This is a genomic window from Paenibacillus sp. J22FR83 (genome assembly GCF_059691955.1).
This window is the reverse complement of sequence record NZ_JCAUAM010000011.1, coordinates 288,358-331,031: the sequence shown is the minus strand read 5'-3', so window position 1 is coordinate 331,031 and position 42,674 is coordinate 288,358. Positions and strand designations below refer to the sequence as shown.

Below are 42,674 nucleotides of genomic sequence, written 5' to 3'. Positions count from 1 at the left end.
AAGAGATCACCACTTTCAAGAGTATACCTATATTATATCAAATTAACGCGGTAATGTGGTGAAATAGATGAAGAAACTTAGGCTGCCGAGACTTTCTCGACAGCCTGAAAATATCCATCTATTTCATTTGATTTCATGCGAAAAAGGTAAATAACTGGAAAAACTACAGCTATTTCAGGACATTTCCTGCCAAACTGGCAGAAATCCAAATATTAACTGTAGTTTTTCCATCTAAATGTAAATTGCAGCTACTTTGGCTGAATTTAGCTGTAGTTTTTCCAGTTAAAGTTGAGCCTGGCGCTCAGAGGGGAGCTCGACGTGGCACTTGGTGCGGTTCTGTGAACCGAAGTGTACAATTGAGCCAAGCATCAAGACTGTATCGCGACAAGTAAGTGAAATAGATGGAAAATATCCATCTATTTCATTTGATTTCATGCGAAAAAGGTAAATAACTGGAAAAACTACAGCTATTTCAGGACATTTGCTGCCAAACTGGCAGAAATCTGAACATTAACTGTAGTTTTTCCATCTAAAAGTAAATTGCAGCTACTTTGGCTGAATTTAACTGTAGTTTTTCCAGTTAAAGTTGAGCCTGGCGCTCAGAGGGGAGCTCGACGTGGTACTTGGTGCGGTTCTGTGAACCGAAGTGTAACAATGAGCGAGCTGAATGGCGCTAATCTGCTCCCAGCCAAGCACTCGCACTTCGCTCGAAGCTGAGCTCTTGCTCCCAGCCAAGCATTCGCACTTCGCTCGAAGCTGAGCTCTTGCTCCCAGCCAAGCACTCGCACTTCGCTCGAAGCTGAGCTCTTGCTCCCAGCCAAGCACTCGCACTTCGCTCGAAGCTGAGCTCTTGCTCCCAGCCGAGCACTCGCACTTCGCTCGAAGACTATGCTCTTGCTCCCACCCATGCACTCATCCATGCACCACCTCATCTAACTCCTCACTGTGCCCCCTTGCTCACCCAAAACGTTACATTATCCCCAACGAAGCCTTTTGTTCCTGCTTTTGGTTCTTGTTTCGTTACTGTACCTTTTGCCTGTGTGCTTGTTTCAATGAAGAAGTTGTAGTGGAGTCCTGCAGATAGCGCCTTTTCCTCTGCTTCCGCCTGCGTTTGACCTATCAAATTAGGTACAACTGTTTCCTCGGTGACTTCATTCATACTGGTCAGCTTAGCGTTTGGTGTGGTACTTGGGCTGACTGTTGCTAGTGGTGTACTCGTTGGCGAAGGAGAGATGATGACGACGGTTTGCACTACTTTTGGTTCTGGCCACAGATACCACACGGAGATTATCCCTATCACGAGAGCTGAGACAGAGCCTAGAGCAATTAGTTTAGCTGAACGATTAGAACGGGTATGGCTCTCATATTGCGCAGCAGGCAGGACCTCTGTGGATTCCTCAGGGATCGGCTCTTCATGTTTGATACTTGGGTTACTGGAGGCAGAAGGAGGTAAGCTACGCAGTCCGAAGACGAGAGAAGAGAGCGAGGATTGCCCATGACAAATAAATTTGATGAGGCGAATCAAAGCTAATTTTTGCTCAGTCGTCGCGCTTGGAATAGAAGCACGCTCTAGACTCGTATGCATAACCTCGAATGTATCGGAAATCGTCTCGCTGCCTGTAAGCAATTGGATCATTAAGCGGCATAGGCCAACGGCACCTTGTTCTTCGGGTTCATCTTCATCCCAATAGTTAATGACAGAAAGTTTATTGGTTTCGGTTAACCATAAATTATCCGGTCGTACGGAAAAACCTGTAATCTTGTCTTCCAAGGCATCCAGCAGGGAAACGCCTAAGTCGCTAATGATCGCGACAACAGCAGCATAGGTCCATTTGCGCTTGAACATCGTATGGGCTAATAGCGAACCACTTTTCGCTTGTAAAATAATGGTGACGGCATCCTGAGCGATAGATGTATCCAACATATGATGAAATCCATCATGAATAAACGCGGCTTTATCCTGAAGTGAGCTTATGTAATCAACACCGAGTTGATTGTGACGAAGCGCTTTACGATACAGTAAGACTTTGCGAGTCAGAAATACATCATCACCATAATGGAGAGTTCCATGAGGGAAAGAGACGATTTGTGTGCTTGGCACGTATCGTGTACCTATTCGATCGGGCATGGATTAACCATCCTCTCTGGCGTATATGATTGAGTTACTACTTATTATAAATGATTCGAAGGCAGATAGGAATTTAGGAGGAGTTTTTATTAAAATCTATTAGCAGAATACCTTAACTGTACAACTTTTTCCTTCATTTTGGAACATTCTTGAGAAAATTGAACGAAATTTATCAATTAGAAGCTCTCATTTTTTTAATAGGATTATTCTATGCGTAAGAGGACCTAAATGTTATGATAGAAGAATCATGAATTTTGACAAAATAAACCAAAAAGAGGAGGAAGTATGTTGAAAAAGGTCGCAATTTTGGGTGGCGGTGTCGCTGGATTGAGTGCCGCTCATGAGCTGATCGTACGAGGATATCAAGTATCTGTTTACGAGTTCAAAGGAATTCCAGGCGGGAAAGCAAGAAGTATGCTCTATGTAGGCAGTGGTAAAGGTGGTAGACGGGATTTGCCAGGAGAACATGGCTTTCGGTTATTCCCAAGATTCTATCGGCACGTCATTGATACGTTGAAACGAATTCCTTACGAAAATAAAACCGTTTACGATAACCTAATGGAAGTAACACGATTAGATATCGCCACTCATACAGCACCACTTCAACCTCTTCCAGCTAAAATTGTCATCAATAAAGATAATATCGTATTGGCGAAAGAACTTATTAATCATAAATTAGGACTTACCAAAGAAGATTTAGAGCAATACGGTCGGAAGCTTTGGCAAGTCATGACGAGCTGCGAAGAACGCATTCGCGAGGAATATGAAACGATCGATTGGTGGGAATTCATCGAAGCGGAGAAGCAATCTCCGGCATTCCAAAGTATATTTGCAGGTTTTACCAAAACGTTGGTTGCTTGTCAGTCCAAAGTTGCGAGTACACAAACTGTAGGGCCTGTAGCAGCTCAGATGACGCTTAATCTTTCTCTACCAGGGAAGAGCTTCGTGCGACTCCTGAACGGGCCAACGAATGACAAGTGGATATACCCTTGGTTGACATTTCTTCAGGAGCAGGGCGTTGACTATCATCTAAATGCGAAAGTAGAACGTATCCATTGTGTTAATGGTGTTATCACCAGTGCAGAAGTTACTGAGAATGGGGAAACGATTCAAATTGAAGCGGATTATTATATCGCTGCCTTCCCAGTTGAAGTGATGGGTCCGTTAATTACAGAGGCAATGCTCGAAGCGGATCCATCTCTTCAGGGAGTCCAGAGGCTTGTGGATTCCGTTGCCTGGATGAATGGCATTCAATATTACTTGAGGGAAGATGTCCCAGTAACGCATGGACACGTCATTTACTTGGATGCGCCATGGTCATTGACGTCTGTTTCCCAGAAACAATTTTGGCCAGATGTCAATTTAAGTGAATATGGTGATGGCAGTGTCAAAGGGGTGCTCTCTATTGATATATCGGATTGGGACGCACCTGGAATTCTATACGGTAAACCGGCTACCCATTGTACTCCGGAAGAAATCAAGGAAGAAGTATGGGCGCAATTGAAGCAAAGTTTGAATGTGAACGGTGCTATTATATTGAGGGATGAGACGCTTCATTCTTGGTTCTTGGATAGTGACATTCAATATGATGAAGTAGCGCAAGCTTGCACGAACGAAGCGCATCTGTTTATTAATCGAGTCGGCACATGGGAAGATCGTCCTGAAGCGTTCACGCGTATTCCGAATCTCTTCTTAGCATCAGATTATGTGCGCACCAACACGAATCTTGCCACGATGGAAGGGGCTAACGAAGCGGCAAGACGAGCAGTTAATGCCCTGTTGAAGCAAGATGAATCCAATGAGATACCTTGTGAAATATGGGAAATGTATAAGTTCGAGATGGGTAATTTCGATGTGTTGAAGGCTTTTCGCCAGCAGGACAAGAAACGCTACGACAGAGGGCTTCCTTGGAATGGTAAAATGTTAAACTCCAAGATCTAACAGGCCATTTTGTGAGGAGGTATTAGGTTGACTTTTCCGGATTTTGAGTTCATCAGACCGATTCATCAGGATGAACGGACTGTTTTATATCGTGCGATTCTTAATCAGTCTATGGAAAAAGTAATGATTAAGACGCTTCGTTCTGATTTTCCGATTTCCTCGGATATTGCTAGACTGAAGCGCGAGTATGAGATTGGAAAGATGCTGGATATCCCTTGTGTGCTTAAGCCGTTATCCCTTCCAAAATTTCAAAATAATTATGCATTGATACTAGAAGACTTCGATGGTGAAGCATTAGCAGATTTATTGCCCATGTTCAAGAAGTCCATACTGGATTTCTTAGTGGCAGCCATTCAAATCGTCAACATAGTCGGTGATGTTCATAAAAGGTATGTCATTCATAAAGATATCAATCCAAGCAATATTTACGTCAATTGGGAAAAACAAATCATGAAGCTTGGCGATTTCAGCATTTCTTCTTTTACAAGAGAACGGCAAGAAATGCTAGATCCTCTGATGCTAGAGGGAACGCTGCAATATATGTCCCCTGAACAAACAGGACGCATGAACCGGATTATTGATTATCGGACGGATTACTATTCCTTAGGTGTTACGTTCTATGAAATGCTGACGGGGAGATTGCCGTTTCAAACAGAGGATCCGGTTGAGTTAATTCATAGTCATTTGGCTGTGACCCCGCCTCCACCGCATGAATTGCTGAGCGATATTCCTAAACCGATTTCGGATATGGTGATGAAGCTGCTTTCCAAGAATGCTGAGGACCGTTACCAAAGCGCGTACGGCATCCTACAGGATCTTGAACATTGCTTGAGCCGAATGAGTGCTGGAGAAGATATTCATGGATTTACGGTTGGCATGTATGACATGACAGATCGTTTTCAAATTCCTCAAGGTTTATATGGCCGAGACAAAGAAATTGATAAACTGCTGCATGTCTATGAGCAGGCCGTTCATGGTTCCATAGAAGCGGTGTGGGTTACTGGGGAGTCTGGATTTGGTAAGACCTTCCTAATTGCAGAAACGATGAAAATGATTATGAAAGACCGTGGGTGGTTTCTCTCAGGGCGATTCGAACCGAACAAACAGCATGTATCCTATCATGCGCTATCACAAGCGATGAGAGAACTTGTGAGGCAACTGCTAACGGGTAAGAATCGACAACTCGAAGAGTACCGTGATCGACTGCTCCATGTTCTCGGAACCAGCGGCAAAGTCATTATCGATCTTGTGCCGGAGTTAGCTTTATTGATTGGCGAACAGCCCAATGCGAAGCAGCTTCCGCAAAAAGAAACACAAAACCGACTGCATTATTTACTGCAGCAATTTCTGTTGATTTTCTCGGGGAAGGATCGTCCGATCGTTCTATTCTTAGATGATCTGCAGTGGGCAGATACGGCGTCCTTACAATTCTTAGATCTGCTTTTGAATAATACACAAATGAAGTATTTCTTATTTATTGGATCATACCGTGGTGAGTATGACACGAATTGGTTGTCTTCTATGCATGTTCAACTGCTCGATAAGCTGCCGCAGCACCTTGTGATGGATCGAATCGTGTTAAAAGCGTTGAAGCTAGAGGATGTTCGAACCTTGGTGGCCGAATCCTTGATATTAGACCAGGAACAAGTAACGGAGTTGGCCTTACTTATTTTGCAGAAGACCGGAGGCAATCCATTTTTCGTCAAACAGTTTTTGACGGCCTTGCACGAGCAGGAGCTGCTTTCGTTTAATTATATAGAGAATCGCTGGATCTGGGATATCAACGAGATTCAAAAACTGCGAATTACCGACAATCTGATGTTTCTTCTTGCAGAGAAGTTGGATAGGATGCCTTCGAATACGCAACATGTATTGCGCTTAGCTGCTTGTTTAGGCGTTTCTTTTGACTTGGAAGCCCTGGGTATTATTATGGGGACATCATTCGCTGAAACTTTGCAAGAGTTGGAATTAACGATACAGAATGGTTTGATTATTCCTGTAGGGACCGATTATAAATTCTATAACGATGCACAGGGGAAAGCAGCTGCGAGAGATATCCGCTTTATGTTTGTCCATGATTCTATTCAAGAAGCTGTGTATGGCTCCGTAGAAGAAGCGAAACTGCCTGGGATGCATCTAAGTATCGCTCGAATGCTGCTCAAGGAATTGGCGAATGACGAGATTGAGAAGCGACTGCTTGAAATTGTTAATCATTTGAATTTGGGATCAGTTCTGCTGAGTAGGCAAGATGAATTAAATCAATTGCTTGAATTTAATTATAATGCGGGGCGCAAGGCGAAATCATCGAATGCTTACCGTTCTGCCATCCAATATTTCAATAAAGCCTTAGAACTCATGGACCAAATTGCGGGATTCGAGCAACAGGAGTTAGGGTTTGCAATTCGTTTAGAAAAGTCGGAATGCCTCTATCTAAGCGGTCATGCGGATGAAGCAGAAACCTTATATGAGCAATTGCTGCAAGGACCATTAACGAACGAGCAGAAGCTGGAAGTGTATAATTTACAAGTCGTCCTGCACACGAATATTGGCAAGCATCACCAAAGTATCAAGGTGGGCCTGAAAGCTTTGGCCGAGCATGGCATTCGCTTGTCTGTAGCTCCGTCCAACATGTATATCGTCATGACCTATCTGAATGTGCGCAGGTTGATCGGGCGTAGAAGTACGCTCCAGCTATATGATTTGCCGATTATGGAAGACAAGTTCCGGATGAAATTAATTGATTTAATGATGAGTGTCGCCGTTTCTGCTTATTTCGTTAATACTAATCTGTTCGTACCTTTTATGTTAATCATGACTAAACTTGCTCTGAAATATGGGAACACGCCTTCCATGGCGTATGTGTATGGTGCATATGGCTTGATTCTTGGTTCAGGTTTTGGAGATTACCAACGTGGTTACCAATACGGTCAGCTTGGCGAGCGAATGAACGCAAGGTTCCAATCTCATCAATATCGTAGTAAAAGTTACTTCTCATTAGGATTGTTTATCAGTCCGTGGGTGAAATCGTTACGAATCTGTTTGGATCAATTGAAAGAGTCGTTCCGGTGCGGAATCGAAGATGGCGATCTGGTCTTTGCGGGGTATGCGCTAACCTATCAAATGTTGATGAAGGATTTCCAGGGTGCTGTGCTTGCAGAAGTGAAAGAAGATTTGGCTAAGAACTATCGCATACTGGAACAAACGAATCATCACGATACCTTGCTGATGCTCGAGATGCTTCGTATGCTGACGTTAAATTTGGAAGGCATGTCCGTAAACCCGATTCTGTTCGGCAATCATCAAGAAGAGGAAGAGCAATTCGTTAACAAGCTTAAGTTTCACCCCAATCAGGTAATCATCCATGTGTATTCTGTTAAGAAAATGATGCTGTACTACTTATTCGGTTACTTTGAAGATGCAGTAAAGACAGGTAAGTCAACGGAGCTCTATCAAGCTGCATCATTTGGATTATTTCATATCCCTGAGAATTATTTCTATTATGTCCTTTCCATTGCCGCGGTATATCCGGAAGTCGACAGCGATGAACAGAAATGGCTTGCCAAACGAGTGAAGAAAATGCTCAGAAAGATGGATAAATGGACTGCTCATTGTCCTGAGAATTATTCGCATCTGACCTTACTCATGCATGCAGAATGGAACCGTGTGAGAGGTTTTGGACAAGAAGCAGAGCAAGGTTATGAAGCTGCTATTCGCCAGGCACGTGAGCAAGGATTTATTCAACATGAAGCGATGGCTTGTGAGATAGCAGGAAAGTATTATAAGCAAAGAGGCCGCGAGAAATTCGCTAAAACCTATTTCGTTGATGCTTACTTTGGTTATGTTAATTGGGGGGCGAAAGCGAAGGCGGATGATCTGAGACTGAGATACCCGGCTTATTTTACAAGTCGAGCAGAGTCTCCGGATTGGGCAACTACCAAAATCAGTGACTATTCCCTGCAAGCCATTGACTTCAAAACGATTATGAATACATCGCGTTCCCTCTCAAGTGAAGTGAATCTGGAGCAGCTAATCAAACGATTAATGGAAATTGTAACCTACTCTTCTGGTGCTGAGAGGAGTATCCTCGTTCTGAAAGATAAGGAATGTTTATACGTTGAAGCAGAGATGCTTGCAAGTGCAGGCAAAGACTCTTGTACGGTTAATTCTGTTTTGCTCGAAACCCGTGATAATGTACCTCAATCTGTGATTCAGTATGTGGCGCGCATGAAAGAGGGGATTGTGTTAGATGATGCGGAGAATTCTACGCTATTCTCGAACGATCCTTATATTCAGCAAGCAGAAAGTAAATCGATTTTTTGTGAACCGATACTGCACCAAGGAAATTTAATCGGCGTTTTTTATATGGAAAACAATCTAATTCGCAATGCTTTTACGTCTGATCGGTTAGATGTGATTAAGTTGCTGTCAGCACAAGCCGCGATATCCATCGAGAATGCCCGATTATATAACGATCTAGAGTCTAAGGTAAAAGAGCGTACGAATGAGTTAATCTTGATGGAGACATCGCGGCGCGATCTCTTGTCGAATATTTCCCATGACCTAGGAACTCCGCTGACATCCATCCAAGGATATGTAGAAGCGATTCTAGATGATGTTATTCAAGAGCCAGAGGAACAGAAGAAATATTTAAGAGTCGTACATATGCGTATCGTTGGTATCCAACGCTTAATTACCGATTTGTATCAGCTCAGCCGACTTGAAACGAAGCAGTTCCATTTCCAACTCGCGCCAACGTCGTGTGTGACGATGATTCGCCAGCTTTTTGGGAAATACGAACTAGATGCACACAATGCCGGGATCACGTATACGTTGAACATGGCGCAAATGGATAAGCAGGATATGCTGACAGTGGATATGGATCGAGTCGAACAGGTGTATGCCAATATTATTTATAATGCGATTAAGTTTTCAACAAGGGGTTGTTCGATCACTGTTCAAGCCCAGATAAGGGACCAACCAAATGAGCTAGTTATCCGGGTAACTGACACTGGCGTAGGCATCAGCGAAGAGGATCTGCCGCATATTTTCGAACGGTTCTATAAGGTGTCCAAGTCGCGTAGTAACTCAGGCGGAAGCGGTCTAGGGCTTGCAATTGCCAAGGAAATCGTGCAGTATCATGGAGGGCAAATTTGGGCGGAAAGCCGCTTAGGTCAGGGGTGCAGCATTTCGTTCTCGCTTCCCATACATCGCATATAAGTACTTCAAACCGTACATCTTACTAATGAGGTGTGCGGTTTTTTCATGGCAAGGTCTGTCTATACCGAAGGTGTTTCCAATGCTATTGATTTCGACTTGTGATATACTTCTGTAGATATTAGTCATCGAAGGAGTTTACACACATATGCAATCATGTAGTCATTGGGATCCAACTCATTTATGGTTTGACGAAGGTCAAATTAAGCAATTGCAACAAGATTTAAGTATGACTGGGAAGCGTGTACTGCTCGTTTATCGTGGAGGTAGCATTCGGAAGAGGTCTTTGGCATGAAGTACTACGTATACGTATTAGCTGGAGCTTGCAGCTTCGGTTTGTTATCAACTTTCGTGAAGAAAGCCTACGAGTCTGGTTTTCATGTGGGTGAGGTGGTGGGCTCACAAATCTTCTTTGGCCTCATTATGATGTGGATCATGGCTTTCGTTACGGCGAAATCTGCTAAACAAGGATCAACCGAAGCTCAAACGTTCCGTGTATCTCCTCGTAATGCCCTCTTGCTTATGTTAGTAGGAACTAGCTCAGGATTAACCGGGATATTTTATTATGCAGCCTTGCAATATGTTTCAGCATCATTTGCCATTTTATTATTATTTCAATTTACATGGATTGGTATCGTCCTAGAAGCCATTATGGATCGTAAACGGCCTAGTCGAGATAAACTTATTGCACTTATTTTTTTATTTATCGGCATTATAATGGCAAGTGGTTATCTAAAAGGGAACCTTGAAGCACCTTCTTGGCTCGGCGTAGGGCTAGGATTGCTATCCGCATTGACGTACGCGCTATTCATTGCCATGAGTGGTAAAGTCGCTAAGCAAATTGCTCCTATCACGCGTGGGGCTGTGATGCAAACAGGTTCGTTCATCATCGTCATGCTCATCTTCCCGCCTCATTTCTTGTGGAATGGGTCATTACATGAATCCCTATTGCCGTGGGCATTGCTGTTAGCCTTGTTTGGGGTGGTAATTCCACCATTGTTCTTTGCAATTGGTGTTCCACGTATTGGCGGCGGGATGGCCACGATTATGAGTGCTGCGGAACTGCCAACTGCGGTAATTATGTCCTTCATCGTTCTCCACGAATCGGTGAGTGGATTACAGTGGTTAGGTGTACTCATCACGATGTTAGGCATAGCACTACCCGAGTTAATGAAACGAAGACAAAGAGCTAGACGTCTAGAAGTTGACTGATACAGGTGGATCTCCGAGTAAGTAGGGGATCCACTTTTTTGCATAAAAAAAAGGCCTTAAGGCCTTAAAGGGAAAGCTATACAATTGCAAGTTGCTTCATTTCAAGCTTTACTGTTGTTAAGTGAGTAAGTTCAGGGAATGAGAAATGCTCAGCCAATCGGCGTATTCGCATGTAAATGGTTCGTAGTATAACGGAATCTAACTCGGTGATCATCGCTCGATTGGCAATATAGTCGGTCATCGTCATTTTGATGAGAAAAGGACTATTCCTTAAATCCGTAAGTTTCTTAGGTTGAAGCGGGTCTCCTGAGTGTGTCAGATATTTGGTTTGTTTCAAAGCGGATTGATACCTTTCGACACAGGTTCTGGAAACTGATATGTACCTTTTGCCCCCCATGGCATCTGATACGGTAAGTATTTGTTTTTTTTCATCCAAAGAGTTGCTTTTCAAATAGACGATCTCGTGAGGAGCGATGCCCTCGATAAGCAGACGAATAATAATGGCATCTTGCGGATTGATACATTGTGTCTCAATCCATTGGATTTTCTCTAGAGTAAGAATACGAAATCAACATCCCTTCAAGTTTCAACTTAGTTTTCTGCAAAATTACATTTTGGTTTTCAGAAATAAGCAACTATACATGATATGAGATGTGCGGATTAAAAATACCAAGAACTTGGTATGAGGTAACTATAGCCCAAAGTAGATGATGGGACAATGAGGGAAAAGCCCTAAATAATGTTAGTCGAATTTCGACAAATAGGCATTATTATTTCGGGCTTGATTTGGGGATCTATGATATTTCGCAGAAATGAAAGGGGAATGGCAAGGGATGTTGATGTCACATTGCTGCAATAATAGTTTTAAGTTCTTTTGTAAATTCTTTACAAGGTAGTGACAGATGGCGGCTTTTCAAGCGTAAGGTTCGGAAAGAAACTCCGAAATCCACGCCAGTAACTTCGAGTGCAACGATGCTTCCCGTCTCCAAATAAGGATCATTGCGCATGCCAGTTACCGTATAGAAGCCAATCGCGATGCCTTCGGCAATAATTCGTTTTGCTGCTTCTGAATTCCCAAGCTTAAATAAGATTGTTGGTTCGCCGTGCTTTTTGAATATGTTAATCAGGTAATCAGAAGATATCAATAGAGGTTCAAGAAGGAGTTCTTCAATGGAAATTTGAGTTCGCTGCGATAGAGGGGATTTTTTACCCACGTAGGCCATAATTCGGCAATCCAGCAAATGTTCCGAGATCAGCTGTGTATGGGGACTTTGGAAATTTCTAGCGACTGCGATGAGTCCCAAATCCACTTGTCCACCAAGGACCTCTTGGACAATCTGTGGATAATTCATCTCCATCATAACAAGCTCTACATCAGCATGTTTAGCTTTGAAGTTAGCCAATGTTGGAGGTAGAATGCTTAAACAAAGACTCGGTACGGAGGCAATGGCAAGTGAGCCTGACAATTGATTGAATTGCAAACTTGCCGTTTCTCTTAGTTCCTCCACTTTATTCATTATTTCAATAGCTTTGCTAATAATTAATTTGCCGTCTTCTGTAGGTACGGCTCCATTGCGGGAACGATTGAAAAGCTTCACGCCAAGCTCTTCCTCTAAGCTGACAATCGCTTGAGAGATGTTCGGCTGGGACACGTGAAGCTTTTCGGCTGCTAGTGAAATGGATCCTGTTTGATTAATCTCAATAATATACATGAGTTGTTCAATTCGCATAGTTCACCTTTTCTGTATGCCAGTTATGAGGTAACTATATCGGAATCGATAGAGATGGACAATATGTGAGTAGTACTATTTTAGGAGACGCCATACTCGATTGGACTGAGACTCTGTTCCCGTTGTTGCCCGTTATAAACGAAACGAGACAGTAGAATGCTAATTTCATATAAGGCAAATAAAGGAATGGCTACCATGAGATGTGAGATTAAATCAGGTGGAGAAATTAAACTGGCTGTAATAATCAGAATCAGATAAGCATATCTGCGAACTTTGTTTAGTAATTTAGGATGTAACAGCTTTAACTTGGTTAGAAACATGACGATAATCGGGAGTTCGAAGGCTATAGATAACGGGATAATAATGTTGAGCATAAAGCTAAAGTATTGAGCAACACCGTAGGTCTGAGTTAATCCAAGGCTTTCGGTAACACCTAATGTAAATTTGATGCACATCGGAAATACAACGAAGTAACCGAAAGATAAACCAAGTAAGAAGCAGAAGAATGTATACGGGATGTACCGCAGGGTGGCGACTTGCTCTTCTTTGGTTAGTCCTTTTTTGACGAAAGCCCAAATTTGAAAGAGAATGAACGGAAGTGTTAATGTGAGTGAAACTGCGAAAGCAATCAACATATAGATGCGAATGCTATCCATCGGTGAGAAGACATGCCATGTGATATCAGATGCAGACGAGCTTTGTTTCAGGTATCGTAAAATCTGCTGTGCGAAGACAAATCCAATTATTAAGGTTAGAATGACGGCAATAAGGACGCGAATAATGCGTGTGCGCAGTTCAGTTAGATGTTCGACTAGTGACATCATTTCTTTGATTTGCATAAGAACCCTCCAGTCTAGTAGTGAAAAGGTGCTAAGAACCTGCCAACATTCGTCGTAATTCTACCGTATGAAACCCGTCGGATAATTTTGTGTGAATATCAATGATGGCTTGAATATCTTCGAAAGAGTATTTACGAACGCCCCCCTTGCTTCTGTCTGGGAAAATAAGTTTGCGGTCCTCGTAGTATCGAATTTGCCTCTCGGTTAATCCAGTCAGTTCACTTACTACACCAATTTGAATTACTTTTTTCTTAGTCATCATCAGCTTGTCCCTCCAGTTTAATGTAAGGTTAACTAACTTATAAGTGACATTAATTAATGAAACTCTATCATTATCTGGAAAATCCATCAAATAAGTATTGGTTATCTTAGTATAACTATAATTTATGTCACGTTATCTTACATAAATTAAAGACTATTCATTTCCTCCCTGTTAAGTTTAAGTAGCGGATAGCCAAACTTAATCACGAGGAGATGGAAGCATGGAGAAGACACCGATCCAAGAAGAACAAATTACACGTAGACAATTTCTAACAACAGTCGGCAAATTAGGAGGGTCAGCCGCGATATTCAGTGTGATGGGTACTTTGGGACTACTCTCCCCGGAAACGATGAAAGCCGCAGATTATACACCGCCTTCAGGAAGGGATCTTACCTCGACGAATCGCAATGGTAAAAAAGTAATCATCCTTGGTGGTGGGATTGCTGGCATGACGGCGGCATATGAGCTGGGAATGGCAGGCTATCAGTGCACAATACTAGAAGCCAGAGCGCGTTCAGGCGGACGTGCATGGACAGTGCGTAGAGGAACGACCGTTACAGAAATTGGCGGCACGAAACAAGTGGCACGATTCGACAATGGCATGTATTTCAATGCAGGACCAATGCGAATTCCCCAATTTCATGTGACGCTGGATTATGCCCGTAAATTCGGAGTTGCAATAGAACCCTTCAACAATGTGAATGAGAGCGGGTACTACTATAATGAAAATGTAGGCGAGTTGTCAGGAGTGAAAATTCCTAAGCGGCAAGCAAAAGCCGATGTACGCGGCTATGTTGCAGAAATGCTGGCTAAAGCTGTTAATCAGAAAGCGTTAGATCTCCCTTTGACAACAGAAGAAAAAACGAAGCTTGTTGCGTATTTGAAAAGCGAAGGGGATTTGAATGCGGATCTGTTCTATAAAGGTTCAAGCAGAGCTGGGTATGTGGAAGAACCAGGCGGCAAATTTGACGCAGGTGTTCGCAAGGATCCATTTAGCTTGAAAGCGATTATTAATTCTGGTTTTGGTCAATTTCTCAGCAGTGAGTATGGCTATGATCAGCAGATGATGATGTTCCACCCTGTAGGTGGGATGGATATGATTGCGAAGGCATTCGAGAAACGCGTAGGTGACAAAATTCAATTCAATTCGGAAGTTCACGAAATTAAGCAATCTTCCGATGGCGTGAAAATTTTGTATAAGGATTTACTAAGCGGTGCAAATAAAGAGGTATCTGGGGATTTCTGCATCTGTACGATTCCACTTCCAGTCCTCAAGAACATTAAAGCTGACTTCTCTGCTGAGATGTCAACAGCTATTGCAAAGATTAGCTATGCAGCTGCCGGTAAAATTGGTCTTCAATTCAAGCGTCGCTTCTGGGAAGAAGACGAGATGATTTATGGTGGAAGCTCGTTGACGAATATGGATATTGCCAACATCTATTACCCGCCGAATGATTATTTTTCGAAAAAAGGAATTCTATTAGGTTATTATTCGTTTGGAGGAAATGCGGATAAACTTGGTAATATGTCGCTTGCTGCTCGAGAAGAATATGCGCTGAGTCAAGGCGCGAAGATACATCCACAGTACCACAAAGAATTCGAAACCTCGTTCTCCGTGGATTGGAAAAAGGTTAAGTATAATCAAGGCGGCTGGGCTTCCTATACGGCAGACGACCGTAAAAACTACTATCCAACACTATGTAAACCTGATGGCCGTATTTATTTGGCTGGCGAGCACATCAGTTACATTACCGCTTGGCAGGCAGGGGCTATTGAGTCTGCTCGGAAAGTGGTTACCGAAATACATGAGCGTGTCATGAAAGAATAGAAGAGAAGGAGTGAATCATGATGACAATAACGAAAAAGTGGAAGACGATCGTAGCTGCTACCGTTGGTTCATGTCTTATATGTGTAAGTGCCTATGCGGCTGGGACAGAAAAATCAAATAAATATAATGCTGAACCGATTAATGAGGTTGAATTTTATGGCAATCCAGCTTCTTCTATTGCTGCCGGCGTATCGGTCCCTGCGGGATCCGCATATTTATTCACAAGCGGTACGGTACCACCTGTTATTAATAAAGAGGGCAAGACGGTCTATGAACGTTATGGGGATACGAAAACACAGGGGATTGGCATTCTAAAGGCCATTGAAACGCAATTAAAAGATAAAGGACTCACACTTGCAGACGTTGCCTATCTTCGTGTCTATGTGACGGCAGATGCAGCCAAAGAAGGCAAATTTGATTATCAAGGCTGGTTTGATGCTTACGCGCAATTTTTTGGAACAGAAGCTAATCCTGTGAAGCCTGCTCGTTCTACGGTTGGTATCGCAAGCCTCGTTAGCTCCGATTGGTTAATTGAAATTGAGGCCGTAGCTGTGTATCCGAAGCGCCATAACCAAGACTAATGAAACGGAGATGATGTGCCTATGCTGCAAAATATTGGATTGCCTGGACTCATGTTGATTTTAGTCGTTGTATTGGTCTTGTTTGGACCGTCTAAGTTGCCTGAACTTGGTCGAGCTGTAGGTCGTACCCTGCACGAATTTAAGAATTCTGCTAGAGAGCTCGTTGGTGAAGGGAAAGAAGCGCCAGAACATCTGGAAGCACCGGAAAAACGCGTAGAAAAGGTTAACGTATAACATGTGAATGTGTACGAATAAAGCAGTAGAGGAGCCCTTGAGGGCTCCTTTTTGCCGTAGGAGTCAAGCAAAATATCGACATTCTGTCGTAAGTATGGGATTATGAAGAGAAGAGTTTTGGTAACTATTACGCAGGGAGTGAAAGGCATGTCACGCAAGTGGGAAAGAATGGTAAGTAAAAATACGAAAAAGGCAAACTTGACCCGTACCAAACAAGGGAAAGCGCCTATTTCAACAGATCCAGATCGTCCGGTCGTCTTTAAAGGAAGAAGTATTTTGTTGGCCGCGTTTTTCATTGTTGTCTCGCTTTTTTTGTTGTTTACATTGACGAAAACGGATGGGGACAAAATGTACTGGTATACAACGCTTAGTTATTTAGTTGTAGGTGTACTCATTTATTTCGTACGCAGACCGTATTTGCGAGTAACCAAGACGAATCTCTCGAAGCGAGGTCTGGCCCGGGAATTAGTGCTTGGTGCGGAAAATATTAAAGAGATTGTACACGCGCCTGGTCAAATTATCATTGAGCTTACGGGTAAGTCTCCCCGTTGGGTATATAACAAAACGTTGAACCGTTTTGATATCGCGGCGATGGCAGCTAAACTGAAGAAATTTGCAGAAAACAACAAAATTTCATATGTAGATAAAACAGTATAGGTAAAAAGCCTCCAATTCCACTTTGTGTGGAGTAGGGGGCTTTTTTTACGTGGAAAAGCGTTAGAACAATCCGGACTGCTGAATGACCGTATAGAATTGATTGAATTCCTCAATCGTCAACTGCTGCTGTGCATCAGACAGGGCTACGGCTGGATTGGGATGGACCTCAACCATGATCCCATCCGCCCCTGCAGCCAAGGCTGCTTTGGCACATGGTGCGAAGATGTCCTTGCGTCCTGTGGAATGCGTTACATCAACGAGGACTGGCAAGTGGCTTTCCTGCTTCAGTATCGGAACTGCTGAGATGTCGAGTGTGTTCCTTGTCGCCCGCTCGTAGGTACGGATGCCACGTTCAATTAACATCACCTGCGTATTCCCGCGAGAAAGGATATATTCCGCAGCGTGAAGGAACTCATCGACCGTGGCTGATAAGCCGCGTTTCAACAACACTGGAATTCGAACTTCGCCAGCGGCCTTCAGAAGTTCAAAATTGTGCATGTTTCTTGCTCCAATTTGGATCACATCAATATACTGCCCCGCGATTTCAATATGAGCGGGGTCAACGATTTCACTGATCGTCTGAAGTCCGAACTCATTCGCAACTTCTTTGAGAATTCGCAATCCGTCTAGGCCTAAGCCTTGGAAATCATATGTTGATGTTCGAGGCTTGAAGGCACCACCGCGCATGATGGTTACGCCTCTCTTTTGTAATGCAGCAGCAACGGTACGTACTTGTTCCACACTTTCCACGGCGCAAGGTCCTGCAATCATAATTGGTTTGCCCCCGCCAATCGTGGCAGGACCAAGATGAATGAGCGTGTCTTCCTGTTGTTGCTTACGACTAACAAGCAATTGTTTTTTGTGAACGGTTTGTTGTAAGGTCAGTGAAGCTTGGAATATCTGTTTGAACAGGTGACGAATGGTATCGTCATCGAAAGGGCCTGTATTCCGAGCGACCAAAACGTCCAGCATTTGCTTTTCTCTAACCGGGTCATATTTCGGTACGCCTTGCTTTTCCTTCTCCTGGCCGATCTCTTGGGTAATACGTGCTCGCTCGGAGAGCAGTTCCCGCAGTTTCTCATTTACTTCATCAATTTGATTTCTAAGGTCATCTAACGTCGTTTTCTCCATATTTGGCTCACCCTTTTACTTGAAAGCATATCGACTTTCTAGCTTTGACATATATGCACGTATACCAATTTATGTTAGAAGGGAGCCAATGTGCAGTATTTTAGCGTAAAAGGAATTCAGAATATTAAACCTCATAACCTATGATAGGATCGAATCGGCTTATATAACGGCTATCTGACACGGAGGCCAGTACTTTATTGCGTACATAAATCAATAGCGGATTCTCAAGTTGAACTACTCGCCCCATCGACCGAGACATCCGCACAATGCGGTTTACCCGAGTCATTCTCTCTTTCTCATAGGCTGAAAGTGCAGTAGGAACATCGGAATTTCGGAGGCATCTTGCTAGTACAATGGCATCTTCAATCGCCTGCGCACCACCCTGCCCCAAATTGGGCAGCATCGGATGTGCAGCATCGCCGAGGAGTGTCATCCTGCCTGAACTCCATCGTGGCAATGGGGGGCGGTCGACGATGTCGTGGGCCAGAATCGTTGATGGGTCCGTTGCTTCAATAGTAGACACGACGGGACTGTACCAATCATGGAATTGGCGAAGCAACTCAGATTGTCTCTCTTCTACCGGAGGCAGGCTTCCTTGCGGTGCATTAATGGCGGCAAACCAGAATACACGCCCTTTGCCGAGACTTGAGAGGCCGAAACGTCTTCCTGGTCCCAGTGCCTCGAAGCCCCCGCCATCAGTTACGCTGCGCAACTCCTCCTGTGTACATACGCCTCTTAGAGCGATATATCCCGAATAACGGACTGGGCTTTGCCCAAAAAGCCGTTCTCGTACAGCAGAGTGCAATCCGTCTGCACCAATAATGAGATCAGCCTCCTCCTGTGTACCGTCTTTGAAAATCGCAATGACGTCTCGATCACGCTGTTGCCCATCCATCCATTGTTGATTAGTGTGAATCGGTGTTGTCGCTGCTACGGCTTGTGCGAGAATTGCTTGCAAGTCAGCTCTATGAATGACATAACTTTGGGTTCCGTATAACGCCGCTTGTTTGGCGGCTGGGAGACTTGTAAGCAACGTACCGTCCCAAGACCGTATGTCGGCCTGAACAACAGGCGCCCCTACGTTCCGGACTGTTCCGCCAACGCCAAGTACATCGAGTGCTTTCATGGCGTTAGCTGCGAGCACGATGCCAGCACCGGCTTCCCGCAGTGAGGATGCTTTTTCGTACACCGATACTCGCCACCCTTGCTGGTGAAGTGCCAATGCGGTACATAATCCACCGATTCCCGCTCCTATGACAATCGCTTTTCGCTTCGAAAATGTCTCCACATGTGTATCCTCCAACTTCATTAGACATTCTTAGTCTCATAATAAACAATGTGAGAGCTGTTGACTACATTGGCAAACACAAAGTCTAATTGACAGCCTCTTCGTATTTGTAGTCATTTTTGTGCTAGATTCGGAATACTAGTTTAGGAGGGAGAAGAAGGGGGAGTATGCTATGCTCACGCTAAAATCATGGACGGGCTTGTTCCAACGGGGAGCGGCAAATACGGATATTTATCACACGGTTAAAGTGAGGGCACCTCGGGATTATTTTAATCGAGCTGATGCATTCTTGGAGGATATCGTCTATTCGTCTCAAGAGGAGTTAAGCGGAATTAACAAAACTTTCCTAGTTAAACTCTTATTTGATAATTTTATGGATCATGTGCGCAAGGGCAAGGATCTATACGCATACATCTTACAGCTTAGAAGCAAATTCGGAGCTATTGTGGCCAGTGCAAACACAAATGAGCAACGAAACGGGGGAACCCTACCTGGCTTTCAATGGGGGCTTTCCTTTCAGGAGGGGCAGACGGACAGTGCGGCTTATTTAACACTCAACGTTAGATTGCACCCAGCGGAGGCCAATCGGATGCGGGTATTTTTTGACGATATGAATTGGAAACATCATCAACCGCTTAATATGGAGTTGAACGAGTTATTGTCCCTGCTGTTTATTGAATTTATTACGGAACTTCGAAATGGATTCCCGGAGGAGACGAAGGAAGAGATTATAGCAGCTATTGAGCATAAATGGGGAGAGCAATAACCCGCTATCTCTATGCAATCAATTGACAGCAAGACATAATATTGATAGTTTTGAGAGATCGATAACTTAGAATTTGATAGGAGATGTTGATAATGTTAAAAGGGATACCTTCAATCCTCTCACCTGAACTTCTCAAAGTTTTGATGGAGATGGGGCATGGGGATGAAATTATATTGGCAGATGGGAACTTTCCCGCAGCCAGTCATGCGAACAGATTATTACGGTGTGATGGTCATGGGGTACCGGAATTACTGAAAGCGATATTATCGTTGTACCCATTGGATACGTACAGTGATCAACCTGTTGCACTTATGGCCGTCGTTCCTGGTGATACAGTGGCTACTCCGATCTGGGGCGAATATGAGGAGATCATCAGTGAACACGCAACACCAGCAATTGCGTATGTGGAACGGTTCGCTTTTTATGAGCGCGCAAAGAAAGCTTATGCCATCGTGGCGACGAGTGAAAAGGCGCTATATGCCAATATTATTTTGAAAAAAGGCGTAGTAATTGAATAAATTAAATTATCGATAACGCATACAAAGGCTTAACAAAGAACCCAAAGTTTAAACACTTATCAAAGTGTCTGGATTTTGGGTTCTAGTTATTGGTAGGCAAAACTGTTTTTGATTGGGCTAACTGTCCAAGCTGGACTCCTCGATCCAATGGATTCGCTTCGTAATGAGGTCGGCAAGTGACACCTCTGCGGCAGATAATTCATTTTGCAACTGCGAAACGACAGGACGAATTTTATTTATGGCTGATAGTGTTTGGTTCTGAGAATTAGTAATTCGTCCTTGAACCATCCAGTCTGCAATGAGGCCATCAAACCAATAATCCGCCATCTTCAGTGTGCCGCTGATATTAATCTCAATCTGAAAACTGCGATTCAAGTCGTTGAGTTCATCCCTGAAATTCTGGATATGGTGATTCGCCTCGTGAATAAACCGTTTGGCGTCATCTACATGCGAATGCTTTGCATGGGTACTAATCAAGCCTCCGCCGCCCCATAAGTCCCATTTCCCCCAATTTTCAGCTTTTTCCAAGCTATTGGATGCATCTGTCAGCGAAGCGAGTACAAGCTTGCCGGCCGTCAGTGCTTCTTGCAGCTCTTTGACCCTAAGCTTCTGATCGTCGATGTTATCGTCAATTCGTTCAAGTTCTCTTGATAAGAGAGGAGCGTTTAGAAGTGCGGATTCTTTCACAGCCATAAGTTTCTTATAGTCTTCTGCAGCACGTTGATAGTTAGCGAGGTCATCACCCACTTGAATCAAAGCGTTCTGTGCATCTAAAAGCGCCTGCTTGGCAGTTTCTAATTGAAGTGTAGCGGTGAGGACTTGTTGTCGTTCCAGTTCAAGTTGCTCCGTTTTACTGCGAAGAATCGTATGAAATAGATTAACTAGTGATACGCGCGTCAATTGCTCTACATCGGCCTGCTCGGATTCCAACTGTAACTCCAGCTGGCGTATGAGACGTTCCTGCTCATATACTCTAGACAGAAGATCTTCTCTTTTACGTTCTGCTTTGTGCAGACGAAACATCCGTTCTTTCGCTACCCTCAACTGAAGGTTTAGATTATCTGGCATCTTCATCCCTCGTTTCCCAGCATTTGTTAGTGCACACTTTTTCATTACGTACCGTAGCGGTAAGGGGTTTCGGAAATTTCTTGATATACAAAATGTGACTTCACTATGATATAATTCTTTCTTTGTACGATAGAGAGAGATAGATAGGAGAAATCATATGATTACCCAACAACTTTCACCACTTGTTCAGACACTTGATTTAAAACCGCACCCTGAGGGTGGATGGTACAAAGAACTATGGAAAGCTTCTTTCGAAATTCCAAAAGAAGTGCTTGATCCAGCATACTCGGGATCACGCTACGCAGCTACATCCATCTATTTCCTCCTGCATCCAGATGAATTTTCAGAATGGCATACTGTATTGTCCGACGAGCTATGGTTATGGCACTCTGGCAGTCCGATCGCGCTTACATTAGGAGGTACAAGTGAGCAGCCTAAAGCGACACAGGAAATTATCCTAGGTCCTGATGTGCTCAACGGTCAGCACCCACAGGCTCTTGTCCCGGCTCATGTTTGGCAGATGGCTCGACCACTTGGCGATGAACCGGTCTTGGTTTCTTGTGTAGTTGCACCAGGCTTCCATTATGATGACTTCAAATTAATTAAGAAATGATAGGCAAAAGATTTATTTTGCAGAGTGTCATGTAATTTGATATCTTGAAGTTATGAATTTTTCTAAGCGTAAAGCATACGCCGCTAGCTCTTTTTCAGAGCTGGCGGCGTTTTGTATTTTTATATAAGGGGATGGTAGACATGTCTCTCCAATCCACACATCCCACACAATAAACGTAATAAAACACATATTCACATCGATTGTTGTACAATAAAATGAAGTTATGGCAAGTAAATGAACGAGGTGGCAGCATGGTTAATATTTTGGTTGTAGATGATGAGCCGATGATTTGCAAAGGTGTTGCGACGATTTTGAAGCAGTCCAAGTTGGACATTAACGAGGTATTTATCGCGTATAACGGGTTTGAGGCGCTGGATTTTATACATTTGGAGAAAATAGATCTGGTCTTTACTGATATTCAGATGGAGAAAATGAATGGCATTGAATTGATCGAGAACATTTTCTTGGAGGACCCTTCGATTCCAATTGTGATTTTGTCGGCGCATGGTGAATTTGAGTATGCGCAGAAAGCGATCCGTTTTGGAGCAAAAGAATATTTGGTGAAACCGATTACGCCCCCGCATCTCATTTCGGTTGTGACCAAGCTTTTGAAGGAGAAAGAAGAGAAGGGTCAACGCTTCGCGAATTGGGAAGGTTCGCGGTCCCTGCCTGGCCACATGACGCATGAGACGAACTATTATTTGAATGAATTGGTGACGGGAACGATCCATGAGTCCGAGGTTCCTACTATAAAAGAAACATTGAATAATAGCATGAACGGCACGTATTTTAGTATGCTGACGATTAAATTATCTTTGGAACGTGGCGGCATTCATGATCAGGCAATTTTGACGTTAAAAGATCGCAGTTTATTGAAATACGCTGCATTGAACATTATGGAGGAAACGGCGAGCCAGTGGAGTCATCTTATTTTTAATAATCATAATTCCACCTTCACGTTACTGCTGCAAATTACGGAGGAAGAAAGCCGTGGCTCGATGCGCGTGAATCAGCTGTTGATGGTGGCACAAATGATTCATACAAATCTACTGAAATATTTGAATGTGAAGAGTCAAATCGGGATTAGTCGGATCCATGAGGGGATTATGCAGTGGCCCGTAATGTTTAAGGAAGCGCTGGAGAGCTTAACTTGCTGTGAAATGAACAAGGATCACTACATGTTCTATATTGAAGATAAAGAGAGCATTAATGCCAATCCCGACGTTACCATTGCAGGTGGGGATGAGGCCAATAACCGTATCGTGTATGAGGCTAAAGTGTATATCGAAGGGCATTTTTGTGATAAAGGGTTGAAGTTGCAAGACATAGCGGATGCGGTACATTTGAGTCCGAATTATTTGAGTTATTTGTTCAAAAAAGTGATGGGAACGAACATCTGGGACTACGTCACAAAGCTGCGAATGGAAGAAGGGAAGCGTCTGATCCTAACGACGGATAAGCGCCGCTATGAGATTTCGGAAGAAATCGGGTATGAATCTCCGGAACATTTTAGCAAAATTTTCAAAAAACATTTCGGCATCAATATCTCGGAAGTGAAGCAAACAGGTGCGTAACATTCGACATACTAAGCGTAATACCACACATCGCCCTAGCTTTGAACTCCCCTTATAATCAAAAATGTAGCAACGACAAGTGAATTGCGATTCGAAAGGGGAACCAAACATGAGAGCAAAGAAAGCGTCTTCAATGAGTGCGATTGCGTTAACGGTATTGATAGCGGGGTGCAGTTCCACCAACGGAACACCAAGTACAACGAGCCCTGCTCCAGCGGTAAAAGAATCGACGCCAGCTGCTGCGACAGCAACGCCCGCTCCTAAGAAAGTAACGATTACAGCTCAAAGTTTTAAAGCAGATCAAAAGGAAAAAAATGATCAATTGGATCAACGTATTGCCCGTTTCAAAACGAAATTCCCTACGGTAGATTTTAAAAAGGATGACTGGCAGTATAATCCACTTGAAATCGGGATCAAAATGGCTTCGAACAGTGCGCCAACGGAGTATACGACGTATGCAACAGAAGGGAAAGTGCTTGTAGACAAGAAATGGGTAGCGGATATTACTGATTCCATGAGTTCATGGTCCCATGCCAAGGATATGAACGATTTGCTTTCCAAGCCTTTTGTTGTTAACGGGAAAACATACGGTGTGCCGATTGATGGTTACGTCATGACGATCACGTTGAATAAAAAGTTGTTTAAAGATAAAGGTGTAGACTTACCTCCAATGGATTGGACATGGGATGATCTATTAGCCGCAGCGCGTAAAATCAATGATCCAGCCAAAGGGATCGCAGGCTTTATTCCTATGGGGAAAGGGCCGGAAGCGGGTTGGAACTGGACGAATTTCCTGTATGCCGCAGGTGGCGATGTACAGAAGCTTGATAATGGTAAAGTAGTCGGTGTGTTCAATTCGGACGCTGGTTTGCAAGCGCTTGAGTTCTACAAGAAACTGAAAGATGAGAATCTAATTCCACAGAACTGGGCACTTGGCTATGGCGATGCTTTGAATGCTTTTGCTCAGGGACGCGGAGCGATGGTGATGTGTGGAAGTGGTAACGCAGCGGATACAGCGATCAACGAAGGTGGCATCAGCAAGGATGATCTCGTCGTATATCCAATGCCTTCTTTCACCAAAGGTGGTAAACATACAGGCGTATTGGGTGGAAATTATCGTGTCATCAATCCGAAAAGCGATAAAGACCAGCAAGAAATGGCGTTCAAATGGATTACAGATGAGTACTTTACTGATGATTTCTTGAACTCCACGAAGAAAGAAATTGAAGATCGTAAAGGTAAGAACCGTGTGTACATTCCACAACCAATCAACTACTGGAAAGATTCTTCTGATTTCGGCAAAAAGTATACAGATCTACTTACGAAGTACGATAACGTATTTAAATACGATCCGCAATTGCTAGCTCTATGGGATGGTAAGCCAGAAGCGCAATACGAAGCACAAAAATACTACACCGAGATGGCGAATGTCATTCAAAAAGTATTTACGACGAAAGATGTGGATTTGAAGAAAGCACTGTCCGATGCCGCGACCAAAGTACAAACGGAAACGTTTGACAAAGTGAAGGTCGAATAGGTAAACCTAACTTATTTCTTCCCGCGGCCGCTTCATCAAGAGTGGCTGTGGGGAGAGGTTTTCTCACTATAAGGAGTGTTTAGGATGGAAGCAGAGTTGAATTCACAATCGTTCGAAGTAAGTAAGGTTTCTAAGAAGAAATTGAACTGGTATGTATGGGGGACGCTGTTTGTTTTACCAGAAATCATTTTATTTATCATTTTTCTTTGGGTGCCGATTTTCAAAGGGATTTTCTATAGCTTCTACAATGTGGATTTCGTGGATGGCAACCATTTCACTGGTTTAGCAAATTATGCGAGTATTCTGAAGGATGATCTGCTTTGGATTTCAATTAAGAATACATTGATTTATATGGCTTTGGGTATCATTCTTGGCTTCTGGATCCCGCCGCTTGTGGCCATCGCGGTCTCAGAGCTTCGTCGGTTTCAAGGAGCAGCCCGTATCATCAGCTATTTACCTAGCGCTGTGCCTGCCATTGTGTTATATGGTATGTGGATGTGGTTCTTTGATGCGGTTGGTCCAATTAATAGTCTGTTACAAAAGTTTGGCATAGCGCAGGTTTCGTTCTTCAGTCCGAAATTAGCGATGGCTTCGATTGTTATTCTGGAGACGTGGCAAAGCTTCGGAGCAGCTACGTTGATTTATATTGCAGCTATCGTGGGAATTCCGAAGGATTTATATGAAGCCGCTGAAATCGATGGTGCCAGTGTGTGGCAGCGTGTGCGCTATATTATTTTGCCTAGCATCCGAACTTTAATGGGTTTATTGCTAATTCTCCAATTGATCACGACATCACAAGGCTTCCAAGCACAATTATCCATGACCGACGGCGGACCGAATAATGCGACATTGACCTATTTATTATGGCTTAACCACACGGCATTCCGCGATCTCGAATTCGGCAAAGCCAGTGCAATGGGCAGTTTGATGTTCTTCGTACTCATTGGAATGACCATCCTTTACAACGTCATGCAGCGTAGGAGTGAGAAGGCATGAGGCAAGACGAACGAGGATTAATTTCCAGGCATGATTTTAAGAAGGGTTCTGTCAAAGTCGGTTACAGCCTGATGGTGCTGCTGATTCTGTCGATCGCGGTAACGACCATCTATCCGTTTCTGAATACTTTTTTCGGATCGTTGAAAACACGGGAGGAGTTTTTCACCTTTCCACCTACCTTTTTCCCGAAGCATTGGATTTGGAAAAATTATGACGATGCATTCAATAGTTTTGATCTTCCGTTGTTGACATTTCTAAAAAATACCATTGTCATTTACATCGGTAATGTCGTGTGCTCTTTGTTGTTTATTGGGCTTGCGGCGTACGCCTTATCTCATTTGAAAGTCCCCTTCAAGCGATGGGTAACGCTATTCTTCTTCTCCACGCTGTTGATTCCACCAGCAACCTATATCGTACCTAACTTTTTGAATTTGAAAAGTTTGGGGATGATCAACACCTACTGGGCGTTCTGGCTGCCCGCGGCAGCGAATGCTTATTTCATGCTGCTGCTCAAAAATTTCTTCGATGGCATTCACAAGGAAGTCTTGGAAGCTGCGCGTATCGATGGGGCAAGTGAATTCAGATCTTTCATTCGGATTGCAGTTCCTCTGTCTACGCCAATTATTGGCACCTTGCTCATGCTGTCATTCTCTACCACCTGGAACGATTTCTACTGGCCGAACATTGTGATGACGGATAAAAGCATGTACCCGCTGGCTACTGGTATTTACCGCTATGTGGTGTATTATAACTCGGTGATCCCATGGAGTGTACGCTTTGCGGTATTGACCATGGCGATGCTGCCTCCGGTACTTTTCTTCTTGATCTTCCAGAAGTTTATGATTCGTGGCTTATCAGTATCCAGTGTCAAAGGATAGGGAGAAGCGCCCTTCAGAATGCGAATTCTGAAGGCGTTTTCTTTGCGTTTAAAGGAGTTTCTTTCTAGCATAGCGAACGTACTGATAGCCCAGCTAACCGCGGTGCTGCATGTGGCAGCAGGATGGAAAGGTTGTTGAAAGGATGGTAAGAGGGATGCGCAAAATGCTGCAAAATATGAAGCTGATGAAAAAGTTGATCCTGCTGCTTATCGTCTTCGTTGTGATTCCAACGCTGGTGTTGGATTTGGTTGTTGCTAAGAAACTTGAATCCATTACGGAGGAACAAGTAGGAACTGCACTGCTACAATTAGTTCGGGGGAGTCATTTGACTCTAGACCGGGAGAGCAGTGATTTTGAGGAAAAAACGGAAAAAATCATGATTTCGCAAGAAATCCAACAATTAGTAAGCGTCCCTTCATCATCGGAATATGAGCGATTTGAGATTTTCAAAGCGCTAGATAAATATTTAAACAACTATTCAACGAATGCTGTTCGATACTCACTCTTTTTCTCAGATAAGGATAAATTGTATTCTTTCGTACCCAATTCAGACCTGTTGAATAACGGGGTATTCTATTCGGCGGATATGACGGATCTTTCGTGGTATAAAGCGGTGGGCAATGCGAAAGGCAGAGGAATTATTCGCGTCATTGATAAATTCGGATATAATCCCAATAACACGCAAACTGTAGCTTACTTAAGGCAGTTAAACAGTATTTATAACGGTGAAACAGTTATCGGCTACTTGGTCGTATCAGGCATTGAGACGCCGTTGCAGATGGATTTTGTTCCTTTTGATAAGTATAAAGACGCGCAAATTCTGTTGTTAGATCCCGATCATACGGTGCTAGCGACGAATAGCGAAGCTTTCGGTATTGGTTCGAAAATGGGTGTACCCGAAGGCAAAGTAGAAGGGGTCTATAAGCAAATTGAGGACGGCAATGAGATCATGTCAGTCATTCATACGAGTGAAATTACGGGGACCAAGCTGCTGATGCGTGTTCCAGTTCAGTCGATTATTATCGACCATATCAGTGTTCAACGATTAGTTGATTGGATCATGTTGATTTATTTTTTTATTTTGATTTTGGCAAGTATGTATTTCATTCAATCGATTTTAAAGCCTATTTCTAGACTAGCTCGAATCACGAATTCGTATCATCCAGGTAAACCTTTGGCCATCAACATGCATGCAGAGAGTAAAAATGAGATTGTGCTGTTGAGCAATCATTTCATTCGCATGACGAATCGATTAAATCAGACGATATATGATCAATATGAGCTTGAACTCAAGCACAAGGAAGTTGAATTGTCGATATTGCATACACAAATCAATCCGCATCTTCTGTATAACACGTTGGAATCCGTTTACTGGCATACGTTAATGGAAGGAGCGTCGGAATCAGCAGAAATGATTAAGGATTTGTCGCTTATTATGCGAATTGGGCTGAGTAAGGGGAAGTTGCTCATTCCTGTGATGGAAGAAATCAATCATGCAGAGGCGTATGTGAGGCTCCAATTGTTCCGCTATGAGTATGCGTTCAAGGCGTATTGGGAAATCGAGGAGGAGGCCAAACGTTATCTAATGCCTAAGGTGCTCCTGCAGCCCATTATTGAGAATGCGATTCTCCATGGGATCAAGAATATGAGTCATGAGGGAGAGCTTTGGATCAAGGTGAAGCATACCGATGGCAAACTGATTATTAGTGTAGAAGACAACGGCTATCGCCTTCCGGATATCGGGATGCTGAATGCCATTTTACAAGGGAAAGAGAGCAATAAGGGATTTGGTATTATTAATGTGCAAAAGCGAATCCAGCTGCATTTCGGGAAAGGATTCGGCTTGCAGTATGCGTTGCGGGAGGATCAAGGGGTACGGGCTTGGATTGAAATTCCTCCTGTGCTGGATGAGACGGATTTGAAATAGGTATGTGGGGGCGCTTATATGAATTGAACAAAGGCAAAAAACGCAACCGTCCCATAGGACAGTTGCGTTTTTAAGCATCAACGTTCTTTACACCGTAGGGTTACCGCGGCTTATCTTCTCAATACAAAACCGTTGCTGGTGCGTGTTAGCGCTATTGTTGTCATAGACGAGTCGATTAGGGTTCGTCTATCCACACCTGTGGAAATGACTTGTAAGTTAATTTTGTGGAAAGGAAGAGGATTCACCAGGTGAATCTAAACCTTCTCTCACATCAATATAATGATCAATCGAATCTAGAATCTGACTAAGCGGCGATTGAGCAAATATAATGTGATCCGCGTGAATAGCGTTATAGGTGCTGTTATCTTTGTTAATTTTGAATCCTCTATAATTCTCGTAAATTGTTTTCATGTGCTTCTCTCCTTCGCTAGGATGTATATAATAAAATACCATCTATTGGATAAGTTTGGTAGAGGTGTAAAATAAGAGATTCTGTCAGTTTATGAATGTTTCAATGAATTTCGTATTAATAAACTGATTTTGAGAAGATAATAGCTAGCAAAGATGGTTTTGCTATTCTGTTCTTTTTTATGTTACAGTTATATGGAGGTGATTACAAGTGTTAAAATTAAGTATTTTGGATCAATCGCAAATTGGAGAAGGTCGCAATGCCGCGCAGACGTTGGCTGAAACGACTGAACTTGCGCAAGAAGCAGATCGCATTGGCTATAGTCGATTCTGGGTATCGGAGCATCATGCATCACAAGCATTGGCGCATTCAAGTCCAGAGGTTCTGATCGCCCATTTAGCTGCCAAAACTGAACGCATCCGTCTAGGTTCTGGCGGCATCATGATGCCGCATTACAGCGCGTATAAAGTTGCTGAGAACTTCAGACTACTCGAAGCGCTGCATCCTGGGCGCATTGATGTTGGGTTAGGTCGTGCGCCAGGGGGCATGCCGATATCCACGCGAGCACTGCAAGAGGGTAAATATACTAGCGTTGATTCATACCCGCAGCAAATCGCTGATTTGACGGGTTATTTATATGATTCACTTCCAGCGGGGCACAGGTTCGCGTCGCTGCATGCATCACCGGTCATTCCGACGGCGCCGGAAATTTGGCTGCTCGGCTCTTCCTATGACAGTGCAAGAATTGCTGCTGACCAGGGGGCTGCTTTCGGCTTCGCGCAATTTTTTGGGAACGCGGATTGTGAGCAGGCACTGCGTATTTATCGCGAGCATTTCACACCGTCGATCTTGAATGAGAAGCCACACTCCTTAGCAGCGGTGTTGGTTATTTGTGCGGATACGGAAGAGGAAGCGAATCAACTTGCACTTAGCACAGATTTGTTCTTCTTGTCTTTAGGTCGCGGCATGCTGCTTCCGTCCTTCCCTTCAGTGAATACGGCACTCAATTATCCATATACCGAGAATGACTATGCGATGATTCGTAATGGTCGCCATAGACGTATCGTTGGCACGCCGAAGCAGGTAAAGGAACAGATCTTGAAGTTAAATGAAGCTTATCAAGCGGATGAAATCATGGTTGTTTCACCGATTCATAACATCGAAGCGCGATTGCATTCGTATCGCTTGCTAGCGAAGGCGTTCGATCTATAGTTGTAGTTCTCCCGTCGCACGATCACCAAATTGACCATCCCAGCTTCACTCATGGACATTAACTGGAAAAAGTACAGCTATTTTCACCCAATTTGCTTGAAAATATGAAATAACTGGCTTTTATGTTGCTAATTTCAGCGATTTTTTCTGTTTTCAACCGTTCGATAAAGATTAGATGTAGATTTTCCAGTTGTTTTCATTAATCAGCAATTTTGCATGAAATTAGCTGCATATTTTCCATTTAGTTTGCAGATTGAGTGGTGGAAGTTAGGTGTCACGCATGACTAACCAGCACTATTCTGAAATCCGCATTTGCGTTTTTGAGGAACTGCCATTACACTTAAACAAAAAACGTGGAGTGGTGGCATGAGTAAGAATCGCGTATGGAACAAGGGAAAGCGGAATGGTGGAGGCGGGCCTGCGCCTGGCACAGGGTACAAAGAGAAGCTTGCCGCAGAGCAATCTTTCAAAGCGGAAGTGATTGATTTATCGAATCCGATTAATCAAGTGAAACGCATGAGCCGCGAGAACTGGGTAGAACGTCCAACTCGTCCCGCTCGCGCGCAGCAGCCGAATAAGTAATCAGCAAGACAAGCCTAACGAACCTCCTTGTAGGGAGATTGCGAAGGCTTTTTTTATTGCCATAATTCTCATTAGCTAGTCAAAAAAGCGACTTTTTCCGCCGTATACGCCATATAAATGGAAAATGTGCCGAAGGTGAAGTTGTGATGTACCAAGCGGATAAGGTTCGACAAAAGGAGGCCATGCACCATGCGATCCGTCTTGAAGCTAGAAATCGAGGAAGCGAAGGTGATGATTGCTGCTGGTATTCAAGCTGCTAAGGAAGCTCAGGCGGCAGAAACGATTTGTATCGTTGACGATGGCGGTTATTTAGTAGCCTTAGAGAGAATGAATGGGGCGCGCAACACGAGCCCTGAGCTAGCCATGGCGAAAGCTTTTACGGCAAGTGGACATAGACGTTCGACGCACCTATTTAATCAGCCTGGCGGGCCAGCGACAATCCATGGGGAAGCATTTGGCATTCATGCAATGATGCCGGGGAAGTTTGCGATTTTCGTAGGTGGTTTTCCCATCGTGGTTAACGGTCAAGTCATTGGCGGAGTTGGGGTAAGCGGAGGGGCAGGCGAAGAGGATATTGCGGTTGGCGTCGCGACCTTGAAGGCGCTGCAGCGGCATTTAGGCGACCAATTCGAAGTGCTTACCGATGCGGATATCAAAAAGTGAGAAGGGGAGCAACTGCAAGCTAAAATGCGTCTCAACTGCTCTATAAAGAAAACCCCGACATCTCTCGCGGAGACAATTCGGGGTTATTTCTTTGCAGCTCTTCTTATAGAAGGCTTCTAACATAAGAGAACGCTTCTTCAATCGTGTGATCTTCAAGACGTTCTAATGAAATGTCGACACCTGGCTTATGCGAGTGAAGCTTGGCCAAGAAGGAGGCTGTCTCGAATATGCCTGTACCGGACGGGATTTCATTCTTTTGCCCATTGTTCACAACATAATCCTTCAAATGGGTCAGTACAATTCGGTTGCCAAAAGTTGCGAAGGCGTGATCCAAGAAAGCTTCTTGATCCCTTGGCTCCACCACAGTCGGCGGAATTAAATTGACTGGATCGAAAACGACACCTAACGTGCTGGAAGGCACTTCTTCCAGGATGCGAGCCATTTTCTCTGTGCTGGACAACGTGTGTGTGAATACCGGCTCTAATCCGATATGGACGCCCCAACGCTCGGCTTCTTCGGCTAATTCCTCGACCGTTTGTTTCAGGATGGACCATCCTTTGGCTTCATACCCATTAGCATCTTCCCCGAGATACGTCGTTAAATCACCCGTTTCGGTTGCTACAATGGATGTTCCGAAATCACGAGCATACCGCAGATGCTCTTTGAATCTATCGATTTCATAACGACGCTGCTGCGGGTCGGGATGTATCGGATTGATGTAACAGCCAAGCACGCCAATCCGCACATCAGCGCGATGAAATTGCTCGCCAATATGATTGGCGAGAGCCGGGCTTAATTTCCCAAGACTTAGATCATAATCGCTAATGGCTTTGCTAAGAGCTAATTGAACAAAATCGATACCTCGTCCGCTTAACTTCGCGGTCAATTCCTTCAAGGGCAGGTGGCCTACGGTATGAGCGAGTGTCCCGATGCCCATCTATCTAGCCATCCAGCCGCCGTCCACGCAAAGCACGTGTCCGTTCATATAATCGGATGCGCTCGAAGACAAGAAAACAACAGGACCTTTCAAATCTTCTGGTGAACCCCAACGACCTGCAGGAATACGCTCAGTAATAGAAGCTGTACGCTTCTCATCTTTGAGAATAGGCGCTGTGTTATTCGTTGTCATATAACCTGGGGCAATGGCATTGATTTGAACGCCTTTCCCAGCCCACTCGTTCGCCAATGCTTTCGTCACACCTGCAATTGCATGCTTACTTGCAGTGTAACCTGGCACGTTGATGCCACCTTGATAGGTCAGCATGGAAGCGATATTCACGATTTTCCCGCTGCCGCGTTCGATCATATGACGTCCAATCAGCTGGCATAGGAAGAATGCCGAGTTCAAGTTCAGGTCAATCACATCGTGCCAATCTTGACGCGCATGGTCAACTGCTGGTGTACGGCGGATAATACCCGCATTATTCACGAGGATATCAATACTGCCGTAGATACCAATCGCTTTAGCAACGACATCTTCCAGGATGTCTTCATTGCTTAAATCAGCTGCGATAAGCTCAGCTTTGCCGCCTAAAGCGCGAATCGCTTCAACAGTTTGAACACTCTCAGAAGAAGATACCGCGATTACATTCGCGCCAGCCTCTGCAAGTCCGATCGCCATGGCTTGGCCAAGGCCGCCTGATGCACCTGTAACGAATGCTGTTTTGCCTGATAGATTAAAAAGTGTCATGACATACTCCTTTTCCCAAAAAAGAAATGTATAGGTTTCAACCTTGCAATTTGCACTTAAAGTGTTTCAATCCCAATGCCCGTTTCGCGGAACTGCTGTGCCGTTTCCTCACTCAACCCGCTATCGGTTAGAATCATGGACACATCCGAAAGGGATGCGAATGTTCGTAAGGCACACTGTCCGAATTTGAAATGATCGATAACCCCATACACGGTTGCGCTGGAGCTGATCAAGGCACGTTTATACTCAACGAGATCATTCGTATAAATCGTAAAGCCATGAAGCAAATGCACGCCAGTGGCAGAAATAAACGATTTCTGAATGTTAAGGCCACGCACATAGTCCACAGCTTCGGGACCGGCAAGCATGTTGCGCAGACGATAACCGCCGGGCACGACAAGCCGAATTTCATCCTTATGGACAAGCTCGGAGATGATATATAGATCATTAGTTACAACAGTAAGCGGCTGATTATCCAGCCGCCTAGCAATTTCAAGTGTTGTCGAGCCGCCATCCAGTGCGATGATATCGCGAGGCTGGATGTATCGGAGTGCGAGAGAGGCAATCTCCGATTTTTTGTCCGCATGCTTGATATTCGGTTCTTTCGCAGAGAGAATGCCTAACTGATCGCTTTGAGCTAGCATAGCCCCGCCATGAATGCGGATAAGCAGCCCCTTTTCTTCCAGTTTGGCCAGATCCTCGCGAATGGTTTTTCCTGTTACTTCTAGACGTTCGCTCAGCTCATTCACAGTGACTTCTTTCTGAGCGAGCAGAACTTCCATGATCGTTTCATATCTGCGTAAAGGATTCACCTTAGTTTCATCCGTTCTTCTAATGGGATTACCGATTATTTCAAATCTTGCATAGCTACTGCGTCCATATCGTTGAACATTTGATTCTCGCCCGCCATACCCCAAATGAATGTGTAGTTGTTCGTACCCACGCCGCTGTGAATGGACCAGCTAGGTGAGATAACAGCTTGCTCATTGCGCATAACAACGTGACGCGTTTGTTGCGGCTCGCCCATCATGTGGAAGACAACGGCATCTTCTGGCATATCGAAGTAGAAGTAAACCTCGGAACGACGGTTGTGTGTATGTGAAGGCATTGTATTCCACATGTTACCTGGTTTTAGTAGTGTCATCCCCATAACGAGTTGACAGCTTTGAACGCCGTCCAAGTGGATGTATTTATAAATCGTACGCTCATTCGACGTGTTGATGCTGCCCAGGTGAGCAGGTGTCGCTTCGCTGATCGCAACTTTAACAGTTGGGTACGTAGTGTGCGCTGGTGTGGAGTTGAAGTAGAACTTCGCTGGGTTCGCTGCGTCGTCGCTTGCGAAGGAAATTTCTTTGGAACCTAGACCGATATAAATACAATCTTTGGAATCCATTGTATATGCAGTACCATCGACAGTGATTGTTCCTCTAGCACCAACATTGATAATACCGATCTCGCGGCGCTCTAAGAAGTAGTCAGCAGCCATTTCTTTGCGATCAGCTTCTAATTGAAGCGTTTCTGTTGTTGGCAGAACGCCACCAATAATGAAACGGTCAACGTGTGAGTATACTAATGTCACTTGGTTTTCAGTAAATAGGGATTGAATTTGAAATTCTGCTTGCAAGCGTTCAGTATCAAATTGTTTAACTTCATTCGGGTGGGATGCATAACGAATGTCCATGAGTTAATCTCTCCTTAGAAATGGTTTATTTATGTTGATATACGTTCATATAGGTTTAATTTACTCCATAAGGCAGACGAAAGCAAGATGATCTTACGAAGAGTTTCAAAAAAAGCCAATGTGGTGAATAAAGACTAAACGAATTGCACAAAACAATCAAACGAGTGGACATTTGGGAAAGAAGGTGTGTTCCAATGGATAAAAGTCACTATTTCGATCGTGTATGCAATGATACAATTCCAACTCAACCTGAAGAGGAAGATACGACTCCAACGGATATGATTAGCGAGGCTGTGGCAGAAATCGTAGATAATTTGCGCCATTCATTCTCGGACGACGATGACAATGAAGGAAATGAGCGAGAATAAATACCAATTGATTTGAAGATAAAATCCCTTCCTCGCGAAGGGATTTTATTTTCACGTACAGGGGAGTACAATGTCAGTAAGAACGGATGCAAAGGAGTTCCCAATGCCACAATCGACTCGATTATTTCCCGCTTTGTTGCCGGATTCCCCCTGTCATCCACAGGTGGTAGCTTATTATTTTAAACAATGGCAAGGTTTTCATATGTCCTTTCACCGTCATGATGCAACAGAAATTATGTATACGATACAAGGATTTTGTGAGATAGAGATACAGCTTTCCTCAACACGAACTGAACGAGTTAGGTTGAAAAAAGGGGAGTTCATCCTCCTCAATGCAAATGTTTCTCATCGTCTTATTGTTGAAGATGAGGAGCCGTGTCGCATGCTCAATGTAGAATTTCGCCTAACTCCACATCAAGGCGTGATGCCTTCCTTGCAACGACTTGCTGCGAACGAGCAACAATTGAACTCTTTATTGGAGGCTCAGACCGCTTACTTAGTGCTGCGTGATCCTGATGAGGTTTATCATGTGATGAAAAGTTTGGTGCTCGAGCTAGATAAACCGGTTGACAAGAGTGAGTCGATGATTCAACTATTGATCGCGCAACTATTGATTCGTATAGCGCGTTTAAGACGTGAATCTGCCAATAGCAGTGTGGCACAGAGCGAATGGTATGTGAAGAAAAGCATGGATTATATGCACCAGAATTATGATCGTGAGATTCAAGTGAAAGAAATAGCGGGAGCTGTGAACTTACACCCAGGCTACTTACAACGAGTATTCAAAACGGTAACAGGACAAACCCTAATGACGTACCTAACGGAAATCAGGATGGAAAAAGCACAAATGCTGTTGCTCGAAACAGACATTCCGATCGCCGATATTTCGGATTACATTGGCGTGGGCAGTCGACAGTATTTTCATATGCTGTTCAAGGCGCACACGAATGTAACGCCTACAGAGTACCGGAATTCAATGAATACACACAAACATATGTATACCGAAGGAAGTTAGAATTTTTGACAAATGGAGAACGAACAGGTTAGAAATTTGATAACGTTTTCTCTCTATGGCTTGATACAATGTGAGCATAGTCGAAGTGATAGAGAGGGCGATAAATATGGCATTTAAAGTGGCATTCATAGGCGCAGGAAGTATTGGGTTCACACGAGGACTGCTTCGAGATTTATTAGCTGTACCGGAATTCCACAAAATTCAAGTTGCTTTTACAGACATTAATCCACACAATTTAGAGATGGTGACTGAGCTATGTCAACGTGATATCCATGAGAATGGTTTATCGATTGAGATCCAAGCGACAACGGATCGCAGGGAAGCGTTAGAAGGGGCCAAGTATGTGCTTTGTACTATACGCGTAGGTGGTCTAGAGGCTTTTGCAACAGATGTAGACATTCCCTTGAAATATGGTGTGGATCAATGCGTAGGGGATACATTATGTGCAGGTGGCATCATGTACGGTCAACGCGGCATTTCCGAAATGCTTCGCATTTGCCAAGATATCCGCGAAGTCGCTGCACCCGATGTTACATTGTTAAATTACGCCAACCCCATGGCCATGTTAACATGGGCCTGCAATACATATGGCGGTGTTCGCACCATAGGTCTTTGCCACGGCGTACAGCACGGCCATCATCAAATTGCAAATGTGTATGGCTTGGATAAGAAAGATGTGGATATTATCTGCGCTGGCATTAATCATCAAACTTGGTATATCCAAGCTTCCCATGAGGGGAAAGATTTGACGGCAGGCCTATTAGAAGCCTTTGAAAATCACGCTGAGTATGCACGAACAGAGAAGGTTCGCATTGATATGCTGCGGCGCTTTGGTTACTACAGTACGGAGTCCAATGGCCATCTGAGCGAATATGTTCCTTGGTATCGGAAACGTGCAAGCGAAATTGGAGATTGGATTGATATGGGATCCTGGATTAACGGTGAAACAGGTGGATACTTACGTGTGTGCACCGAGGGTCGAAGTTGGTTCGAAACGGATTTCCCGAATTGGATGAAGGATCCGGCATATGTTTATGCGAGCGAGAAGCGAAGTGAAGAACATGGCTCCTACATTATCGAAGGACTAGAAACAGGACGGGTCTACCGTGGGCATTTTAATTTGGTCAACAGGGGTGTGATTTCGAATTTACCCCATGATGCGGTTATTGAAGCGCCAGGCTATGTCGATCGCAACGGTATTTCCATGCCGCATGTCGGTGAACTGCCCTTGGGACCAGCGGCGGTGTGTAATGTCTCCGTTTCTGTTCAACGCTTATCTGTAGAGGCTGCAGTTCATGGGGATGATATGCTGCTGCGTCAAGCCTTTATGATGGATCCACTCGTAGGAGCTGTCTGCAATCCGAAGGAAATTTGGCAAATGGTGGATGAGATGCTAGTTGCCCAAGAGGCGTGGTTGCCGCAGTATAGTGCCGCGATAGCTGAAGCCAAACAGCGTCTTGCTGCGGGCAACCTCATTCCGACACGTGATTATGAAGGAGCTGCTCGTGTGAAGGTGAAAACGGTCGCTGATATGCAGCAGGATCGTGAAGCAGCGAATAAGAATGCAGGTGAAGCAGACAAAGGGAAGGATCGAGCGTCGACAACAGCCTAATGTTCGTTTGTTTTCAAGTATGTTCATTTGGGTGCTTTTCGGGTATAATCGGTGTGTAAGTGAAGGACTGCTTGCGGTCCTTCTTTTTTCATTTCTTTTGTGGATGGAAGCGTTGTATAACGAAAGGAGAAAGTCAGATGTCTAATATTGGCGTATGGGAAGCTGCAGAACCAGGCGTGACTCGCTGCATTTTGAAAGCAGAAGTAGGTTTAATGATGATGGAGGTTCACTTCGAACCTGGTGCTGTAGGTTATCAGCATAGTCATGTTCACGAGCAAATGTCATATTGTTTAAAAGGTAAAATTGAATTCACCATCGACGGCGTTGTTACGGTTATCGAGCAGGGCCAAACGATTTATATACCAAGTGGGGCTAAACATGGGGTTACCGCATTGGAGGACTCCGCACTTCTAGATGTATTTACACCGATTCGCGAAGATTTGGTCAAAAGATAACCAGTTGCAGAAAGGGCTGAACCATATGCAAAACAGCGGTAAATTTGCTTGGACATGGACGATTCGTGAAGAAGATCTTGAGGAATACGTGAAGATGCACTTAGCTCCTTGGCCAGAGATTATGGAAGAACATAGTAAAGCAGGATTCCGAGATTACTCCATCTTTCAAAATGGCGCGCAATTCTTCTATGTATTCCTGTGTGATGATGTAGAAGCTGCATTTGCTTATCTTGCAGAGAGTGATGCATGTAATCGGTGGAATGCCATAACGTCCAAAATGGTTGTTGGTTCCTTCGATTTCCGTGAAGCTGTCCCAATTACGCCGATGCGTGAGGTTTTCTATCTCAAATAAATGATAGATCGAGCAAGGATGCCTAGAGATGACTCTAGCATCCTTGTTTCATTTTCCGACTATTTACCAGAGCTGGAATAGCGTGGTTCTTAGGGAATAGAAAGTTACTTGAAGTGCTACTAGGATTGGGATAGTATGAATAACAGAGCGATTTTTATTGAGAGGGACGTGGGAAATGAATAACCTCAACTTAACGTTATTATTGAAGGCATCACGATTTCGGGTTATTCCAGTTATGGTTATTCCTGTTGTTTTGGGTGGATTAGGAGCTATTGTATGGAACGATACATTCCATCCTGTTCTTTTTATTCTAACCTTTATTGGATCCATTGCGGCGCACTTATTCTCGAATATGATCAATGATTTATGGGATTTTCGGAATGGCATTGATACGGCAGCCAGAGAAACTGCTTCAACGATTTCGACGAATTCAGGGTTCCTAGCCAATGGTACGATACCTGAGCGAACGTTTAGTTTTTTGACATGGTCACTCTTTGCTATTGCACTTATTTGCGGTCTGATCCTAAGTATTAGCAGCGGCTGGCTCGTTCTTGTATTCGGTGGTTTAGGTGCTTTGATTGCCTATTTCTACGTGGCTCCGCCTATTAAATTTGGTTACCGCGGCAAGGGATATAGTGAGATTGCTATCTTGCTTTCATTTGGTGTTCTACCAACATTAGGCAGTTATTACGTGCAGACTATGCAGGTAGATTATCGGCCTATTTTGCTTTCTTTGCCAATCGGCTTGTTGACTACCTTAATTTTATTTAACCATCATTTCCTTCACTGGAAAGCAGATCAAAGTGCGGGCAAGCGAACGTTAGTCGTTGTCTGGGGCGAGAAGCGAGCACTCGTATTCTCCAAATGTTTATTTGTGTTGTCGTATCTGAGTTTGATCGTGTGCGTAATGATGGACGTATTCCCTTACTATACCCTATTAACATTAGTGACAGCCGTGCCATTTTACCGGGTATACGGTAGTTTGAAGTCAGAGAATCCATCACCAGCTTATCTTCCTTTAATGGGCGCATCGCTCAAAGCAACAACTAGGGGCGGCTTAATCATGATGTTGGCCTTGGTCGTACAAGCTATTATTCAATAATCTATCACAACAAAGTGAGGTCATACGAGATGAGCAAACAATGGACAATTGGTGATTTTCACACGATCTTATCTGAAGGCGAAGTTTGGAAAATAGGTGGATTCCCCATGCCGGATGGCTCCTTCTGGGAATTCAGAGAACCGAATGCGACGATTATTGTTCGTAATGGCATTCTATATGCACGTGCGACGCTTAGCCGCAAAAATGACTATGTACAGTTCCTAGATAACGCCAAGCATATGTATTATTCGGCTCAAGAGGTTGAAGTACCTGAAGAAGGAGAAATTTCCTTCGAGCTTCAGATCCGTGCGCGCACGCAGAACACAGAGCCGAATGATTTATATGATGGCTTCGTTTCCTTGAATTTGCTTGATTTTACAACAGGAGCTGCGCTAGATTTCTTTGCGGGCAATGATAAATATGCGAGTGTGTATGCGGTGCTTCCATTCCCTGGTGTACAAGTGCCGGAGACGGACAAAACGCGATTCTTCTGTATTTTCAAAGAGGAAACGAATTTCCAACCACGTGAATTCAATACGTACCGAATTACGTATCACCGCGGTAACGACGAAGTCATTTTCTACGTGAATGGTGTGGAAGTACGCCGCGAAAAGAATGTACCGATCAAATTCAATCGCTTCACAGTTGCCTTAGGCATGATGACTGAGAAGGACTTGACACCCCAAGGTAGTGCCTCCTTACATGGACAGACGATTATCGCTGAGTGGTCGCCTGTAACGGTTACAGTAACGGAATAAGAAGAATACTGATGAGTCCGAACTTCATCCATGAAGTCGGGCTCTTTTTTGCATGCGCCTGCACGCTCCTGCCTATGGGTGAATACACTGGAGTACTCAGCGATTAGGCTTCTTAGGAGGTACAGGTATGCGGAAATACACAGTCAAACAGGACCCTCGCGATTTTCGTGATTTCACATACAGGAGTGTCAATTATATTCGGGAATCACAATTGCCGAAGCATATCGATTTGCGAAGCAAACTCTCTCCGATAGTCAATCAAGGATCTCTGGGTTCATGTACCTCGAATGCCATTGTAAGTGGACTGCGAGAGTTCTGGCTGCGCTCTGAGGGAGAGAACCCGACGCGGTTATCACGTCTATTCCATTACTGGCATGAGCGTGAGCTCGAGAATACCATTGACCAAGATGCAGGGGCTACTATCCGCGATGGGCTCAAAGTCCTTCAGAAAACAGGCGTGTGCCCAGAGGAAGTATGGCCCTATGAGATTGCAAATTTTCGCAACACACCGAATTATGAAGCGGAAACACTTGCTAGATATTATCGGATTGACAGCTATCATCGCATTCATGATTTGGCTGGGATGAAGGCTTCGCTCGCGGATGGATCGCCTGTGGTATTTGGTATATGGCTATACGCCTCATTCGAGAATAAGACAGCATCTACAACGGGTAAGATTCCCTATCCCAATCGGAAGAAGGAAAGACTTCTTGGCGGTCATGCGCTGCTTGCTGTCGGCTATAAGGATGGTAAGGAGAAAGGAAAAGGTGTTATTATTGCTCGAAACTCATGGGGAACCGCGTGGGGAGATGCAGGTTATTGCTACATTCCTTATTCCTTTTTTAGAAATAAAGCACTGACCTTTGATTACTGGACTGGCAAATAAATGTGTTTGATTAGAGGAGGCCTATTGGAATGATGAGTGTGGAAGATGCGAACAAAATAATAGCTTTCTTATCTGCTGCCTATTTCGCGACCTCAGATCCGGAAGCACAGAAGGAATTTAATCGACTAGCGAATGAAGTGAGAAAAGCATCAGGACAGCCGCTGCAATGAGTGTAACAGGTGGAGTAACAATGAAACGAGGGACGGCGCTCATGCCAAAAGACCGATTGAAATTGCTCATTGTCATCTTATTCGTATTGCTTATCCTATTTCTTTCTTTATTCATATGAAAAAGAAAAAACATCCGCTGCGTAGACTTCGCAACGGATGTTTGGCGTTCAGAAGCCTTTGTATTGCGGCTCTTCACTTTCTAATTGCTGAACCCGACCCGCAACTTGATCAACGATTTGCTGCGTGGATTGGGCGGCGGCTTCATACAATTGCTTTGCCTCTTGATTTTGTGTGCTTAGGGCGAAAGTTTCAAGGCTGGCTTGGGCACTTTTCAAAGATGCCAAGGTGGTTTTAACTTGTGCTGCTACGGTCATATCGTAAACACTCCTCATTCTTAATCATGGATAGCAGATGCCTTGCGCCTGCTTTGGTTTGCGATAGTTAATATACCCGTGTTCGAAGGGGCTCATGTTAACAAATAAATCCAATTTAGCGCAATAATAGTTAGGGTCCAAATGGCACATAATGTAGATATTGAAAGCTGAAGAAGGGGGAGGAATGGTGTGCCGGACTGGTTACTTATTGCGATACGAGCCTTAAGTACCTTAATGTTTCTGTTTGTATTAACGCGGATTCTAGGTAAAAAACAAATTTCTCAGCTCACTTTCTTTGAATATGTGATTGGCATAACGCTTGGGGACCTGGCCGGGAACATCTCAACGGATGTCGAAGCCAATTATGTACATGGTGTAATTGCGATATTGGTATGGGTGCTTGTTCCTTTCGTGTTGGAAATT

The 42,674-nt window shown here is 44.0% G+C and carries 43 protein-coding genes (1 of these 43 running past the window's edge); 28 read left to right on the top strand and 15 right to left on the bottom strand.

Going from position 1 to position 42,674, the window contains the following annotated elements:
• Nucleotides 1-599: 599 nt before the first annotated feature.
• Both AC58PV_RS21410 and AC58PV_RS21405 read right to left on the bottom strand, forming a co-directional pair.
• Nucleotides 600-920, bottom strand: coding sequence for a hypothetical protein (locus AC58PV_RS21410; RefSeq protein WP_497434424.1), 321 nt, complete (start codon nucleotides 918-920; stop codon nucleotides 600-602).
• A 20-nt stretch (nucleotides 921-940) separates the two neighbouring features.
• On the bottom strand, nucleotides 941-2,128 hold the full coding sequence (locus AC58PV_RS21405) for a PASTA domain-containing protein (protein ID WP_497434423.1): 1,188 nt from the start codon (nucleotides 2,126-2,128) through the stop codon (nucleotides 941-943).
• Nucleotides 2,129-2,413: 285 nt separating this feature from the next.
• Between AC58PV_RS21405 and AC58PV_RS21400 the strand changes: the two genes are divergently transcribed.
• From AC58PV_RS21400 to AC58PV_RS21390, 3 genes are all read left to right on the top strand, one after another.
• A complete protein-coding gene (locus AC58PV_RS21400; protein WP_497434421.1) occupies nucleotides 2,414-4,069 on the top strand; it encodes a hydroxysqualene dehydroxylase in 1,656 nt (551 codons plus the stop codon).
• Between the two features lie 27 nt (nucleotides 4,070-4,096).
• Entirely contained in the window at nucleotides 4,097-9,286 is a 5,190-nt protein-coding gene (locus tag AC58PV_RS21395; RefSeq protein ID WP_497434420.1) for an AAA family ATPase, read from the top strand.
• 288 nt (nucleotides 9,287-9,574) lie between these two features.
• The gene (locus AC58PV_RS21390) at nucleotides 9,575-10,495 is read left to right on the top strand and encodes an EamA family transporter (RefSeq protein ID WP_497434419.1); all 921 of its coding nucleotides are present in this window, start codon (nucleotides 9,575-9,577) and stop codon (nucleotides 10,493-10,495) included.
• Nucleotides 10,496-10,571: 76 nt separating this feature from the next.
• Here AC58PV_RS21390 and AC58PV_RS21385 read toward each other — a convergent pair whose 3' ends face one another.
• The 4 genes from AC58PV_RS21385 to AC58PV_RS21370 form a co-directional block, all read right to left on the bottom strand.
• Nucleotides 10,572-11,057: a phage lytic cycle repressor MrpR family protein gene (locus AC58PV_RS21385; protein ID WP_497434441.1), complete on the bottom strand. Its 486-nt coding sequence runs from the start codon at nucleotides 11,055-11,057 to the stop codon at nucleotides 10,572-10,574.
• A 280-nt stretch (nucleotides 11,058-11,337) separates the two neighbouring features.
• On the bottom strand, nucleotides 11,338-12,225 hold the full coding sequence (locus AC58PV_RS21380; RefSeq protein WP_497434418.1) for a LysR family transcriptional regulator: 888 nt from the start codon (nucleotides 12,223-12,225) through the stop codon (nucleotides 11,338-11,340).
• Between the two features lie 80 nt (nucleotides 12,226-12,305).
• Entirely contained in the window at nucleotides 12,306-13,064 is a 759-nt protein-coding gene (gene tatC, locus AC58PV_RS21375) for a twin-arginine translocase subunit TatC (protein WP_497434416.1), read from the bottom strand.
• Nucleotides 13,065-13,095: 31 nt separating this feature from the next.
• The gene (locus AC58PV_RS21370; RefSeq protein ID WP_082927955.1) at nucleotides 13,096-13,326 is read right to left on the bottom strand and encodes a MerR family transcriptional regulator; all 231 of its coding nucleotides are present in this window, start codon (nucleotides 13,324-13,326) and stop codon (nucleotides 13,096-13,098) included.
• Between the two features lie 220 nt (nucleotides 13,327-13,546).
• On the opposite strand from AC58PV_RS21370, the gene AC58PV_RS21365 reads away from it, so the two are divergent.
• From AC58PV_RS21365 to AC58PV_RS21350, 4 genes are all read left to right on the top strand, one after another.
• A complete protein-coding gene (locus AC58PV_RS21365; protein WP_068670994.1) occupies nucleotides 13,547-15,154 on the top strand; it encodes a flavin monoamine oxidase family protein in 1,608 nt (535 codons plus the stop codon).
• 17 nt (nucleotides 15,155-15,171) lie between these two features.
• Nucleotides 15,172-15,735, top strand: coding sequence for a RidA family protein (locus AC58PV_RS21360; protein WP_497434415.1), 564 nt, complete (start codon nucleotides 15,172-15,174; stop codon nucleotides 15,733-15,735).
• A 21-nt stretch (nucleotides 15,736-15,756) separates the two neighbouring features.
• Nucleotides 15,757-15,969: a twin-arginine translocase TatA/TatE family subunit gene (gene tatA, locus AC58PV_RS21355; RefSeq protein ID WP_068670990.1), complete on the top strand. Its 213-nt coding sequence runs from the start codon at nucleotides 15,757-15,759 to the stop codon at nucleotides 15,967-15,969.
• A gap of 147 nt (nucleotides 15,970-16,116) precedes the next feature.
• Nucleotides 16,117-16,626, top strand: coding sequence for a hypothetical protein (locus AC58PV_RS21350; protein WP_497434414.1), 510 nt, complete (start codon nucleotides 16,117-16,119; stop codon nucleotides 16,624-16,626).
• 60 nt (nucleotides 16,627-16,686) lie between these two features.
• Here the strand turns inward: AC58PV_RS21350 and AC58PV_RS21345 are convergent, their stop codons facing one another.
• On the bottom strand, nucleotides 16,687-17,757 hold the full coding sequence (locus tag AC58PV_RS21345) for a bifunctional 3-deoxy-7-phosphoheptulonate synthase/chorismate mutase (protein WP_497434412.1): 1,071 nt from the start codon (nucleotides 17,755-17,757) through the stop codon (nucleotides 16,687-16,689).
• Nucleotides 17,758-17,881: 124 nt separating this feature from the next.
• Nucleotides 17,882-19,045 carry an FAD-dependent monooxygenase gene (locus AC58PV_RS21340; protein WP_497434410.1) on the bottom strand — a complete coding sequence of 388 codons (1,164 nt, stop codon included), beginning with the start codon at nucleotides 19,043-19,045 and terminating at the stop codon, nucleotides 17,882-17,884.
• Between the two features lie 172 nt (nucleotides 19,046-19,217).
• On the opposite strand from AC58PV_RS21340, the gene AC58PV_RS21335 reads away from it, so the two are divergent.
• Both AC58PV_RS21335 and fucU read left to right on the top strand, forming a co-directional pair.
• A complete protein-coding gene (locus AC58PV_RS21335; RefSeq protein ID WP_497434409.1) occupies nucleotides 19,218-19,811 on the top strand; it encodes a hypothetical protein in 594 nt (197 codons plus the stop codon).
• Nucleotides 19,812-19,903: 92 nt separating this feature from the next.
• The gene (gene fucU / locus AC58PV_RS21330; protein ID WP_497434408.1) at nucleotides 19,904-20,329 is read left to right on the top strand and encodes an L-fucose mutarotase; all 426 of its coding nucleotides are present in this window, start codon (nucleotides 19,904-19,906) and stop codon (nucleotides 20,327-20,329) included.
• 117 nt (nucleotides 20,330-20,446) lie between these two features.
• Here the strand turns inward: fucU and AC58PV_RS21325 are convergent, their stop codons facing one another.
• On the bottom strand, nucleotides 20,447-21,397 hold the full coding sequence (locus AC58PV_RS21325) for a hypothetical protein (RefSeq protein ID WP_497434406.1): 951 nt from the start codon (nucleotides 21,395-21,397) through the stop codon (nucleotides 20,447-20,449).
• Nucleotides 21,398-21,557: 160 nt separating this feature from the next.
• Between AC58PV_RS21325 and AC58PV_RS21320 the strand changes: the two genes are divergently transcribed.
• The 6 genes from AC58PV_RS21320 (at nucleotide 21,558) to AC58PV_RS21295 (ending at nucleotide 28,922) form a co-directional block, all read left to right on the top strand.
• The gene (locus AC58PV_RS21320) at nucleotides 21,558-22,010 is read left to right on the top strand and encodes a cupin domain-containing protein (RefSeq protein WP_497434440.1); all 453 of its coding nucleotides are present in this window, start codon (nucleotides 21,558-21,560) and stop codon (nucleotides 22,008-22,010) included.
• 251 nt (nucleotides 22,011-22,261) lie between these two features.
• The gene (locus AC58PV_RS21315) at nucleotides 22,262-23,584 is read left to right on the top strand and encodes a response regulator transcription factor (protein ID WP_497434405.1); all 1,323 of its coding nucleotides are present in this window, start codon (nucleotides 22,262-22,264) and stop codon (nucleotides 23,582-23,584) included.
• 109 nt (nucleotides 23,585-23,693) lie between these two features.
• Nucleotides 23,694-25,121 (top strand): ABC transporter substrate-binding protein, encoded by a 1,428-nt coding sequence (locus AC58PV_RS21310; protein WP_497434404.1) that lies wholly within the window; start codon nucleotides 23,694-23,696, stop codon nucleotides 25,119-25,121.
• Between the two features lie 84 nt (nucleotides 25,122-25,205).
• The gene (locus AC58PV_RS21305) at nucleotides 25,206-26,117 is read left to right on the top strand and encodes a carbohydrate ABC transporter permease (RefSeq protein ID WP_497434403.1); all 912 of its coding nucleotides are present in this window, start codon (nucleotides 25,206-25,208) and stop codon (nucleotides 26,115-26,117) included.
• Nucleotides 26,114-26,995 carry a carbohydrate ABC transporter permease gene (locus AC58PV_RS21300; RefSeq protein WP_497434401.1) on the top strand — a complete coding sequence of 294 codons (882 nt, stop codon included), beginning with the start codon at nucleotides 26,114-26,116 and terminating at the stop codon, nucleotides 26,993-26,995. The genes AC58PV_RS21305 and AC58PV_RS21300 overlap by 4 nt, the downstream gene beginning before the upstream one ends.
• 154 nt (nucleotides 26,996-27,149) lie before the next feature.
• Nucleotides 27,150-28,922, top strand: a complete 1,773-nt coding sequence (locus AC58PV_RS21295; protein ID WP_497434400.1) for a sensor histidine kinase — start codon at nucleotides 27,150-27,152, stop codon at nucleotides 28,920-28,922.
• A 216-nt stretch (nucleotides 28,923-29,138) separates the two neighbouring features.
• Here AC58PV_RS21295 and AC58PV_RS21290 read toward each other — a convergent pair whose 3' ends face one another.
• Nucleotides 29,139-29,333 carry a hypothetical protein gene (locus AC58PV_RS21290; RefSeq protein ID WP_497434399.1) on the bottom strand — a complete coding sequence of 65 codons (195 nt, stop codon included), beginning with the start codon at nucleotides 29,331-29,333 and terminating at the stop codon, nucleotides 29,139-29,141.
• A 208-nt stretch (nucleotides 29,334-29,541) separates the two neighbouring features.
• Here AC58PV_RS21290 and AC58PV_RS21285 point away from each other — a divergent pair, with 208 nt between their 5' ends.
• The 3 genes from AC58PV_RS21285 (at nucleotide 29,542) to AC58PV_RS21275 (ending at nucleotide 31,788) form a co-directional block, all read left to right on the top strand.
• Nucleotides 29,542-30,543, top strand: coding sequence for an LLM class flavin-dependent oxidoreductase (locus AC58PV_RS21285; protein ID WP_497434398.1), 1,002 nt, complete (start codon nucleotides 29,542-29,544; stop codon nucleotides 30,541-30,543).
• A gap of 366 nt (nucleotides 30,544-30,909) precedes the next feature.
• Nucleotides 30,910-31,125 carry a hypothetical protein gene (locus AC58PV_RS21280; protein WP_497434397.1) on the top strand — a complete coding sequence of 72 codons (216 nt, stop codon included), beginning with the start codon at nucleotides 30,910-30,912 and terminating at the stop codon, nucleotides 31,123-31,125.
• A gap of 189 nt (nucleotides 31,126-31,314) precedes the next feature.
• On the top strand, nucleotides 31,315-31,788 hold the full coding sequence (locus AC58PV_RS21275; RefSeq protein WP_497434395.1) for a GlcG/HbpS family heme-binding protein: 474 nt from the start codon (nucleotides 31,315-31,317) through the stop codon (nucleotides 31,786-31,788).
• 103 nt (nucleotides 31,789-31,891) lie between these two features.
• On the opposite strand, the gene AC58PV_RS21270 is transcribed toward AC58PV_RS21275, so the two are convergent.
• From AC58PV_RS21270 to kduI, 4 genes are read right to left on the bottom strand one after another with little or no spacing between them, the layout of a single operon-like run.
• A complete protein-coding gene (locus tag AC58PV_RS21270) occupies nucleotides 31,892-32,725 on the bottom strand; it encodes a sugar phosphate isomerase/epimerase family protein (protein ID WP_497434394.1) in 834 nt (277 codons plus the stop codon).
• Nucleotides 32,726-33,478, bottom strand: coding sequence for a 2-dehydro-3-deoxy-D-gluconate 5-dehydrogenase KduD (kduD, locus tag AC58PV_RS21265; protein WP_497434393.1), 753 nt, complete (start codon nucleotides 33,476-33,478; stop codon nucleotides 32,726-32,728).
• Nucleotides 33,479-33,534: 56 nt separating this feature from the next.
• Nucleotides 33,535-34,290: a DeoR/GlpR family DNA-binding transcription regulator gene (locus tag AC58PV_RS21260; RefSeq protein WP_497434392.1), complete on the bottom strand. Its 756-nt coding sequence runs from the start codon at nucleotides 34,288-34,290 to the stop codon at nucleotides 33,535-33,537.
• Between the two features lie 35 nt (nucleotides 34,291-34,325).
• Complete coding sequence (gene kduI / locus AC58PV_RS21255) at nucleotides 34,326-35,159, bottom strand: 5-dehydro-4-deoxy-D-glucuronate isomerase (protein ID WP_057314461.1); 834 nt, start codon at nucleotides 35,157-35,159, stop codon at nucleotides 34,326-34,328.
• A 194-nt stretch (nucleotides 35,160-35,353) separates the two neighbouring features.
• Here kduI and AC58PV_RS21250 point away from each other — a divergent pair, with 194 nt between their 5' ends.
• The 9 genes from AC58PV_RS21250 (at nucleotide 35,354) to AC58PV_RS21210 (ending at nucleotide 41,877) form a co-directional block, all read left to right on the top strand.
• Nucleotides 35,354-35,527, top strand: coding sequence for a hypothetical protein (locus AC58PV_RS21250; RefSeq protein WP_497434391.1), 174 nt, complete (start codon nucleotides 35,354-35,356; stop codon nucleotides 35,525-35,527).
• A 103-nt stretch (nucleotides 35,528-35,630) separates the two neighbouring features.
• Nucleotides 35,631-36,542, top strand: coding sequence for a helix-turn-helix domain-containing protein (locus AC58PV_RS21245; protein ID WP_497434389.1), 912 nt, complete (start codon nucleotides 35,631-35,633; stop codon nucleotides 36,540-36,542).
• A 106-nt stretch (nucleotides 36,543-36,648) separates the two neighbouring features.
• On the top strand, nucleotides 36,649-38,154 hold the full coding sequence (locus tag AC58PV_RS21240; protein ID WP_497434388.1) for an alpha-glucosidase/alpha-galactosidase: 1,506 nt from the start codon (nucleotides 36,649-36,651) through the stop codon (nucleotides 38,152-38,154).
• Nucleotides 38,155-38,291: 137 nt separating this feature from the next.
• The gene (locus AC58PV_RS21235) at nucleotides 38,292-38,609 is read left to right on the top strand and encodes a cupin domain-containing protein (RefSeq protein ID WP_497434386.1); all 318 of its coding nucleotides are present in this window, start codon (nucleotides 38,292-38,294) and stop codon (nucleotides 38,607-38,609) included.
• A gap of 25 nt (nucleotides 38,610-38,634) precedes the next feature.
• Nucleotides 38,635-38,961, top strand: a complete 327-nt coding sequence (locus AC58PV_RS21230; RefSeq protein ID WP_068670946.1) for an L-rhamnose mutarotase — start codon at nucleotides 38,635-38,637, stop codon at nucleotides 38,959-38,961.
• A gap of 175 nt (nucleotides 38,962-39,136) precedes the next feature.
• A complete protein-coding gene (locus AC58PV_RS21225; protein WP_497434385.1) occupies nucleotides 39,137-40,063 on the top strand; it encodes a prenyltransferase in 927 nt (308 codons plus the stop codon).
• Between the two features lie 29 nt (nucleotides 40,064-40,092).
• Complete coding sequence (locus AC58PV_RS21220) at nucleotides 40,093-40,821, top strand: DUF6081 family protein (RefSeq protein WP_497434384.1); 729 nt, start codon at nucleotides 40,093-40,095, stop codon at nucleotides 40,819-40,821.
• Nucleotides 40,822-40,948: 127 nt separating this feature from the next.
• The gene (locus AC58PV_RS21215) at nucleotides 40,949-41,707 is read left to right on the top strand and encodes a C1 family peptidase (protein ID WP_497434382.1); all 759 of its coding nucleotides are present in this window, start codon (nucleotides 40,949-40,951) and stop codon (nucleotides 41,705-41,707) included.
• 29 nt (nucleotides 41,708-41,736) lie between these two features.
• Nucleotides 41,737-41,877 carry an N-acetylmuramoyl-L-alanine amidase gene (locus AC58PV_RS21210; RefSeq protein ID WP_497434381.1) on the top strand — a complete coding sequence of 47 codons (141 nt, stop codon included), beginning with the start codon at nucleotides 41,737-41,739 and terminating at the stop codon, nucleotides 41,875-41,877.
• Nucleotides 41,878-42,044: 167 nt separating this feature from the next.
• On the opposite strand, the gene AC58PV_RS21205 is transcribed toward AC58PV_RS21210, so the two are convergent.
• A complete protein-coding gene (locus AC58PV_RS21205) occupies nucleotides 42,045-42,251 on the bottom strand; it encodes a DUF1657 domain-containing protein (protein ID WP_497434380.1) in 207 nt (68 codons plus the stop codon).
• A 189-nt stretch (nucleotides 42,252-42,440) separates the two neighbouring features.
• On the opposite strand from AC58PV_RS21205, the gene AC58PV_RS21200 reads away from it, so the two are divergent.
• Nucleotides 42,441-42,674: the beginning of a DUF421 domain-containing protein gene (locus AC58PV_RS21200; protein ID WP_497434378.1), read on the top strand. 627 nt of this gene lie beyond the right edge of the window; the window shows 234 of its 861 coding nt (coding positions 1-234); it begins with the start codon at nucleotides 42,441-42,443; its stop codon lies beyond the right edge, outside the window.

Coding starts and splice junctions, on each gene's coding strand:
- kduD (WP_497434393.1), bottom strand. CDS start 33,478: ATGACACTTTTTAATCTATCAGGCAAAACAGCATTCGTTACAGGTGCA.
- AC58PV_RS21335 (WP_497434409.1), top strand. CDS start 19,218: ATGCTCACGCTAAAATCATGGACGGGCTTGTTCCAACGGGGAGCGGCA.
- AC58PV_RS21225 (WP_497434385.1), top strand. CDS start 39,137: ATGAATAACCTCAACTTAACGTTATTATTGAAGGCATCACGATTTCGG.
- AC58PV_RS21270 (WP_497434394.1), bottom strand. CDS start 32,725: ATGGGCATCGGGACACTCGCTCATACCGTAGGCCACCTGCCCTTGAAG.
- AC58PV_RS21390 (WP_497434419.1), top strand. CDS start 9,575: ATGAAGTACTACGTATACGTATTAGCTGGAGCTTGCAGCTTCGGTTTG.
- AC58PV_RS21305 (WP_497434403.1), top strand. CDS start 25,206: ATGGAAGCAGAGTTGAATTCACAATCGTTCGAAGTAAGTAAGGTTTCT.
- AC58PV_RS21275 (WP_497434395.1), top strand. CDS start 31,315: ATGCGATCCGTCTTGAAGCTAGAAATCGAGGAAGCGAAGGTGATGATT.
- AC58PV_RS21380 (WP_497434418.1), bottom strand. CDS start 12,225: ATGCGAATTGAACAACTCATGTATATTATTGAGATTAATCAAACAGGA.
- AC58PV_RS21360 (WP_497434415.1), top strand. CDS start 15,172: ATGATGACAATAACGAAAAAGTGGAAGACGATCGTAGCTGCTACCGTT.
- AC58PV_RS21325 (WP_497434406.1), bottom strand. CDS start 21,397: ATGCCAGATAATCTAAACCTTCAGTTGAGGGTAGCGAAAGAACGGATG.
- AC58PV_RS21215 (WP_497434382.1), top strand. CDS start 40,949: ATGCGGAAATACACAGTCAAACAGGACCCTCGCGATTTTCGTGATTTC.
- AC58PV_RS21205 (WP_497434380.1), bottom strand. CDS start 42,251: ATGACCGTAGCAGCACAAGTTAAAACCACCTTGGCATCTTTGAAAAGT.
- AC58PV_RS21230 (WP_068670946.1), top strand. CDS start 38,635: ATGCAAAACAGCGGTAAATTTGCTTGGACATGGACGATTCGTGAAGAA.
- fucU (WP_497434408.1), top strand. CDS start 19,904: ATGTTAAAAGGGATACCTTCAATCCTCTCACCTGAACTTCTCAAAGTT.
- AC58PV_RS21365 (WP_068670994.1), top strand. CDS start 13,547: ATGGAGAAGACACCGATCCAAGAAGAACAAATTACACGTAGACAATTT.
- AC58PV_RS21350 (WP_497434414.1), top strand. CDS start 16,117: ATGTCACGCAAGTGGGAAAGAATGGTAAGTAAAAATACGAAAAAGGCA.
- AC58PV_RS21300 (WP_497434401.1), top strand. CDS start 26,114: ATGAGGCAAGACGAACGAGGATTAATTTCCAGGCATGATTTTAAGAAG.
- AC58PV_RS21280 (WP_497434397.1), top strand. CDS start 30,910: ATGAGTAAGAATCGCGTATGGAACAAGGGAAAGCGGAATGGTGGAGGC.
- AC58PV_RS21210 (WP_497434381.1), top strand. CDS start 41,737: ATGATGAGTGTGGAAGATGCGAACAAAATAATAGCTTTCTTATCTGCT.
- AC58PV_RS21345 (WP_497434412.1), bottom strand. CDS start 17,757: ATGGAGAAAACGACGTTAGATGACCTTAGAAATCAAATTGATGAAGTA.
- AC58PV_RS21315 (WP_497434405.1), top strand. CDS start 22,262: ATGGTTAATATTTTGGTTGTAGATGATGAGCCGATGATTTGCAAAGGT.
- AC58PV_RS21250 (WP_497434391.1), top strand. CDS start 35,354: ATGGATAAAAGTCACTATTTCGATCGTGTATGCAATGATACAATTCCA.
- kduI (WP_057314461.1), bottom strand. CDS start 35,159: ATGGACATTCGTTATGCATCCCACCCGAATGAAGTTAAACAATTTGAT.
- AC58PV_RS21295 (WP_497434400.1), top strand. CDS start 27,150: ATGCGCAAAATGCTGCAAAATATGAAGCTGATGAAAAAGTTGATCCTG.
- AC58PV_RS21245 (WP_497434389.1), top strand. CDS start 35,631: ATGCCACAATCGACTCGATTATTTCCCGCTTTGTTGCCGGATTCCCCC.
- AC58PV_RS21220 (WP_497434384.1), top strand. CDS start 40,093: ATGAGCAAACAATGGACAATTGGTGATTTTCACACGATCTTATCTGAA.
- AC58PV_RS21235 (WP_497434386.1), top strand. CDS start 38,292: ATGTCTAATATTGGCGTATGGGAAGCTGCAGAACCAGGCGTGACTCGC.
- tatA (WP_068670990.1), top strand. CDS start 15,757: ATGCTGCAAAATATTGGATTGCCTGGACTCATGTTGATTTTAGTCGTT.
- AC58PV_RS21240 (WP_497434388.1), top strand. CDS start 36,649: ATGGCATTTAAAGTGGCATTCATAGGCGCAGGAAGTATTGGGTTCACA.
- AC58PV_RS21370 (WP_082927955.1), bottom strand. CDS start 13,326: ATGATGACTAAGAAAAAAGTAATTCAAATTGGTGTAGTAAGTGAACTG.
- AC58PV_RS21310 (WP_497434404.1), top strand. CDS start 23,694: ATGAGAGCAAAGAAAGCGTCTTCAATGAGTGCGATTGCGTTAACGGTA.
- AC58PV_RS21405 (WP_497434423.1), bottom strand. CDS start 2,128: ATGCCCGATCGAATAGGTACACGATACGTGCCAAGCACACAAATCGTC.
- AC58PV_RS21410 (WP_497434424.1), bottom strand. CDS start 920: ATGGATGAGTGCATGGGTGGGAGCAAGAGCATAGTCTTCGAGCGAAGT.
- AC58PV_RS21400 (WP_497434421.1), top strand. CDS start 2,414: ATGTTGAAAAAGGTCGCAATTTTGGGTGGCGGTGTCGCTGGATTGAGT.
- tatC (WP_497434416.1), bottom strand. CDS start 13,064: ATGCAAATCAAAGAAATGATGTCACTAGTCGAACATCTAACTGAACTG.
- AC58PV_RS21290 (WP_497434399.1), bottom strand. CDS start 29,333: ATGAAAACAATTTACGAGAATTATAGAGGATTCAAAATTAACAAAGAT.